The sequence below is a fragment of the Rossellomorea orangium genome, assembly GCF_019334305.1.
Lineage (GTDB): Bacteria > Bacillota > Bacilli > Bacillales > Bacillaceae_B > Rossellomorea.
In genome coordinates this window covers 353881-411551 of record NZ_JAHWGH010000008.1, presented here as the reverse complement: position 1 = coordinate 411551, position 57671 = coordinate 353881, and the positions used below count along the sequence as shown (strand labels likewise).

General features: G+C 44.0%; 54 protein-coding genes, 1 tRNA gene, 2 riboswitches and 1 other annotated feature (1 of these 58 running past the window's edge). Of the genes, 18 read left to right on the top strand and 37 right to left on the bottom strand.

The features are described from left to right. The 7 genes from uvsE to KYJ26_RS05545 all read right to left on the bottom strand — a co-directional run. On the bottom strand, positions 1 to 728 hold the 5' portion of the coding sequence (gene uvsE / locus KYJ26_RS05575; RefSeq protein ID WP_219166335.1) for a UV DNA damage repair endonuclease UvsE. 235 nt of this gene lie to the left of the window's left edge; only the first 728 of its 963 coding nucleotides appear in the window; it begins with the start codon at positions 726 to 728; the stop codon falls past the left edge of the window. A 47-nt stretch (positions 729 to 775) separates the two neighbouring features. Further along, a complete protein-coding gene (locus KYJ26_RS05570; RefSeq protein WP_219166334.1) occupies positions 776 to 1747 on the bottom strand; it encodes an NERD domain-containing protein in 972 nt (323 codons plus the stop codon). A 343-nt stretch (positions 1748 to 2090) separates the two neighbouring features. Beyond that, positions 2091 to 3251, bottom strand: coding sequence for an IS256 family transposase (locus KYJ26_RS05565; RefSeq protein WP_219166333.1), 1161 nt, complete (start codon positions 3249 to 3251; stop codon positions 2091 to 2093). A gap of 184 nt (positions 3252 to 3435) precedes the next feature. Then, positions 3436 to 4956, bottom strand: a complete 1521-nt coding sequence (gene cshA / locus KYJ26_RS05560; protein ID WP_219166332.1) for a degradosome RNA helicase CshA — start codon at positions 4954 to 4956, stop codon at positions 3436 to 3438. Positions 4957 to 5217: 261 nt separating this feature from the next. Then, positions 5218 to 5907: an alpha/beta hydrolase gene (locus tag KYJ26_RS05555; protein WP_219166331.1), complete on the bottom strand. Its 690-nt coding sequence runs from the start codon at positions 5905 to 5907 to the stop codon at positions 5218 to 5220. Between the two features lie 93 nt (positions 5908 to 6000). Continuing rightward, a complete protein-coding gene (locus KYJ26_RS05550) occupies positions 6001 to 7377 on the bottom strand; it encodes a UDP-N-acetylmuramoyl-tripeptide--D-alanyl-D-alanine ligase (RefSeq protein WP_219166330.1) in 1377 nt (458 codons plus the stop codon). Between the two features lie 75 nt (positions 7378 to 7452). Beyond that, complete coding sequence (locus KYJ26_RS05545; RefSeq protein WP_219166329.1) at positions 7453 to 8523, bottom strand: D-alanine--D-alanine ligase; 1071 nt, start codon at positions 8521 to 8523, stop codon at positions 7453 to 7455. Positions 8524 to 8820: 297 nt separating this feature from the next. Between KYJ26_RS05545 and KYJ26_RS05540 the strand changes: the two genes are divergently transcribed. From KYJ26_RS05540 to KYJ26_RS05530, 3 genes are all read left to right on the top strand, one after another. Then, on the top strand, positions 8821 to 10008 hold the full coding sequence (locus tag KYJ26_RS05540) for a dicarboxylate/amino acid:cation symporter (protein ID WP_219166328.1): 1188 nt from the start codon (positions 8821 to 8823) through the stop codon (positions 10006 to 10008). A gap of 202 nt (positions 10009 to 10210) precedes the next feature. Then, entirely contained in the window at positions 10211 to 10762 is a 552-nt protein-coding gene (locus KYJ26_RS05535) for a GNAT family N-acetyltransferase (RefSeq protein ID WP_257474885.1), read from the top strand. Between the two features lie 16 nt (positions 10763 to 10778). Beyond that, positions 10779 to 11864: an NAD(P)/FAD-dependent oxidoreductase gene (locus KYJ26_RS05530; protein WP_219166327.1), complete on the top strand. Its 1086-nt coding sequence runs from the start codon at positions 10779 to 10781 to the stop codon at positions 11862 to 11864. A 205-nt stretch (positions 11865 to 12069) separates the two neighbouring features. Here KYJ26_RS05530 and KYJ26_RS05525 read toward each other — a convergent pair whose 3' ends face one another. Genes KYJ26_RS05525 through KYJ26_RS05495 form a run of 7 tightly spaced genes read right to left on the bottom strand, consistent with a single transcriptional unit; the run spans position 12070 to position 18621 of the window. Beyond that, complete coding sequence (locus tag KYJ26_RS05525; protein WP_219166326.1) at positions 12070 to 13497, bottom strand: dihydrolipoyl dehydrogenase family protein; 1428 nt, start codon at positions 13495 to 13497, stop codon at positions 12070 to 12072. Positions 13498 to 13509: 12 nt separating this feature from the next. Next, on the bottom strand, positions 13510 to 14091 hold the full coding sequence (locus KYJ26_RS05520) for a CDP-alcohol phosphatidyltransferase family protein (RefSeq protein ID WP_219166325.1): 582 nt from the start codon (positions 14089 to 14091) through the stop codon (positions 13510 to 13512). A gap of 14 nt (positions 14092 to 14105) precedes the next feature. After that, on the bottom strand, positions 14106 to 14765 hold the full coding sequence (locus tag KYJ26_RS05515; protein ID WP_219166324.1) for a TVP38/TMEM64 family protein: 660 nt from the start codon (positions 14763 to 14765) through the stop codon (positions 14106 to 14108). A gap of 12 nt (positions 14766 to 14777) precedes the next feature. Next, entirely contained in the window at positions 14778 to 15743 is a 966-nt protein-coding gene (locus KYJ26_RS05510) for an ABC transporter ATP-binding protein (protein WP_219166323.1), read from the bottom strand. Further along, a complete protein-coding gene (locus KYJ26_RS05505) occupies positions 15740 to 16537 on the bottom strand; it encodes an ABC transporter permease (protein ID WP_219166322.1) in 798 nt (265 codons plus the stop codon). Before KYJ26_RS05505 ends, KYJ26_RS05510 begins: the two co-directional genes overlap by 4 nt. Positions 16538 to 16547: 10 nt before the next feature. Further along, positions 16548 to 17411: an ABC transporter permease gene (locus KYJ26_RS05500; protein WP_219166321.1), complete on the bottom strand. Its 864-nt coding sequence runs from the start codon at positions 17409 to 17411 to the stop codon at positions 16548 to 16550. Next, positions 17389 to 18621 carry an ABC transporter substrate-binding protein gene (locus KYJ26_RS05495; protein WP_219166320.1) on the bottom strand — a complete coding sequence of 411 codons (1233 nt, stop codon included), beginning with the start codon at positions 18619 to 18621 and terminating at the stop codon, positions 17389 to 17391. Before KYJ26_RS05495 ends, KYJ26_RS05500 begins: the two co-directional genes overlap by 23 nt. Before the next feature lie 212 nt (positions 18622 to 18833). Here KYJ26_RS05495 and KYJ26_RS05490 point away from each other — a divergent pair, with 212 nt between their 5' ends. Continuing rightward, entirely contained in the window at positions 18834 to 19322 is a 489-nt protein-coding gene (locus KYJ26_RS05490; RefSeq protein WP_219166319.1) for a BsuPI-related putative proteinase inhibitor, read from the top strand. 28 nt (positions 19323 to 19350) lie between these two features. Here the strand turns inward: KYJ26_RS05490 and sfsA are convergent, their stop codons facing one another. Continuing rightward, the gene (gene sfsA / locus KYJ26_RS05485) at positions 19351 to 20094 is read right to left on the bottom strand and encodes a DNA/RNA nuclease SfsA (RefSeq protein WP_219166318.1); all 744 of its coding nucleotides are present in this window, start codon (positions 20092 to 20094) and stop codon (positions 19351 to 19353) included. Beyond that, a complete protein-coding gene (locus KYJ26_RS05480; RefSeq protein WP_219166317.1) occupies positions 20091 to 20870 on the bottom strand; it encodes a hypothetical protein in 780 nt (259 codons plus the stop codon). The genes sfsA and KYJ26_RS05480 overlap by 4 nt, the downstream gene beginning before the upstream one ends. Positions 20871 to 21275: 405 nt before the next feature. On the opposite strand from KYJ26_RS05480, the gene KYJ26_RS05475 reads away from it, so the two are divergent. From KYJ26_RS05475 to KYJ26_RS05465, 3 genes are all read left to right on the top strand, one after another. Further along, entirely contained in the window at positions 21276 to 22451 is a 1176-nt protein-coding gene (locus tag KYJ26_RS05475) for an FtsW/RodA/SpoVE family cell cycle protein (protein ID WP_219166316.1), read from the top strand. A 51-nt stretch (positions 22452 to 22502) separates the two neighbouring features. Next, positions 22503 to 22707 (top strand) — a binding site (T-box leader). 56 nt (positions 22708 to 22763) lie between these two features. After that, a complete protein-coding gene (gene argS / locus KYJ26_RS05470; protein WP_219166315.1) occupies positions 22764 to 24452 on the top strand; it encodes an arginine--tRNA ligase in 1689 nt (562 codons plus the stop codon). A 144-nt stretch (positions 24453 to 24596) separates the two neighbouring features. Continuing rightward, positions 24597 to 25178: a YqaA family protein gene (locus tag KYJ26_RS05465; RefSeq protein ID WP_219166314.1), complete on the top strand. Its 582-nt coding sequence runs from the start codon at positions 24597 to 24599 to the stop codon at positions 25176 to 25178. 59 nt (positions 25179 to 25237) lie between these two features. On the opposite strand, the gene KYJ26_RS05460 is transcribed toward KYJ26_RS05465, so the two are convergent. The 3 genes from KYJ26_RS05460 to KYJ26_RS23900 form a co-directional block, all read right to left on the bottom strand. Continuing rightward, positions 25238 to 26137, bottom strand: a complete 900-nt coding sequence (locus KYJ26_RS05460; RefSeq protein WP_219166313.1) for a diacylglycerol/lipid kinase family protein — start codon at positions 26135 to 26137, stop codon at positions 25238 to 25240. Between the two features lie 163 nt (positions 26138 to 26300). Beyond that, a complete protein-coding gene (locus KYJ26_RS05455; RefSeq protein WP_257474884.1) occupies positions 26301 to 26588 on the bottom strand; it encodes a hypothetical protein in 288 nt (95 codons plus the stop codon). Between the two features lie 84 nt (positions 26589 to 26672). Next, positions 26673 to 26822, bottom strand: coding sequence for an Lmo0850 family protein (locus KYJ26_RS23900; protein WP_098351100.1), 150 nt, complete (start codon positions 26820 to 26822; stop codon positions 26673 to 26675). A gap of 302 nt (positions 26823 to 27124) precedes the next feature. Between KYJ26_RS23900 and KYJ26_RS05450 the strand changes: the two genes are divergently transcribed. The 6 genes from KYJ26_RS05450 (at position 27125) to KYJ26_RS05425 (ending at position 32174) form a co-directional block, all read left to right on the top strand. Beyond that, entirely contained in the window at positions 27125 to 27604 is a 480-nt protein-coding gene (locus KYJ26_RS05450) for a CAP domain-containing protein (protein ID WP_413787119.1), read from the top strand. Positions 27605 to 27720: 116 nt separating this feature from the next. Continuing rightward, positions 27721 to 28134 carry a CBS domain-containing protein gene (locus tag KYJ26_RS05445; RefSeq protein WP_257474883.1) on the top strand — a complete coding sequence of 138 codons (414 nt, stop codon included), beginning with the start codon at positions 27721 to 27723 and terminating at the stop codon, positions 28132 to 28134. Positions 28135 to 28350: 216 nt separating this feature from the next. Continuing rightward, positions 28351 to 28518 (top strand): hypothetical protein, encoded by a 168-nt coding sequence (locus tag KYJ26_RS05440; RefSeq protein ID WP_219166312.1) that lies wholly within the window; start codon positions 28351 to 28353, stop codon positions 28516 to 28518. 320 nt (positions 28519 to 28838) lie between these two features. Beyond that, complete coding sequence (locus KYJ26_RS05435) at positions 28839 to 30272, top strand: alanine/glycine:cation symporter family protein (RefSeq protein WP_219166311.1); 1434 nt, start codon at positions 28839 to 28841, stop codon at positions 30270 to 30272. Positions 30273 to 30383: 111 nt separating this feature from the next. After that, positions 30384 to 31832, top strand: coding sequence for a cardiolipin synthase (gene cls / locus KYJ26_RS05430; RefSeq protein ID WP_219166310.1), 1449 nt, complete (start codon positions 30384 to 30386; stop codon positions 31830 to 31832). An 84-nt stretch (positions 31833 to 31916) separates the two neighbouring features. Then, positions 31917 to 32174 (top strand): YpbS family protein, encoded by a 258-nt coding sequence (locus KYJ26_RS05425; protein ID WP_219166309.1) that lies wholly within the window; start codon positions 31917 to 31919, stop codon positions 32172 to 32174. 95 nt (positions 32175 to 32269) lie between these two features. Here the strand turns inward: KYJ26_RS05425 and KYJ26_RS05420 are convergent, their stop codons facing one another. Next, entirely contained in the window at positions 32270 to 32542 is a 273-nt protein-coding gene (locus KYJ26_RS05420) for a DUF2187 family protein (RefSeq protein WP_219166308.1), read from the bottom strand. A 281-nt stretch (positions 32543 to 32823) separates the two neighbouring features. Beyond that, on the bottom strand, positions 32824 to 33996 hold the full coding sequence (locus tag KYJ26_RS05415; protein WP_219166307.1) for an MFS transporter: 1173 nt from the start codon (positions 33994 to 33996) through the stop codon (positions 32824 to 32826). 236 nt (positions 33997 to 34232) lie between these two features. After that, positions 34233 to 34337: riboswitch (SAM riboswitch) on the top strand. A gap of 92 nt (positions 34338 to 34429) precedes the next feature. Between KYJ26_RS05415 and KYJ26_RS05410 the strand changes: the two genes are divergently transcribed. Beyond that, positions 34430 to 35749, top strand: coding sequence for a Na+/H+ antiporter NhaC family protein (locus KYJ26_RS05410; RefSeq protein ID WP_219166306.1), 1320 nt, complete (start codon positions 34430 to 34432; stop codon positions 35747 to 35749). A gap of 312 nt (positions 35750 to 36061) precedes the next feature. Here KYJ26_RS05410 and KYJ26_RS05405 read toward each other — a convergent pair whose 3' ends face one another. From KYJ26_RS05405 to KYJ26_RS05380, 6 genes are all read right to left on the bottom strand, one after another. After that, entirely contained in the window at positions 36062 to 36817 is a 756-nt protein-coding gene (locus KYJ26_RS05405) for a (S)-benzoin forming benzil reductase (RefSeq protein ID WP_219166305.1), read from the bottom strand. Positions 36818 to 36927: 110 nt separating this feature from the next. After that, positions 36928 to 37713 carry a divergent polysaccharide deacetylase family protein gene (locus KYJ26_RS05400; protein ID WP_219166304.1) on the bottom strand — a complete coding sequence of 262 codons (786 nt, stop codon included), beginning with the start codon at positions 37711 to 37713 and terminating at the stop codon, positions 36928 to 36930. Positions 37714 to 37850: 137 nt separating this feature from the next. Then, entirely contained in the window at positions 37851 to 38312 is a 462-nt protein-coding gene (locus KYJ26_RS05395) for a helix-hairpin-helix domain-containing protein (RefSeq protein ID WP_219166303.1), read from the bottom strand. Between the two features lie 13 nt (positions 38313 to 38325). Then, on the bottom strand, positions 38326 to 40305 hold the full coding sequence (locus KYJ26_RS05390; RefSeq protein WP_219166302.1) for an ABC transporter permease subunit: 1980 nt from the start codon (positions 40303 to 40305) through the stop codon (positions 38326 to 38328). A 124-nt stretch (positions 40306 to 40429) separates the two neighbouring features. Continuing rightward, positions 40430 to 41179: an EAL domain-containing protein gene (locus tag KYJ26_RS05385; protein ID WP_219166301.1), complete on the bottom strand. Its 750-nt coding sequence runs from the start codon at positions 41177 to 41179 to the stop codon at positions 40430 to 40432. Between the two features lie 31 nt (positions 41180 to 41210). Beyond that, positions 41211 to 41292, bottom strand: a riboswitch (cyclic di-GMP riboswitch). Between the two features lie 99 nt (positions 41293 to 41391). Continuing rightward, positions 41392 to 41976, bottom strand: coding sequence for a DNA-3-methyladenine glycosylase (locus KYJ26_RS05380; RefSeq protein WP_219166300.1), 585 nt, complete (start codon positions 41974 to 41976; stop codon positions 41392 to 41394). Positions 41977 to 42154: 178 nt separating this feature from the next. On the opposite strand from KYJ26_RS05380, the gene KYJ26_RS05375 reads away from it, so the two are divergent. Then, on the top strand, positions 42155 to 42898 hold the full coding sequence (locus tag KYJ26_RS05375) for a CAP domain-containing protein (RefSeq protein WP_257474882.1): 744 nt from the start codon (positions 42155 to 42157) through the stop codon (positions 42896 to 42898). Positions 42899 to 42941: 43 nt separating this feature from the next. On the opposite strand, the gene KYJ26_RS05370 is transcribed toward KYJ26_RS05375, so the two are convergent. Next, positions 42942 to 43391, bottom strand: coding sequence for a GNAT family N-acetyltransferase (locus KYJ26_RS05370; RefSeq protein ID WP_219166299.1), 450 nt, complete (start codon positions 43389 to 43391; stop codon positions 42942 to 42944). Between the two features lie 206 nt (positions 43392 to 43597). Here KYJ26_RS05370 and liaG point away from each other — a divergent pair, with 206 nt between their 5' ends. After that, a complete protein-coding gene (gene liaG, locus KYJ26_RS05365) occupies positions 43598 to 44461 on the top strand; it encodes a LiaG family protein (RefSeq protein ID WP_219166298.1) in 864 nt (287 codons plus the stop codon). A 27-nt stretch (positions 44462 to 44488) separates the two neighbouring features. On the opposite strand, the gene KYJ26_RS05360 is transcribed toward liaG, so the two are convergent. Then, positions 44489 to 46672: an FUSC family protein gene (locus tag KYJ26_RS05360; RefSeq protein ID WP_219166297.1), complete on the bottom strand. Its 2184-nt coding sequence runs from the start codon at positions 46670 to 46672 to the stop codon at positions 44489 to 44491. Between the two features lie 355 nt (positions 46673 to 47027). On the opposite strand from KYJ26_RS05360, the gene KYJ26_RS05355 reads away from it, so the two are divergent. Next, positions 47028 to 48533, top strand: a complete 1506-nt coding sequence (locus KYJ26_RS05355; protein ID WP_219166296.1) for a M1 family metallopeptidase — start codon at positions 47028 to 47030, stop codon at positions 48531 to 48533. 51 nt (positions 48534 to 48584) lie between these two features. On the opposite strand, the gene glmS is transcribed toward KYJ26_RS05355, so the two are convergent. From glmS to sigW, 6 genes are all read right to left on the bottom strand, one after another. Next, on the bottom strand, positions 48585 to 50387 hold the full coding sequence (gene glmS / locus KYJ26_RS05350; RefSeq protein WP_219166295.1) for a glutamine--fructose-6-phosphate transaminase (isomerizing): 1803 nt from the start codon (positions 50385 to 50387) through the stop codon (positions 48585 to 48587). A 511-nt stretch (positions 50388 to 50898) separates the two neighbouring features. Further along, entirely contained in the window at positions 50899 to 52248 is a 1350-nt protein-coding gene (gene glmM / locus KYJ26_RS05345; protein WP_219166294.1) for a phosphoglucosamine mutase, read from the bottom strand. Between the two features lie 25 nt (positions 52249 to 52273). Further along, the gene (locus KYJ26_RS05340) at positions 52274 to 53515 is read right to left on the bottom strand and encodes a CdaR family protein (protein WP_219166293.1); all 1242 of its coding nucleotides are present in this window, start codon (positions 53513 to 53515) and stop codon (positions 52274 to 52276) included. Beyond that, positions 53508 to 54344 (bottom strand): diadenylate cyclase CdaA, encoded by an 837-nt coding sequence (gene cdaA, locus KYJ26_RS05335; protein WP_098351121.1) that lies wholly within the window; start codon positions 54342 to 54344, stop codon positions 53508 to 53510. Before cdaA ends, KYJ26_RS05340 begins: the two co-directional genes overlap by 8 nt. A gap of 235 nt (positions 54345 to 54579) precedes the next feature. Beyond that, positions 54580 to 55233 (bottom strand): anti-sigma factor family protein, encoded by a 654-nt coding sequence (locus KYJ26_RS05330; RefSeq protein ID WP_219166292.1) that lies wholly within the window; start codon positions 55231 to 55233, stop codon positions 54580 to 54582. Positions 55234 to 55248: 15 nt separating this feature from the next. Continuing rightward, a complete protein-coding gene (gene sigW, locus KYJ26_RS05325) occupies positions 55249 to 55812 on the bottom strand; it encodes an RNA polymerase sigma factor SigW (protein WP_219166291.1) in 564 nt (187 codons plus the stop codon). Positions 55813 to 55980: 168 nt separating this feature from the next. Here sigW and KYJ26_RS05320 point away from each other — a divergent pair, with 168 nt between their 5' ends. Further along, on the top strand, positions 55981 to 56142 hold the full coding sequence (locus KYJ26_RS05320; RefSeq protein WP_219166290.1) for an aspartyl-phosphate phosphatase Spo0E family protein: 162 nt from the start codon (positions 55981 to 55983) through the stop codon (positions 56140 to 56142). 65 nt (positions 56143 to 56207) lie between these two features. Here the strand turns inward: KYJ26_RS05320 and rocF are convergent, their stop codons facing one another. After that, positions 56208 to 57110: an arginase gene (gene rocF / locus KYJ26_RS05315; RefSeq protein WP_219166289.1), complete on the bottom strand. Its 903-nt coding sequence runs from the start codon at positions 57108 to 57110 to the stop codon at positions 56208 to 56210. A gap of 441 nt (positions 57111 to 57551) precedes the next feature. Beyond that, positions 57552 to 57627, bottom strand: a tRNA-Ala gene (locus KYJ26_RS05310). Between the last annotated feature and the right edge of the window lie 44 nt (positions 57628 to 57671).

Genomic DNA, 57671 nt, shown 5'->3' with positions numbered 1-57671 from the left:
GGAAGCGGGGACTGACTCCACGTTCCGACCACCCTTTCCCAGTCCAGTAACCAGTCCCGTTCGTTGTACGCTAGATGGTGGTGATAATCAAATACAAGGGGAATGCCTAGTTTCTCACACAAATACAGGGCGTCGGCTGCACTGAACACCGTATCGTCATTTTCAAGAATGATCATCCGTTGAAGCGAGACAGGCGTCAGCCCCCAATTATGAATAAATTGCTCAAGCGCCTTTTCCTTATCCTCATAGGCACCGCCTACATGAAGAACACAGCGGTGAGTCGGGTCAATACCCATTCCTTTTAGCAATGCCTCATGCATCTTTAAAGTCTTCAGCGAATTCTTCAGCACATCTACATCGCTCGAATTTAAGAGGACAAAGTGATCGGGATGGAACCCAACCCTCATCGGATGAAGCTCGAGGTATTTCTTTATCTCATGGAGTTCATCCTTTAAAGGGGCAATGAAGTCCCATCCCTTTAATTCCGGATGATTCGCAAGGGGGATCAACTTCGAACTGAACCTGAAGAAATGGATTTCATTCAGGACATTATGTTTTAAAAGCCTGAGGCAATTTTGCAAATTCGAGCGGGCAATCCGTTCTAATTTATGAATCGCTGCTTCTCGATCCTTTATGCCTGCAAATTGCTTGTACGTCATCGTTTGTGAGGGAGAGGCATTTTGAAGATTCATGCTCATGGCTACATAGCCCAGTTTTACGAGTGTCATGGGTGATGGACTCCTTTTTGGGGTTAGTATGTGCTTTAGATGGGGAATTATCTCGTCGGTTTTGAATAGGTGACAGATTTGGTGCTTCCTTGGGTTTGGAGATGAAAGGATTTCAATAGTTTATAGGCTGTGTTTCTTGAGTTTAAATGAAGGAAGTTTCTTATTTCCCTATTGGTCAGGTGGTTGTTTATTAGTAAGAAGTATTCTTGGATTGCTTTGGTGTGTGCGGTTTTTGAAGAGTCGTTGCACTTAGGACAGTACCAGGCTGCACTGACTCTGATCATCGGGATGTGCTGGCAGTTGTCGCAGCGTACACCGGTGAGGATATCGTTTTTGGTTAAGGAATGGGATGTTAAGATGTCAGTGTCAGAGTCATGATGATTTTTCAATAGGAGCCTTTTCATTTTTAAAAGTTCTTTATCTGTAACGGTTGGGGTTGGATGTTTTTCATTCAATTCCTTGATCTTATCGATGACATTTTGAGCATGGATAATCTGTTTATAGGGATCGTCAGGCGCCGGGGATACGGTGTAATTCAAAGTGGTCGATGGATTGCTGAATACGACGAGGTGTTCGATTGGGGGATGCTTTATTCTGTGGGTAATGAACCATTTGTGGATCAATAACTTATACCTTTGCACTTGAGATACCGGGTCGACCAACCCTTCTGTCATTCCTTTATGAGTTCGGGTAAGCTGTTTGATGAAAGGGTCAATGGTTACCATTCCTGATATGTTTTTTACTTCGATGATTAAGATATAGAATGGGGTGAGGATGAGAAAGTCCATTTGAAAATGGTTTGAGAAGATGGGGAGTCTTACATTATAAAAGATCTTGTATCTTTTATCTCTTAGAAAAGTGAGGTGGTAGTAGATCGTGGATTCTCCGTTGTAGCCGGCCCTTCTTTTTCTTAAATCCTTTTCAATGAGGGGGACCCTTGGATGATTTTTGACGATCCGAACGGATAATGCTTCTGTTTTTTCAAGAATAATCGGGATTTTCAGCTCTTTACAGATCAATTGATCACTCTCCTTTAGCAGTATGGTTAATTAGTTCGCCGCAGATTGGAATTTTCCTTCTTCTGATTTGGAAATATTAACATATTAATATGGATTGCGTCATTTTTGGCCAAGATTGCGTCATTTTCTTCATAATTGCGTCGTTTTTTTATTTATTGCGTCATTTTCAGTAGTAATTGCGTCTTTTTACAAATATTGGAGTCAAGTCCTTAATATTGTGTAAATTCCTTGCTTGTCTTTTTCAACTATTAATCAGCTATAGCTATTCAATTCAACATTTTTTTGCGAAACTTCCATGAAGCCATTTGAATGGGAAGTTTCATTCAAAAATGTTTAGGGCTTTTTAAAGGGATTTTCTCTTTGAATAATTGGTTTGTTGGTAATGAAACAAAACGGCTCCGACTAATCGAAAGGCTGACTGGGTATTAGGAAAAATCCGTATGACCTTTTCTCTTCTTCGAACCTCTTGGTTCAAGCGTTCCAAACAGTTGGTACTGCGGATATGTGGTCGAATTTCTTCAGGGTGGTCCATGTACTGAATCGTATCTTCAAAGCCTTCATCAAAGATGGCCAGCGCTTTTTCGTATTTGGTGTTCTCGCTATATTGACTCATCAATTCTTCCTTAAAGTTTCTCATATCTTCAATTTTGACAGCTTCAAACACTCTCTTAATCATAGTTCTAATTTCTTTGGAATCTTTTTTAGGGAGGTGTTGAATGATGTTTCGTTTAAAGTGTACATTACACCTCTGCCAGCTTGTTCCAATAAACTCACGTAGTACCGCTTTTTGAAGACCCTTATGGGCATCTGATATCACAAGCTTAGGAGATTGTAGACCTCGGGATTTCAACTGTTGAAAGAACCTACTCCAGCTCTCATAACTCTCCACATGATCGACCATTAACCCTAAAATCTCGCGATTATTGTTCTCTGAGAGAGCTGTCGCAATGTAAACGGCTTTTGAAACGACACGATGGTGTTCACGAACTTTTACATACATGGCATCTACAAATATATATGGAAAATAAGATCCGTTCAAAGGTCGCTTAGCCCAATCATTAATGATAGGGTCTAATTTTTGTGTCAGGGAAGAAACGAATGATTTAGAAACCGTTTCTCCACAAAGCTGTTCTACAATATGAGTAACCTTGCGAGTTGAAACACCATTGATCACCATTTCAATCATCGAAAGGACAAAAGCTTGATCACAACGTGAGTATTTTTCAAATACAGAAGGAGAAAAGTCTCCATTGCGGGTACGCGGCACCTTTAATTTGATCTTTCCAACACTCATTGTAAAATCACGTTCATAGTAGCCATTACGATAATCTAAACGATCAGTAGATCGTTCGTATGAAGCTGCTTGTAGGTATTGGTCTCTCTCCCTTTCCATGTATTCATTTAATACAAGGACGATGGCTGAACGGACCACCGTTTCGATATTAGAATTTACAACTGCTTCTTTTAAAGAATCCAAATCTAGGTTAAACTGTAATTGAGTCATTTTATTCCTCTTCTCATTGTTTATCGTCGTTGAAAACAGTGTTGACAAGAAGGAATAAAATGACTCTTTCTTTTTACACAATTATATGGACTTAATCAATATTGGTACAACACTCCCCTCAATCTCTTCCAAAACCATAAAAAAACACGACAACCCTAAAGGTCGCCGTGTCCTATCTATCTAATCAAGAATTGTTATAAGATTTACGTTTAGTTGAAGATTGTGGTCTGCCGCCACCAGTACGGTTGCGATCTCCGCCACGGCTTCCGCCTCCGCGGTTTCCACCGCCGCTGCGTGATGATCCACCACGGCTTCCGCCTTTACCACTGCGTGATCCACCTTTGTATCCACCACGGTTTCCGCCGCCACGATTTCCACCTCTTGATGGTAATGGGCGCTCTTCCGTAATTTCAACTGGAGTTGTATCAGGCTCTTTCGTCAATACACGGATCGCTGCTGCAACTGCTTGAACTGGATCGTGATCGCCAAGGAACTCTTCTGCTAATGGATAGTAATCTTTAAGGTCGCTTTCCTTCGCTGCTTCAACCAGTTTCTCTAAAGCCAGACGCTGCTGACCTTCAAGAGCTTCGTTTAAGCTAGGTGGCTTAAGGGCAGTCATTTTCTTCTTCGTTGTTTGTTCAACAATCTTCAGGTAACCCATTTCTCTTGGTGTAACAAAAGTGATGGACATACCCTTCTTACCTGCACGACCTGTACGTCCGATACGGTGAACGTAGCTTTCAGGATCTTGAGGAATATCAAAGTTGTATACATGCGTTACGCCTGAGATATCTAATCCACGGGCAGCAACGTCTGTAGCGATAAGGATGTCGATACGTCCTTCTTTAAATTTCTTAAGGACTGTCATACGACGAGCTTGTGAAAGATCTCCGTGGATTCCTTCTGCCAGGTAGCCGCGGATGCTAAGAGCACGTGCCAATTCGTCTACTCTACGCTTTGTACGACCGAATACAATCGCAAGTTCAGGTGATTGTACGTCGATTAAACGTGAAAGTGTATCAAATTTTTCTTTTTCGCTTACTTTCGTGAAGTACTGTTCGATGTTTGAAACCGTTACTTCTTTTGATTTAACCTTGATGACTTCAGGCTCTGACATGAAACGGTTCGCAATGCGACGGATCGGATCCGGCATTGTAGCAGAGAATAGAAGTGTTTGTCTTGTGCTTGGAACTGTCTCAAGGATGCTTTCAATGTCCTCGATGAAGCCCATGTTCAGCATTTCGTCTGCTTCGTCCAGTACAAGTGTTTCAACATTTTCAAGGTTGAGCGTCTTACGTTTGATATGGTCAAGCAGACGACCAGGTGTACCGACGATGATATGAGGGTTCTTCTTCATCGCACGAATTTGACGCTGGATGTCCTGACCTCCATATACAGATAGGACGCGGGCACGCTTGTCAGCTCCGATACGGTATAACTCTTCAGAAACCTGGATCGCAAGTTCACGAGTAGGCGCAATGATCAATGCTTGAACTTTCGGGTTCTTCACATCGATTTTCTCGATCATTGGAATTCCGAATGCTGTCGTTTTACCTGTTCCCGTTTGTGCCTGACCGATGATATCCTTACCTTCTAAACCGACTGGAATCGTACTCGCCTGAATTGGTGTTGCTTCTTCAAAGCCCATACGTTTGATTGATTTCAACGTAGATGCGCTTAAGTTTAAATCTGCAAACTTAGTCAATGTTACATTCTCCTTTAATTTACATCTTTTATAACTAATCAATATCTGATTATATTTTTAGGTCGGAACGAAATCTTACCCACCGAAAGACTTCGGTATCTAATCTAAAACCGTCTATATGAGATGTTTAGTTTTATGTTTGGTACAAAAAAATACACCCTTCAAAATAGAAGAGCTAGCACGTCCAACAAAATAAGAACTATGTTGTAGTTATGTTACCACTTCTAGAAATGAATTTCAATCTAATGTCAAATAGTCAATCTATTCACTTTGCAGGAATTGGTAGATCTTATCAAAAAGATCGTGCTTATCTTCACTATGACAAATCAAGTGTTTTGCTTCTGGGGAATAGAATAAATTTTTCTCTTTTGAGGAAATAGTCTCATATATATATTTCGCTGCTTTAGGGGGGACTATTCCATCATTCTGTCCTTGGGCGATAAAGGTTGGGATATTCACCTTAGAAAGAAGTGGACGAGCGATACGGACGACTTTCCTGAATTCGTATGTGGAAAGAATTGGGGTTTGTGTCACCTTGAATTTATATCGTTTGTACAGCTCGTTTTCAACTATATTGCCTTGCATTCCTTCTTTGATCAAATTTCCAATATCTTTCAGTAACTGTTTGACATTTATATAGTAGGCTGCAGCGCTTAAGAGCACGAGCTTACCTATGTCGTATTTCACAGAAAGATAGGAAGCAATTAATCCTCCCATTGAAAAACCGATGACATAGACCTCGTCACAGGTATCAAGCAGGCACTTCAGTTCAGACTCAGCATGTTCAATCCATTCAATATGCTTAATCCCTTTCAAATCAAGAGTATCCCCATGACCTGGGAGAGTGGGCACGACGATTTCCCAATCGGTCCGTTCTTGGAGGAATTCTGCCAGAGGCTCCACTTCAAATGGGCTCCCTGTAAAACCATGGATTAATAAACAACCGATCATGTTATCCCCACTCACTTATCAAAAAGTAGGGAGCGAGCCAAACTCCCACATCATCTACAAGCTCATTTTGTTCATTTTCCTGAAGGTTTAAACTTATGCCTTCAGGCCGTCAATGATTTCTTCAAGCTTCATCCCCCGGGACGCCTTGAATAAAATCAGTTCATCCCCTTTAATAATGGAGGACAATTCACTCGTCAAATTCTCTTTATCGCTAAAAGAGTGAACCCTGTCTTCCGGGAAATTCTCCAGGGCTCCTTCTGCAATCAAGGCTGCAAGAGGACCGAACGTAAACACTTGCTGGATCTTCTCAGAGTCAATCATGCGCCCGATCTCTTTGTGAAAATCATCTTCGTTCTCCCCTAGTTCCAGCATGTCACCAAGCACAAGGATCTTCGTGCGGAAGCCTTCAAGCTCTGATACAAGCCCAATGGCCGCTTTCATGGAAGTCGGACTCGCATTATAGGCATCATTGATGATGCTTTCGCCTTTTGCTCCTTCCAGCATTTCCATTCTCATTTGGGTCAGCTTCAATGACTGTAAGCCTTCTTTCATTTCACCTACACTGAGTCCGAAATGACGGGCAATCAGGATTCCAGCAAGGGCGTTATGGATATTATGCTGACCTAAGACAGGCAGGTAGAACGTTTCACCCTCAGCGAAAGACGTTTCAAAGTAGCTTCCTTGATTGTTCATTTCGATTTTTGTCGGGTAAATCGTATTGGATTCGCTTCTTCCGAATGTCTCCATATGCTTCAGACCGAGACTTTTAACACCTTCCTGCAGCAGCGGTTCATCTCCGTAGTAGGCAAACAACCCGTCAGTTTTAAGGCCCTTTACGATTTCAAGCTTAGCCTTGGCAATGCCTTCCCGTGAGCCAAGGTCTTGAAGATGGGATTCACCGATATTCGTAATGATGGCGGCATCCGGCTGGGAGATTTCAGATAAGAGTTCAATTTCCCCGAAACCGCTCATCCCCATTTCAAGCACCGCCACTTCCGCGTCCTGAGGCAGGGAAAGGATCGTTAACGGGAGGCCAATATGGTTATTATAGTTCCCTTGCGTCTTATGAACCCGATATTTCACGGAAAGAAGATTGGCCACAATATCCTTGGTCGTTGTTTTCCCATTACTTCCTGTAATCCCGACTACCTTTAGATCCAGTTCATGCCGGTACTTGTTCGCCAAATCCTGAAGGGCAAGGAGTGGATCCTCCACCACTATAACGGGTATGTCCTCAGGTGGATTAGGGACATTGACATCCCAGAGTGCAGCAGACGCCCCATTATCAATGGCTTGTCGTACAAACTGGTGACCGTCCACATTCTCCCCTTTAAAAGGAACAAATAGATTGCCGCTTTCAATTTTTCTCGTATCGATGGAAACGCCTTTTACCACAACGGCATCAAACGAGGAAAGATCGTTTTTCACATCAATCATGGTACAGATATCTTTAATCGTCTTCTCGAACATTCGCTTTCTCCTTTTACTCATTTTATCATCAAAATAGAGCAGGGACTGCCTTTTGGCGGTCAGTCCCATGTTGTTTTACATCGTATGTTTAATGGTTTGTTTGTCTTGATATCGTTCCATTCCAAGCTCCACAAGTTTCCCGATCAGGGTAGGATAATCGACTCCTGTGTGCTTCCAAAGAAGCGGGAACATACTGAATGGCGTGAAACCAGGCATCGTATTCACTTCATTCATAAAGATTTGACCATCTTCTGTCAAGAAGAAGTCCGCACGTACAAGTCCTGAACAATCCAGGGCTTTATAGGATTGAATCGCGATGTTTTTCATTTCATTGTAGATGCCGCCTTCTACTTCTGCAGGGATGATGAGGGCTGTATCCCCATCCTCATATTTCGCTTTGTAATCATAGAAATCTTTCTTAGGGACGATTTCACCTGCGACAGAGCATTCAGGCTGATCATTTCCAAGTACGCCAAGCTCGATTTCACGTGCCTTCACGCCTTCTTCGATGATAATCTTGCGGTCGAATTGGAATGCTTCTTCAAAAGCCGTCTCCAGTTCTTTACGGGACGTACACTTGCTGATTCCAACAGATGAACCCAGGTTTGCCGGCTTCACGAAACAAGGATACCCAATCTCATCTTCCACTTGCTTATAAGCAGCGTCAGGATTTCCTTTCCAAGTGCTGCGGATGAACCATGTGTAGTTGACTTGTGGAATGCCCGCCTGAGCAAACAGATTCTTCATGATGACTTTATCCATCCCGGCTGATGAAGCAAGGACCCCATTCCCTACATACGGGAGGTTCAACAGCTCAAGCATCCCTTGAACCGTTCCGTCTTCCCCATTCGGTCCGTGAAGCAATGGGAAGATCATGTCATATCCTTCAGATTCAGAAGGAGCGATGGATGTACTCAACGCATTAGGGGCGATTTCCTCCCCTTCTTTGAATTGTAATGCTTTCACGTCTTCAACGGGGGCGTTCAATTGTGGACCCTTGACCCATTTGCCTTCTGTCGAGATAAAAACAGGGTGGATTTCATATTTATTTAAGTCCAGGGCACCAATCACGGCCTTGGCTGTTTGCAGAGATACATTATGTTCAGCAGATTTACCGCCGTACAGTAAGCATAACTTCGTTTTCATGTATGTGTTACCTCCAATATTCACAATAGATGTTTCTATTTTATCACTTTCAGGGGAAAGGGAAAGAATGATTCCTTTGGAAATCAAAAATTACCACATTTGTCTTGATTCAAATGGCATTCGGATCATTGCCCATTATATATGTATGCAAACGAAAACCAGTCCTGCGACAGTCCTACCATTATTATTCTGAATACACTTAAGATTTCGCCTATTTAAAAAGCTATTAAAATCTTACTCTATAAGGTGTATAATCCTCCTATTAAAAACATTTGTACTTTCAAGGAGGACACCCAGATGAGAAAGCTCGGTTTACTGCCTAAGATTCTTTTAGGTATTGCGTCAGGTATTGTCATTGGAGCATATGCACCAGAATGGTTTGTGAAAATCTTCGCTACATTCAATGGATTATTCGGGAATTTCCTTGGATTCGCGATCCCGCTGATCATCATCGGCTTTATCGCTCCTGGAATTGGTTCCATGGGTAAAGGCGCAGGAAAACTTCTTGGATTAACCACTGCACTCGCATATGGTTCCACGGTGCTTGCAGGTTTGCTCGCCTTTGTAGTTGCGAAGTCTATTTACCCATCTTTACTCGCAAATCAAACGTCCCAATCATTTGAAAATCCGGAAGAAGCTCTTCTCAAAGGATTTTTCACAGTGGACATGCCCCCGATCATGGGCGTCATGTCGGCACTCCTTATCGCCTTCACCATCGGTCTTGGTATGGCGGCCATCAAAGGGGACACCCTTCAAAAGGGGATGGATGAATTCAGGAACATCATTGAGCTCGTAATTGAAAAAATCATCATTCCACTCCTGCCAATCCATATTCTTGGAATCTTCGCCAATATGACTCAGGGCGGACAGGTGAGCGCAATCATGTCTGTATTCGCAAAAGTCTTTGTCATGATTATTCTATTACATCTTATCTTTTTAGTTATTCAATATACTGCTGCCGGTACTCTGAGAAAGCAAAACCCGCTTTCCATGATGAAGGGAATGCTTCCTGCTTACTTCACGGCACTTGGAACGCAGTCTTCTGCGTCTACCATCCCGGTGACACTTGAACGCTCAAAGAAAATCGGTGCCAGGGAACGCATCGCCGACTTCTCCGTTCCACTGCTGGCCACGATTCACCTATCAGGAAGTACAATCACCCTTGTCAGCTGTGCCATGGCGGTTATGTTCATCCAGGGTGAAGCACTTCAGTTCTCTCAGCTGTTCCCATTCATACTGATGCTCGGCATCACGATGATCGCAGCACCAGGTGTTCCCGGTGGAGCGGTCATGGCAGCACTCGGACTACTTGAAACAATGCTTGGATTCGGACCGACCATGACGTCCCTCATGATCGCCCTTTACCTTGCTCAGGACAGCTTCGGTACTGCCTGCAACGTAACGGGTGACGGTGCCATCACATCCATCGTCGACAAACTGACCCAAAAGAAAAAAGCACGCGTATCTTCTATTAAAGCAAGCTGACCTGCCAGAGGTCCGTCCCTCGATCGTGAGGGACGGACCTCTGTTTCTATTTGGGGGATTTCTTTATTCTTTCTTTTGACTGTTTCACGTGTGTCCGCTTGCTATGAGGTATATGTTCCAAGCCCTACATTCATCTTTTCTGAATCATCCTGATATTTTCTGTATAATGGAAATATTAACATAATAAAGGAGTGCTATTACATTGAAATTAACCGGTCAGCGTGTAACACTTAGAAAAATAGAAGAGAGGGACCTTCCTACCCTATGGGATTATATTTATGGCAATCCATCGCCTGAGTGGAAAAAATGGGACGCTCCATATTTTGAACATAAATACGTTCCCCTTGAAGAGTATATGGAGTCATCCATCCGGAATCGAAACCGCACCGATGAATTCCAGCGGATCATCGAGGTAGATGGGACCATCATTGGAACCGTGGCATACTACTGGGACTATGAACCAACCAGATGGCTTGAGGCAGGCATTGTCATATATGATCCTGCATACTGGAACGGCGGGTATGGAACCGAAGCCTTATCTCTTTGGATCGACCATCTTTTTACCACAAAGGAAATCGGTCGGGTCGGCATCACGACGTGGTCAGGAAATGAGCGGATGATGAAGGCCGCAGAAAAAGTCGGCATGCAGCTTGAAGGGCGCATGAGAAAATGCCGCTATTACGATGGCGTCTATTACGATTCCATCCGCATGGGCATGATCAGGGAAGAGTGGGAAGAAAAACGCGCTCTCTAAAAAAAGGAGATCCTCAATGAAAACAATCATCCTAGTCGGTGGCGGCCACAGTCACCTTCACTGCTTAAAGAAAATAGACTCTAAGGAAGAAAACGTGAAGTGGATGCTCATTTCCCCTTCCCGTTATCAGTATTATTCTGGAATGTTCTCGGGGTACACCGAAGGAATCTACGCACTGGAAGAAACCCGTATAGATTTAAAGAACTTATGTGAGAGGTCCGGCTGTGACTTCGTCGAGGGGACCGTCCTCTCCATCGATCCCGATCAACAGCATCTCCTCACAGACCAAGGCGACATTTTCACGTACGACTTTGTTTCCTTCGACATCGGATCCCGTAATGACTCAATGGAGATACAGGGCTTGCATGAACACAATTTGCCCATCAAACCAAACTATCGTTTCCCGGAGCAAATTGAAAAGCTGCACAACAGCCGGAGAACCGTCTTTATCGGTGGCGGGGCGGCGAGTATCGAAATGGCATTATCTTTAAAGGCATGGAAAATGGACAAGGGATATGGAGACCATTCCATAGCGGTTGTCCACTCCTCTCCCCTGTTAGAAAAGGCGGGTTCCTTTTCATCCAAAAAAATGACGGATCTTGCACGTTCAAAGGGAATCGAGTTGCACCAAGGACGGGTGACAAAGATTGAGAGTGCTCGACTGCATACAGATGAAGGTGAGATTCTAGACTTTGATGAAGTCATCTTCCTGGGCGGACCTAAAGCACCTCCATTGTTCGGAAGCAGCGTGCTGGGGAACGATGAAAAAGGTTTCCTATTGGTAAACAGCTATCTTCAATCAGTGGATTACCCTAACGTGTTCGGAACCGGGGATTGTGCGACTTTACAAGACTTCCCCGACCTTCCGAAAAACGGGGTCACGGCCGTCCGACAAGGTCCTGTTTTGTGGAGAAATCTGACCGGTGCAGCGGCGGATGGAAAGATTATTCCATTTGAACCACAGAAAAGGTATTTGGCGATTATGTCTGTGGGCAACGGACAAGGCTTCCTGACGTACGGATCGTTTTCATTGGTCAGCAGATGGGCTTGGCGGTTGAAGAATTGGATTGATGTGAGGTTTGTTGGAAAGTATGAGGGGTGATGTAGTAGGTTTTGGTGTTGGTGGTGCCTGTGGCGGGGAGGTTTAGGGCCTGAACAATCTTGAGCACTGTTTTTCTGAATTCTAAATGGAGAGATATCGTGATTTTGTCCTCCAATAGTCAAATAATGATGATACATGGGCATCTCTTTATTTCTCACCACACAAAAAAACACGACCACCCCACCAGCAGTCGTGCACTACCCCCCTATCGAAACAACTCCACATATTTCTTACTAATCACAGGCAGTACGCCGTCAAACAGTTTCTCTCTCCAATACAGGTCCGCTGTTTGCTGTACGGCAGCTGCGTGGTTCGGATACGGGTAGACCATATTCGACAGGGCACCGATTTTGCTCCCTTTTTCCATGGCGAATATGACGGGCTGCATCCAGTCGCCTGCACCGGTACCGACGGCGTGGGCACCGAGTATCTTACCATTCGGTTCTGTGATGATTTTGACAAGCCCTTCAGTTCGGTGATCGGCCACGAAACGGTCGACCTCATTCAATGTCGTCTTGTACACTTTATATTCTATCCCTTTTTCCACGGCCTCTTCTTCGGTCAGTCCGATATGAAAGATTTCCGGTGTCGTATAGGTCGTCCACGGAAGTTTGTTGTAGGAAACCTTCCGTTTCAATCCGAATACAGCATTTTGGACGACGAGCTTTCCTTCCATTCCGGCTCCATGGGTGAATGGGTAGCGTCCGTTTACGTCCCCGATGGCGAAAATATGGGAATGATTGGTCCTCAGTTCATCATTTACTTTGATGAAACCACGGTCGTCAACTTCCACTCCTGCAGCGGAGAGGTTTAAGGATTCTGTACCAGGTTTGCGGCCGGTTGCCAAAAATAACAGGTCCCCATCTACAGATTGCTCTACTCCTTCTTTTATATACTGTACCGTCTTCTGACCGCCAGCCTTCTCTGAAACCCGTTTGATTTCCGCTCCATATTCAAACTGAATATCCTTCTCCAATAAGCCGGTTGCCACTTCACGGATTTCCTTATCTTCTTTTCCTAGAATCCCATCATTTTGTTCGAGGACAACAGCCTCAGCTCCCAACTGAGAAAATGCCTGGGCAAGTTCAAGCCCGATAGGACCCCCGCCGACGAATACAACCCTATTTGGCAGCTCTTCGACGTCAAATACGGTTTCATTCGTGTGATATTCCACCTCGGAAACGCCATCGATGTCCGGCACGAGAGGACTTGATCCAGTCGCGACAACGATTCTTTTCCCAGAGATCCGGTCTTCCTTTTCCACAAGAATACTGTGAGAATCCAGGAACTCGGCACCTCCGAAGTAGATATCTACTCCCATTTGCAGGAACCGGTCGGGATCATCATGCTTTTGAATATGTGCTATGGCTCCCTTGACTCTTTCTTTCACCTTTTTCATATTGACAGTACCACTGCTTTCGAACCCAAGAGCACTTCCATTCCGGATGGTCGCAACTTCCCTAGCCGCCTGGATGAAGGCCTTTGATGGGACACAGCCAAAGTGAAGGCAGTCTCCGCCAAGCAGTCCACTTTTTTCGATGAGGGCCACTTTGGCTCCAAGGGAAGCGGCTCCCGATGCGACGGTCAGTCCACCTGCGCCTCCGCCTATAACAATCAAATCGTATTGATCCATCTTCATCTCTCCTTATGAAAGTAATCGTTTCGCTTCTAGAAAACGTTGAATACCCGTATACAATTCAACTGCAAAAAACAGTAAGGTCGTCCACAGGACAATGGACGGAAATAACATCATGACGCTGAACAGGATGAACCCTTCCGTCCTTTCTGCGAGTCCCGCCTGATAATAAAATGACTTCATGCCCTGCTTTTCCGATACAGCTCCGACAGTCAGAAAAATGGTCATGGAAACGATGATGGAGACACTCAGTAAGAGGAGTGCCCACATGATTTCAGGGTGCAGGAAGGCAACACCAAGGATAACGCTGATCTCAACGATCCGGTCAAAGGTCACGTCCATGACGGTCCCAAAGGGAGACGGCTTGGTCAATCGGGCCATCGTGCCGTCCACTGCGTCGAGGAATCCGGACAACCATAATAAGATGACGGCGATGATCGGGAACCCCATGTAATAGACCAATCCAGTGACAGATCCCACGACAAAGGCCGTGACCGTCACTTGATCCGCCGATAGGCCTTTCTTTAAAAACAGCCTTGCCGTTCCTTCTATACTAGGCTGCACCCATTTGCGTGCGTGTGTGTCTAACATATCGTTCCCATCCTTTATTTATCTTCTTTACTCGATAATCCCAGCCATACTTTCATCTTCTTTTTGAAAATGAGTGGTACGATGATCATGACCAGGAAAAATGCGAGGGCGAAATATAATTTCGTCCGATCTTCTCCTACCAAGCTTGACCCCAGGAAGACGTAGCCAAAGGTGCCTGGTAAAATTCCGATGGCCGTCGCGAGAATGAATGGAAGGTATCTCACCTTTCCCATTCCTGCCAAATAGCTGATCAAATCAAAGTTCAGAAATGGCACGAGGCGTAAGAGCAGAACATAGAAGAAGCCGCTCTCATCCATTTTGTCACGAATCTTCTCTAAGCGTGGGGATGGTTTTTTCAGCAATTTCGCCCCCAGGAAGGTGGCTGCATAATAGGCTACCGTCGCACCGCCGAGGGCTCCTAAAATAATATAAAAGAAGCCTTCAAAAGCACCGAATGCGAGCCCTGCTGCAAGGGAAAGGATGGAAGCCGGGAAAAGGATCAATGGCCGGATCGTGTAAGCGGCGATGAATACTATTGGAGCCCATATGCCAAATGACACAATCCAGTCCCTGATATCATGAGGCTTTACATGAAAGAAATTCCGGCTCAGCCACATGAGGAACAGTAATACCGCAATGAATAACAGGATCTTGCCGATTTCCTTCTTCTTCATTATTCTTCCCTCCTATTCCTCTATCTGAAACGTTCGAATGTTCTCTTCCTCTGCATAGAGCCAAACCGTTCCGTTTATTGAGTCCCAACCTAGTGGAAGATTCAGCTTCTGCCTCAGTTCTTCGACCCATATTTCATAAATATCCGTTCCTGCCATGAATAATTTTTGACGTACCGTCCCTTTCCAACAAGGGGAGGTGAGGTCCTTTACGGAAGGGACGACCCGTATATGGGAAGCATGGACAAACTGCTGCTCCTGAAGGATGAGGACGTCACTCATGAACGACGCGACGAACGGGGAAGCGGGATTATAGTAGATCTCCCCTGGGCTCCCGATCTGCAGGAAGCGCCCGTCTTGTAAAACCGCCACGCGATCTCCCATCTCATAAGCCTCATCACGGTCATGGGTCACGAATAGGACCGTAGTATCTTCTTCCTTCAGAATGCTCCGTACCCATTGTCTCAATTCTTTCCTCAGCTGCAGATCAAGACTGCTGAATGGCTCGTCCAGAAGCAACAGTTTTGGCTTTAAGATGAGGGAGCGTATCAAAGAAACCCGCTGCTGCTGACCCCCGGAAAGCTCTGATGGGTAATGGAGCATGAATTCCCCGAGTCCGACTCTTTCTATATAATCCTTTGCTCTCTTCTTATTTTCTTTATTTTTCCCTTTCATTTTCAACCCGTATATGACATTTTCAAGAACGTTCATATGGGGGAAGAGTAAGGGCTGTTGAAAGACCATGCCGATGGGGCGGTTCCGGGGCTTAATCGAGGAAATATCGCTTCCTTCTATTAACACCTTTCCCTTCGTGGCAGATTCTAAGCCTGATAGAATGCGCAGAAAGGTCGATTTCCCTGAACCAGAAGCTCCTACGAGTGATAGGATCTCCCCTTTTTTCAAGGAAAGGGTTGTGTCGGTTAATACTTCTTTCTCTTTAAATGTTTTGGATAACCCTTGAATCTCAATAAATGAACTCACCTTTTCTTCCTCCCTCTTTGCTGCTGATATGGGAGCATGAACGTCAAACACCCTTCAAGAATGATATAAAATGCGATGGGGATGAGGGCAAACACAATGGAGAATGCTGCCATGACCGCTTCATCTGCCGTGTTGGTAAACGGGTAGTAAACCATCGCCAGTGTCACCACGTTCCCTCCCCCGATGATTGCCGTCAAGACGTATTGACTTAAAGAGATGACAATCGTCAGGAATAATACACTTCGGATGCTTGGTAATAGCAGCGGTAATTCAATATGGTACAAACGTTGTATGGCACTTCCTCCAAGGATAGTCGATTGTTCGATTAATTTGGAGCCGATCCGTTCATAGCCTGTTTTAAACATTTTGATGCTGTAAGGGATGGTCGGAACCAGATGGACAAGGGCTACACCCAGCCAGTGATCTGAAAGGCCATATCGTATAAACGTGATATGAAGTCCGATGGCCACCACCAATACTGGTATAAAGAGCGGTAGCATCAGAAGTGCTTCGAGCACCGCTTTTCCCCTGAAAGAGGAGAAGGCATATGCTTTCCCGGAAGTGATGCCGATCAGCAGATTGAGGGCAAGTACGATAAGGGCAATCCAAATTGAAACTCCTATGGAATCATGGAATTCACCTTCATGCCATAACAGTTTCCAAGCCCTTGCGTTTGGTTCGCCAAGATCCGGACTCCCCCATACCCATACACCGAAAAAGCTTTTGTAGAGCAAAAAAAGAATGGGAAAGACGAAAAGGATGAAGGATAGGCTGTAAAATAAAGATTTTCTCATAGTAACACCTCTAATTCCCAATCCCTTTAGTGATGTGCATCCGTTTCTTGTTCGTGCTATAAAGGACGGCCCACATGAAGATCCCGATGACGATGCCTGTCAGGACAAGGGAGGCAAACGCCAGTGGACGGTCACTCCAGCTGCCGCTGTAAAACCAATCATATGCAAGGATCGGCAGCATCTGAGGGGAAGTCACTCCAAGAAGCAGAGGAACCTCGAATGCAGTAAAGATGAATGCAAATACTATCGCCCCGGTTTCAATGAAAACCGGAAAGATCAAAGGCCACTCCGCTACCCAAAAAGCTTGATAAGGTCCCGCTCCCAATAACGAAGCGACCTCTTTATACCTTTTTGAAAGGGTGGCATATATCGGCAGCAGCATCAGGGTCACAAACGGAACTTCCTTCCATACATATGTCAGGATAATGCCGATCCCGTCCCGGTCCTGAACCAAAATCGGAAATTGACTGCGATCGTCAATCCATCCCAGCATCCCTGAAACATTCGAGAAAAAGCCGCTCTGATTAAAAAGTAAGTAGACAAGATAAGCCCAGACAAAATGGGGAACGAGCATCGGGATCCACACAATCAATTTATATTTGTTTTCCTTTAATAGAGGAGCGAATGCCTTCACGATTGCCAAGCCGATCAGAAGTGCAACGATGGTCGAGACGGCCGTCACCGTCAAGCTGAAGAAGACAGATGAGACAAAACGATCCTCTTCAAACAATTTACCGTAGTGCCTGAGGGTGATGTCTCCCCCGTCCCTCACACTCTCAAAGATTGCCAGGACAATTCCCAGGCCAGGGATCAGAAGGAAAAAGAGAAGGCCCGGAAGGATGAGTAGCGCATTATTGACTTTCAGCCACTTCACGGATCCAGTTCTCCTTTAACCATTCTACGTAAGCAGCTTCGAGCTCACCTTTAAAAGATTCTTCAAGCGTAGATGCCTCCAGCACACTTTCCCCACGATTGATCTCCATGAATTTCTTCTTCCAGTCTTCATCAAGCTTTTCATAAGAGATCGGTGAGCTTTCCCCCCAATAATCCGGCTTCAGTTTCTCGTACTGTGCTTCCGGGGATAGGAACTCATTAATGGCCACCATGGCCCCCTCTTTATTGGGGCTGTTGAATGGAATCGACAGGAAATGAGTATTTCCGATCGATCCGACGTCTTCAAGGAGGAAGGACTTTGTGCTTTCAGGAAACACTCCGTCTTTGATCAAATGCTCAGCCCTTGCTTCGTTATAGCCCATCGTCATCCATACTTCTCCCTGGCTGTACAGCTTATCCAGATCGGTAAGGGTGGAAGGGTAGGTTTCCCCTTTCCTCCATAGGTATGGCTTCATTTCATTCAATTCAGTCCAAACATCCTTTCCGAGTTCTTTCGCTCTTTCTTCATCAAATCCATCCTGTGCCAAATTCTTGTCGGTTTTCGCATAAAGAAGATGTCTAAGAAATGCATTTCCCGTGAAATCACTCGGGTTAGGATAAGTGAATTTACCTGGATTCTCTTTCATGAAGGATTTTAACTGATCAAAAGTAGCAGGAGGATTTTTCACTTTTTCACTGTTATAGAAAAAGACGAATTGAACCTTTCCCCACGGAGCTTCAAACCCTTCTGTTTCGGTTCCGAAGTCGTATTTGAATGCGTCGCTATCGGTATCGAAGTATTTTTTATAGTTCGGCAGCTTTTCAGTGAAGGCTCCTGCCAGCAGATCATTTTCTTTTGCATTTTTAAAATTTTCCCCGTTGATCCATACGATATCGATTGTCCCCTTTTCTTTGCCTGCCCGTTTCTCAGTTTGAAGCTTCTGAAGGATTTCAGTCGTATCCAATGGTACCCGGTTCAGTTCGATATTGTTCCTTTCTTTCAGCAAGGGAGCCATGACGTCATCAATATAGCGGTTGATCCCGTCGTCTCCTCCCCACATGAATATATTCACTTTGCTCCCTTCCGCTTTTGAAGCAATGCTCTCCCAATCATCATCCGGAAGTTTGCTCGTATCCGTTGCATCCGAAGAACCACAAGCGGATACTAATAGTAAGGAAATAATGCTCACCATAGCCAACCATTTTCTCATCCATCCTACTCCTCTGCGTTTTACTATAATTCTATTGTACTGAACACAATAATATAAAAAAGTAATCTGCCTTACATATGCAGATTACCCTTCTGAAGGACATAAAGAACTCAGTAGAACACATTCCCCTGTGTCTTCGTGCTCATTTTTCATAAGGTGTGTAACCTTTTGTAAAGGAGCCTGTCTAATACGGTAAGGAGGTGACGTTCAACATGAAACGACTAATGATGATGACGATCATTCTGATGGCGGGGTTGGCCGGATGCGGGACGGCTGATGAAAATGCCAGCGAGCCGACGAATAAAGGAACGGACCAGGAAGCAGGTGAAGATATGACTGTACAGAAAGGAATTGTTGCAGGAGCAATGGAACCTTCATTAACAGTACAAGATGCGGAAGATCAGAATGTTTATGTATATGCAGTAAAAAACCAAACAGAGCAAGAAAAAACGTTTGTCTTTTCATCGGGTCAGAAAATCGACTACGAACTGAAGAACGACAAAGGCGAGGTCGTATATAAAGATTCGAAGAATAAGATGTATACCCAGGCAATACAGGAAATCACAGTGAAGCAGGGCGAAGAATTTTCTCAGAAGATTGTTTTGCCGGAACTCGAAAGCGGTACGTATACGCTAACGGTTTGGATGACTGCCAAAGGGGATCAAGATTATAAAGCGACGGCAGATGTCGAAATCAAATAGGGATATAAAAAGGATTAATCTTATAAGATTAATCCTTTTTTGTGTATACAGGTATAGGTCCATCTAAAGAGATGCGATCAGGCGTTACGATGCAGCTTCTTCCGAAGAAACGGACACCTTGACATGCGGCTCTTTCCATGACCCGGGCAAAATGGGGATCGATTTCAGGAGCGGACGTGATTCCCTGCAAGTCCGTTCGCTGGGCAATGAATAAGACCGCTGTTTGGTAGTTTCCTTTCGTTTGCAAATGGGTGAGTTCCTCTACATGCCTTGCTCCCCTTGCCGTAACAGCATCGGGAAATTTACCCATTCCATCTTCCACCATGGTGACGCTTTTCACCTCAAGTAGTAACTTTTGATCATTTTGTTTATGTGTAAGTAAGAAGTCAAAGCGTGACCCTCCTACCTTATATTCGGCTTTTTCCAGGCGCCAATCTTTTAGTTCCTCTACCATTTCCAATTGAAGGGCTTCCAGTACCAGCCTATTTGGGTATTGAGTATTCAATGAAACATATATATCGTTTGTGAGATCGTGGGTCATCACTGCCGACCACTTTGTTTTCCTTTTGGGATCGTTGGATTCCTGGAGCCAAATCGGTCCACCAGGCACCAAAAGATCCTTCAGTCTTCCCGGGTCAGGCAAATGGACTTTTTCTCTTGAACCCGAGGGAAGCTCACACACTAACACAAACCGATTGAGTCTCTCGAGAAAGACCCCTTGAACCAGGGTATCCTGAAATTGTATGTCTATTAATGCTTCACGCCCTCTCATTTAAGCAGAGCACTCCAACTCTTCGTTTTTCGGTCAAAGGATAATAAGCCGTTCGCAGGTGACTTGCGGATCTGTTTATAATCCTCAGCCATTTCATCCATGTCATAATAATCACCGATCACCCAGATGGGAATTTCGATCTTCCCTCTGCTTAGTATGGCTTTTTCAAGGGAAATGACCATTCCCTCTTTTAATTTATCTTTGAAGGAATGGATGACTTCCTTCCCGATCACAGGGTAGGGTTTCTCCTTTTTCATGCCGAACAGGCCTTTCCCACCCTTGACGCTGCTGAGCTTTGAAGAAAGGGTCGATCCCAGCATATGATAAAAGTCCTCGAAGTCCCGGTAATAAACCTTATTGAACCAGCCATCATCGTGGGAAAGATAGGCATAACGATTATTCAGCTTGGAATAAAAAGGAGGATGTAACGGCTGCTTGATATGTCCCATATAGAGGAGTTCTGCAATTTCCTGGCCGTTCAATTCATCGACTCCCACTTCTTCCTCAAAGTCGATCCAGCAGAAATCTCCATAGTTCTGAACCCCGTCGTTCATGAGCTTCTTCATTTCTTTCTGTTCCACATATTCCATATGAGTATGTATATTGAAAGAACCTTGTTCGTATTGGTGCTTTATAAGAAGTAAGTTCTTTAAAGGCTTACGGGCATTGTGTACAAATTCATTAAAATGGATTCCGTAAGAAACGACATACTGACGATCCGGATTCTTGTGAACATAGATGATATCTTTAACTTGGTTATTTGCCTTCAAGAACATTCCCTCCATCTGATTAACACGGTGCACAGTTCATATATTTCATTTTATCAAATTTGGTAGCCACTTGTTCTTTTCTATTTCATTTCAAAATGATGACAAAAGTCGCAGGGAATTGTCGAAAATAGTCATATTACGGTACTTGAGGCTGTAACTACTCTTCATTAGCACAAGACGGAAACTCATTGAACCCTCAAAAATAAGTAATTACTGGTAGAAGTTCTCTTCGTTTATCCATTAAGCCCTACTGCTATCAACATTTCCAAAGAATTCATTTCTTCACCTGTTCAAAATACCTGTCAGATCCCGACAGAAGTTCTCATATTTCTCCGGTCATGAGTAGAAATTTCCCTTCATTTCTATTAGACTAGGGAATGTGAAATCTTTAGAAATTCAGGTGAATAGAATATGGAAACTCGCCAGCGATTTGCTGATAAGATCGATTGGGGTCTTCTCTTTTTATTAATGCTGTTCTTCATCGTAAGCGCAATGGGAATCAGCAGTGCCCAGACCTCAGGGCAATATGGAACAAATTTCGTCATTAGACAAGCATTTTGGTATGTAGTGGGTGGAATCATTATCGGGGCAGCATTATTCCTGGATTCAGATCAGTATAAGCGGCTTGCCTGGTACATATACGGTGCCGGAATTTTCTTGCTCGTTTTATTATTGATTTCACCAGAGAGCATCGCACCTCATCGGAATGGGGCCAAAAGCTGGTTCATGCTCGGACCGCTCGGGTCCATACAGCCTTCAGAATTTATGAAGACATTCCTGATTCTTGCTCTGGCACGCGTCATCACCAATCATCATGAACTTAATCCAAGTAAAACGGTACAGACAGACTTTCAGTTGTTAATTAAAATCGGCTTGACCACCCTTGTCCCCCTTGCTTTCATCATGCAGCAGCCGGATTTAGGGACATCACTGGTCATCCTGGCCATTATGACAGGGATCATTCTCGTTTCAGGTATTACGTGGAAGTTGATCGTTCCCATCTACGCATCCATCGGGGTCTTAGGAGCGGGCATCCTTTCACTTGTGATTTGGGCACCTGAATTATTAGAAAAGTATTTAAATGTAAAACCCTATCAATTCGGACGTATTTATGCTTGGCTTGATCCGTATAACTACGCGAAATTAGAAGGTTTTCACTTAATCAACTCCCTTAACGCCATTGGCTCCGGCCAGATTTTTGGAAAAGGCTACAGCGATCGCGAAGTGTATATCCCGGAAAATCATACGGACTTTATATTCAGTGTCATCGGTGAAGAGTACGGATTCATCGGGGCAAGTGTCGTCATCAGCTTATATTTCCTGTTAATTTATCATTTGACCAAGACGGCCCTGGATACGAAAGAACCCTTCAACGCTTACGTTTGTGCAGGGATCATCAGTATGATTACATTCCATGTATTCCAAAACATCGGCATGACGATCCAGTTATTGCCGATCACCGGTATCCCCCTTCCGTTCATCAGTTATGGAGGAAGCTCCCTAATGGGGAATATGCTGGCACTCGGACTTGTGTTCAGTATGAGGTTTCACCATAAAACGTATATGTTTTCTTCAGAAGATTCTTAATTACTGGTTGCATTCATCCACTGGATGTGTAAAATAATAGTAATTAGATATCGACATTCAATGAAGAAGAGAGTAATCCTGATGTTGAATCAAAAGCGAGCCGGGGACGGTGGAAGCCCGGTGTTAAACTCTGGATGAACCGCACTTCCGAGAAGTTTTTCTTGAAATCAGTAGGGAAAAACCGGGATCTCCCGTTATACAATGAGCGCCCTTTTCGGGAATAGGAGTGGTACCGCGAGCTAAACTCGTCTCTATGTTATATAGAGGCGGGTTTTTTTATGTTTTGTTTACTATTATTGGAGGTGCACAAAGATGGATTTAAAATCAATACTGGCCCATGAAATAAAGACTCAGCTCTTATCAGATTGGAGCGAAGAAGATCTCTGTGGTTTGATTGAAACACCAAAGCATAGCCATTTAGGGGATCTGGCATTTCCATGTTTCCAGCTGGCGAAAGCCCTAAAGAAAGCTCCGGCACAAATCGCCAATGAGTTTGCCGCTGCACTCTCCTCTCCCCTTTTCACCAAGGTGGAGGCAGTTGGACCATATATCAACATCCATTTCGACGGGGTAATAGCCGGAAAGGAAATCGTGTCGGAAATTTTGGCGAAAGGAAAAGGTTATGGTACACATACTTTCGGAGAAGAGAAAACCATCGTATTAGACATGTCCTCTCCCAACATCGCCAAACCATTCTCCATGGGACATCTACGTTCAACGGTCATCGGGAATGCCATTGCAACCATCGCTGAAAAATGCGGCTATACAACCGAGAAAATCAATTATATCGGGGATTGGGGCACCCAATTCGGAAAATTGATCGTTGCTTTTAAAAAGGGGGGAGATCCCGAAAAAGTGAAAGAGAATCCCATCGCCGAGTTATTTGTTCTTTACAAGAAGTTTCATGCTGAGGCGGAACTCGATCCTGCCCTTGAAGATGAAGGAAGAAGAGCTTTTAAGCTACTGGAAGATGGGGATGAAGAAGTAACGGAACTTTGGAAATGGTTCAAAAATGAATCTCTTCTAGCCTTCAAGTCGATCTACTCCTTACTGGGAGTCGAATTCGATTCCTATCAAGGGGAAGCGTTTTTCAATGACAAAATGGAAGAAGTCGTGTCACTCCTTCGGGAGAATCAGCTTCTTGAGGAATCCCAAGGGGCTCAGGTAGTGCGGATGGAAGATGGGAATCTGCCTCCCTGCCTGATTACAAAATCAGACGGCGCCACTCTCTATGCCACACGCGACCTGGCTGCCGCTCTCTACAGAAAGCGTCAATATGACTTTGATGAAGCCCTGTATATCGTCGGCCAGGAGCAGACGATCCATTTCAAACAAGTGATGAATGTACTGAAACAGCTGGGGTACGATTGGGCGGATGATATGAAGCATATTCCATTCGGACTGTATTTAAAGGACGGTAAAAAGATGTCGACACGAAAAGGTCGAGTCATCCTGTTGGAAGAGGTCCTTCAAGAGGCCATAAAAATGGCCGAGGAGAACATTAAACTGAAAAATCCCGGCTTAGAAAATGCTCACGTTGTTGCTAGAAATGTCGGAGTCGGAGCGATCATATTTCATGATCTAAAAAATGATCGGCTTAATGATATAGAATTCTCCCTGGATCATATGCTCACGTTCGAAGGCGAAACTGGTCCTTACATTCAATACACCTACGCAAGAACACAGTCACTACTCAGAAAAGCAGAGGTCATGTCTCCGATGAAGTTCGAAGGTCTTGCTGATCCCGAAAGCTGGGAAGTGATCAAGCAACTTCGCCTATTTCCGGAAATCATCGAAAAAGCCTGGCAGCACTATGCCCCATCCATCATTGCTAAATATTTAATCGATACATCCCAAAGTTTCAACCGTTATTATGGTAAAACGAAGATCCTTGCAGGAGATTCAGAACAAGACTCGCGCCTCGCTCTGGTTCAAGCTGTCGGGATCGTCCTATCCGAAGGTTTGCGTTTACTCGGAATGAAATCACCTTCAGAAATGTAGAAAAGCAAAGAATTCTGTCACTATTTCCCGAGAAATAGAATGATATGAATGGGATATTTCATGACTCCCTATATGAAAAGTGATATACTTTCTTATGTTCTATTTAATTTGAAAAATAACGCTTTATTCATAAAGGAGAGTACTATGTCTGAACTACTTCACACGTTCGAAGCCTGGTTATTGGATTATGGTGTATGGGGACTGATCCTGGTTTCATTCGCAGACTCATCATTCTTCCCCATCCCACCTGATGTGTTACTGATACCACTTTCGATTGCCAACCCGGATAGCGCATTGCTTTACGCACTCTATACGACTGTCGCTTCCGTCATCGGAGCCCTATTTGGATGGTTGATCGGAAAAAAACTGGGACGACCGATTCTGGTTCGTTTATTCTCGGAAGCCCGCATCCAAAAAGTAGAGGAATATTTCACGAAATTCGGACCCATGGCACTCTTGATTGCCGGTCTGACACCTGTTCCTTATAAAATTTTCACCATTTTCGCCGGGGTTTCCGGCGTAAGGATCCGTGTATTGGTGATCTGGTCGATTATCGGAAGAGGTATCCGTTTCTTCCTGGAAGGAGCCATCATCCTGACCCTCGGGGCAAAGGCAAAACCTTTTATCGAGGAAAATTTCACACTCCTTACACTTGCAGCTGGTGGAGTATTGATTGCTGTATATCTTGTCTACCTGGTCATCAAAAAGAAAAAAAGAACCCCTTGATACAATGACATAAAAAGGAGCATGGCGTACGTTACACACGCACCCATGCTCCTTTTCCTTTAGTCGGCAGAACCAACCACAAATTGCAGATGTTTCTCCAGCACTTTCAAGGACTGCCTGCTTCCCTCATATAACTCCCCGTCCATATCAAGCTTTTCGTTTTGCCCGAGTTCAATATGGGCTTCCTTTGCTTGAATATGGATGATGTCATCATATTCCTCACTGATATTCCCCGTACTTTTGATCACCAGAAACTCCTTCAATAATGGAAACCCACTTTTCTTTACGATATAGATGTCCATGAGGCCGTCACTCATATCAATACAGATTGGCAGCGGGTTGGATCCGATGGAACGCCCGTTGGCAACCAGCAGCATGACTACCTCTTCCTCCACTGTCTCCTTTTCCGTTGTAACCTTTACATTTAAAATAGGAGAATCTTGAATCGATTGGAAAGCACTAATATAATAACTTAATTTCCCAAGGACGCTCTTTGATCCCACATCGATATTATCGCTCGTCTGGGCAACCAATCCCGTCCCCCAAAAATTACTGAAATATCTCTCACCCGCTTGGACGATGTCGATTTCCTGCTCAAGGGGCTGTTCGGTTATCAGCCTGACAGCTTGTCCAATGTTCATGGGTATATGTAATGAACGGGCAAAATCATTACACGTCCCACCAGGGAGGATGCTTACAAGAGGACGACTTTCAAGGGCAGACAAACCATTGATGCATTCATGAACCGTGCCATCTCCGCCCATGATCACAACAAGCTCATATTGACTTCCTGTTTCTCTGCAAACCCTCTCTGCGTCGCCTTTTTCTTTTGTCTTATGAATGATCAGATTAGTGCATATATCCAGTAGAGGAGGAACAGCATCCTTTAACAGGACCTCAAGTGTCCCTTGACCTGCTTTGCCGTTGCATATGAATAATATATCCGAATATTTCGACATAAAAATCGTCACCTGACTCTTTCATTAAATTAATATAAAAAAAGAGGCTGACCCAAAACGATGAGTGATTATCATCCTTATCGGACCAGGCCATATGTTTCAGATACCTTCATATTCTGTGGTCGCGTTTACTATGACCAAATTAATCTTGGGTCAACCTCTTTTACGATGCTGTATTGGAATCTTCCTGTGGGACAGGGAGTAAGGATCGATGGGCAATCCCAAGACGCCCTTTGATATAGCTTTGGGGATCATATGGAATATGCCGATTCTGCATACGATGGAGTTCCATTTCCGCAAACATGGCCAGGGCACGACTAACTTGATCCAAAGCCATGCTTATCCTTCGGGGATCTGAAGGTTCCTCCCGGCTCATACAGTAGTATGAAATCTCATCTGCCTTCTTCCTGATCTCCTTTAATGCCTGTAGATCAAACATCATTCTCTCCATGCCTCACCCTCCTCTTCACCTTACCTATAGTATATCGGGAAGAAAGGGGAAATATGTCTGTCCCACATTTCTGGATGCGCTTGTTTATGAATCTTGTGTTAACGTCTTAGGTAATGGTTGATACTGCTTTAGTGAATGAAGAATTTCCCGTCTTGATTTCGTTTTTGAAATATTAACTCCGACGTTCGACAATTTCGTTATCACTTTTTTAAAGCGATCGTTCTCCTTTACCACGTTATTCACCTCTTTTATAATATCGTTACCTATTTGTACGTTTTACTCAGTAAAAGGTTTCACTTAATGTTATATGGTTTCCCTTTTCCCTAAAAATGCAACGATAATCCTAATTTTACACATTTCAGAAGAATAATTTGTTCCGAATTACACAATTTATACTCATGAAGACGAAACTATCACTCATTCTTATCACATCAACCCTTTTTTATAGCCTATTTGATCTACATATCGCTGCCGCAGAAAGCACATATTCTGTAAAAAAAGGAGATACTTTTTGGTCCATTTCAAGGATGTTTCACATGGGATTATCAGAATTGATCGAAGCGAATCCTCAAGTGAGGCATCCCGATATCATTTTCCCCGGTCAAGCAATTAATATTCCAACAGCCTCCAAGGGTTCAATTGAAGGCCGGGTCACTACATTGATCAATCAGGAAAGGAAGAAAAACGGGCTCTCCCCTCTTCAAACAGACGGGCATCTCTCCATGGTCGCCGAATATAAGTCCCGTGATATGAGAGATGCCGGGTATTTCTCTCACAGGAGCCCGACCTACGGATCTCCTGATGATATGTTGAAGAGCTTTCACATTTCATACAGGCAGGCTGCTGAAAATATTGCCGCCGGACAGACGAGTTACGAAGAGGTTGTGAAGAAATGGATGGACAGCCCGGTTCACCGCAAGAATATCCTCAACGGATCCTATACCCATGTAGGCGTGGGATATGCAGAAGGTGGTGCTTACGGTACGTATTGGACGCAGCTTTTCATTTCGAAATAAATATGGATGGGTATGTCCGTCCCTATTAATAAAATGGAAATTCATTTTGGGAATAACGAAGTGGATATTCCCGATACTAATCATGTACTGCCATTATGATCAAGGGGGAATTTTTCATGCAAGTACGTGATATTATGTCGACAAATGTGGAAGCCGCTTCTAACCAGGATTCACTTGAGAGCGTCGCTTCTAAGATGAGTTCCAGAAACGTTGGTTCCGTTCCCGTCGTTGAAAACGGGCAGGTTGTCGGTATGATTACAGACCGTGATATTGCGACTCGTGGACTGACTCAAGGTGCACAAGGAAATGTCTCTCAGGTCATGTCACAGCAGGTTGTGACCGTTTCTCCGGATGCTTCTGTCGAAGAGGCATCAGCTTTGATGTCCCAACACCAGGTGCGCCGTTTACCGGTAGTGGAAAACGGACAGCTTGTCGGGATGCTGGCTTTGGGGGATTTGGCAGTGCAACATAAGTCCGATCAAAGTGCCGGAAGTGCCCTAAGCGGAATTTCACAGAATCACCTTCGCTAACACAAAGCCAAAGGGCACTAACTTCATATCTTTCTACAGATTAAGGGGCTGTACAGCCCCTTATTTCTGTTTTAACAGGTTCGTCTCTATCTTCGACTCATTTTGACTTAAAGACGGGTATATCGTCATTATTTTCTTGTAAAGGGAGGATTTTCTTTATTTGTGACGAATATGTGATTTAATACAAATGGTGTTTATGGAGGAGGAGGTTTTTATATGAGTCGTACTGCACGATCGTACCGAAAGGAAGTTCGTCATTTCAAACGTGAGAACCGCAAAAGAGTCTTCGCCGACAGCATTCTTGATTTTTTATTTATGTTATTTGGGATTTCTATGATTACAGGTATATTATTATTTGTACTGGGTTTTTGGAATTATTATTGATTCATTGAATTGCAATTATTTTTCATATTATTGATATCATTGACGCCATGGATACCTATGGCTTTTTTTGTGATTCTTTCTTTAAAATCTTTTCAAGCCAATATTATTTCAATCGACTCAATAAATTATTTTAATATAATTATAACTTCTAGTATCTTCGTCCTACTATCTTCATCAAACCCTTTAATACTATGACAAAATAGTTCGTACCTCTAAATAAAAGTTGGTAATATTTTAATATTCAGATAATAACTTGACTTTTATTTCAAATTTTCAGATAATATTACGTGTAACCGACACAAATTTCTGAGGGGGTTATCATGGATATATTAAACCATTTAGTCACGGAAGCTAATTCGATTCTTTGGGGGTACATTTTAATCGGCGTACTTCTCATTTTAGGATTATACTTCACCATCGGATCTAAATTTGTTCAAATTCGCCATCTAGGTGAAATGTTTCGATTATTAGGAGATAAAGATGTGGTCGAAGCAGACGGGGAAAAGCAGATTTCATCCCTGCAGGCATTCTTTATCGGAGCAGGTACTCGAATTGGTACAGGTAATCTAGCAGGAGTAGCCATTGCCTTAGCAATTGGAGGACCTGGAGCGGTCTTCTGGATGTGGCTTGTCGCCATTCTCGGAGGTGCCAGCGCCTTTGTTGAAAGTACATTGGCACAGATTTACAAAGAAAAAGATAAGGTTGGATTCAAAGGCGGCCCCGGCTACTATATGAAGAAACAATTGGGCAAACCTTGGATGAGTTCGATCTTTGCGGTCACCATCATCCTTTCTTTCGGGACAACCTTTAATGCGGTTCAAAGTAATACGATTGCAACAGCGTTCAGTAACTCTTTCGGAATCAATACTTTCGTTATCGGGCTTATATTGGCTGGATTGACCGCACTGATCATCTTTGGGGGAGTAAAGCGCATCGCTAACTTTTCATCCTTCATCGTTCCGATCATGGCAGGATTTTATATTGTACTCGCTTTATATGTCGTCATTACGAATATCACTGAAATGCCCGGCGTCATCGCCCTTATTTTCAAAAGTGCATTTGGCTTTGAGCAAGTGGTCGGAGGCGGAATCGGTGCCGCTATCATGAACGGGGTAAAGCGTGGATTATTCTCCAATGAAGCCGGTATGGGGAGTGCACCGAATGCTGCTGCTACTGCATCTGTTTCCCATCCGGTTAAACAGGGATTCATCCAGGCACTTGGAGTATTCTTTGATACCATTCTTGTCTGTTCGGCAACAGCATTCATCATTTTAACATCAGATGCTTACGGATCAGGCTTGACGGGGATCGAATTGTCTCAGGCAGCCATGTCTGAACACTTTAACTCATGGGCCGGTATATTCCTGGCGATTGCCATCTTCACCTTCGCCTTCAGTTCCATCATTGGAAGTTATTATTATGGCGAAGCCAATCTTCCATTCATCAATAAAAGCAAGACAGGATTACTCATCTATCGTTTCATTGCACTCGGGATGGTGATCTTCGGTTCCGTTGCAAGTCTTGATATCGTTTGGAGCCTGGCTGATTTCTCCATGGCATTGATGGCCCTTACAAATCTTGTTGCCATCGGTATCCTGGCCCCGATTGCCTTTAAGGCACTGGACAACTATATGATCCAGCGCAGACAAGGACTGGATCCGGTCTTCTACGCGGATGATATTCCCGGCTTGCGGGGAGTAGATAGCTGGCCGGAACGTGATAGGGGAATGCCTAAAAAGGCAGTGAATGAGTAAGAGACAGTATTTAAAAAAGAGCAGGGTCCTGCTCTTTTTTTCTTGTCATTTTTTTCTATTCCATTCTCAGGTATACTAGTCATAGAAAGTAAGCAAAGGAGCTTTAACGTTATGAGTATCCTATCTACTCTACTGGGGATATTGTTCTTTCTAAATCTGATCCTTGCAACCGTGATTATTTTTCTGGAGCGGAAGGATGCGGGGGCGACCTGGGCTTGGCTGATGGTATTGTTCTTCATTCCATTACTGGGGTTCATCCTCTATTTGGTCTTTGGCCAAAATTTAAGCAGGAAGCGGTTGTTTGATTGGGATGATATGAAGAAAATCGGAATAGAAGGTTTGATACAGAATCAAATCCATACGCTGAAGGAACATCGTTTTCCTTTTAAGAATGATATTTCTTCACGATATCAGGATCTTATCTATATGCATTTAATCAATAATGAAGCGTTACTGACCCAGGATAATGAGATTACACTGTTTACACACGGTGAAGACAAGTTCCAAGCACTGTTAGAAGACATGGATGCTGCACAGGACCACATCCATATCCAATATTATATTTTCAAAAAAGATCAGCTTGGAAAGCGGATCTTGGAGAAACTCACTGAAAAAGCCCGACAAGGTGTTAAGGTCAGGGTTCTGTACGATGAGATGGGGTCCCGGCGAACGAGGCGCAGGTTCTTCAAGGACCTCCTCTCTGCAGGCGGCGAAGTGGAAGTATTTTTTCCTTCAAAGATTCCCTTTATCAATTTGCGCTTAAATTACCGCAATCACAGAAAGCTCGTAATTGTCGATGGGAAGGTCGGTTACGTCGGCGGTTTCAACGTCGGAGATGAATACTTAGGCTTAAATCCGAAGTTCGGTTATTGGCGGGACACTCATCTGAGAATTGAAGGAAGTTCAGCTCTGGCCATGCAGACCCGCTTCATACTGGATTGGAACCAGGCGAGCCGGTCCAAGAAGATTGCCTACGACTTGAGATACTTCCCCCTCTCTTCTTTTACGGGTGAAGCAGGGGTTCAAATTGTCACATGCGGCCCGGACTCGGAATGGGAGCAAATTAAAAACGGATATATCAAAATGATTTCGTCTGCCAAAAAGTCGATCCTCATTCAGACTCCTTACTTTATTCCGGACGTCAGCCTCCTCGATTCATTGCGAATCGCCGCTCTTACGGGAGTGGATGTCCGCATCATGATTCCGAATAAACCGGATCACTTATTTGTGTACTGGGCCACCTATTCCTATATCGGGGAACTGTTGAAAGCGGGAGTCAGGATTTATATTTACGATAACGGGTTCATACATGCTAAAACCATCGTCGTAGATGAAGCGATCTCGTCTGTCGGCACAGCCAATATCGATGTGCGAAGCTTCCGCTTAAACTTCGAGGTCAATGCATTTCTATATGACCAGGCACTCTCTGAAGACCTGGCCTCAGTGTTTAAGGATGATATTGAAAAGAGCAGGGAATTAACACTGGATGATTATCATCAAAGACCATTGATGATTAAGGTGAAGGAGTCCATATCGAGGCTTTTGTCCCCCATCTTATAAAAAGGGGTGTTTCGACATTGCCATGAGGTGCGGGAAAAAGGCATAATAGAGGTAATCTGCTATTGAATAGAGAGGAATGAAATCATGAGTGTTCATAAAGAAATTTCCAAGCATTCCAACAAGCAAAACCAGCTGGTTCAGCAATTCTTAAGGCTGGATGAAAAAAGGGAAAGCGCGATTGATGAAGCGGTTCAGCTGTGTTCAGCGGGGAAGCCGTTTACAACTGAGCGCATCAACCAAGTGACAAATGAGATAAATGTCCTTGCCCGTCAAGGTGTGGTTCCTCAAAGAAAAATTGTCACTTCGGAAATGGTTGAAGAATACGTTAGGCGGTTAACATAAGCCTAACCTCATTTCAGACAACATAAATAACCCTGACTCACAACTATCCATTTTCCTGGTGAAGTTGGGTCAGGGCTTTTTATTTTGTTGAGAAATTAAGCTTTTAATGCGCTATTCCACCCATCATAGACAAATACGGGCTGTGAATCGTTTTCCGCTCGTTCAATCACCACGTAGTTTTTATGAGCCACAACGGTTTGATCATCCGGCAAATCCAGCTTCTTTGCAAAATCCCTATCCATTTTAACAATGACGGTATTTTCTCTTAGCGTTGTGACGATGCCGTTGATGACGTGTTTCTTTCTTTTAAATTGAACTGTATCTCCAAGGTTTGCATTCTCTTTTGAGTAAACGAATGTGTTTTCCATTTTATTATCCCCTTTATATATATTTTATGAGTTTCTCTGTTTAATTGAAAGAATTTTCTAATAATATTATTTTAACGTGTATTTATATAAATATCAATGTATGACTTATCCTTTTTGTACCACAATTTCATAAAGTCGAAACCTTCCGTGGTGTTTTTTTTTACATGGAGGGTTAGAAAGAGATCCTTCTCTTATATTTACTTCGATACAAAATAAGGAAAATCCTTCCTTTTACATAAAAAAACAGGCACCCTGAGTACTGGATGCCTGCCATTTCTTTATTAATAGGCCAATGCGTTCTTCTTCTCTTCTTTCATGAGAACGAAGCATAGGAGGATACCTATAAGTGATAGTACAGCAAAGAATAGGTACACCGTGTATATGGAGTAAGTTTCATAGATGAACCCTCCGACAAAGGTGCTGAACCAATTACCGAGACCGTTCCCGATGGCAGAATATACGGTGACGGCTGTGGCGGTTATGTGAGCCGGTGTGATTTCTTTAATGTAACGCAGTCCTGCGGGAATGAATAAGCCGATGGCAAGACCCTGCATCACTGCCGAAGAGTATACGAGCCAAAGACTTGGTTCCGTGAAGTAAAACAGCCATCGGATCATGGAAGCGGCACCTGCAAGAGCTGCGACGGTCAGGAGACCAAACTTATCAATCCACCCTCCTGCAATCCTCATGAACGGTACTTCAGATAATACGGCGATTAAAAACGCGAGGCCAATTCCAGCGTACGTACCACCGGAATTTTCTACAAATAGCCCAAAATAAACATTGTTGGCTAAATTCGGTCCGAACACCAAAAAGGTTACGGCCAGGAAGATCAGAAATTTCTTCATCGTAAATAATTCCTTCATCCCCGCTTTTAAGTCGAGCTTAGCAGCCGCTCTCTCTTTTGGAAAACGGAAGGAGAGGAATCCTGAAAGGACCAGGCAGATAAAGAACGAGTAGAAAATGATCGTTGGTCCGATGAACCCCTCCGAAAGCCTTCCCATGATGAAGACCGCAATTCCGAATCCGAGAGATCCAAACAGACGGATATTTCCGTAGTTATACCGGACTTTACTTGTGTACTTCAGACTGATGCTATCCGAAACAGGAATGATGGCACTTTGGAAGATCGCAACCAAAATCGCAACGATCAGCAACCCATAGTAGAAGTCCATGAACAAGTAACCAAGGGCAAAGATACCCGCTATTAAAGAAGTCATTCCTAACACAAGGGTTGGACGGTTGGTTGTGTCGCTTACCATCCCCCATATCGGCTGAAAGAAGATCATCATGATGGGACCAACGGACATGATGGTCCCAATTTGATAACCGTTCAGTCCTACGCTTTCACTTAAATACACACTGAGTAAAGGGTAGAGGCTCCCCACCCCGAAAAACGTCAATAAATAAAAACCTTGTAACGTGAAAATTTGATTTCGTACTGTTCTTTCCACTTCCGTATCCCCCAAGATGTTTTTTGTCTATTTTATAGTAGACCTTGACCGGGCAATTGTCTATGAGTTTATGCCTTTTTATGGATAAAGTCATGGTTCATGAATGCGACAACCGGCTGCGCCACCCAGTCCCCACAAGCAACTCCGCTTTAGTTTGAAAATATTTCCGGTTTGACTTTTTTAATTAAACCCTTTAAAGTATGTAAGTATATTTTAAATCAACTAAATAACATATCTTCTTATCCAGAGAGACGGAGGGACTGGCCCAAAGATGTCTCGGCAGCGGACTCATATAGAGTGCTGTGCCACATCCAGCAAGTGTAATGCTTGAAAGATAAGAGGAGTGTTTCGTTTGAATGAAACCTCTTCTTATGTTGGAAGAGGTTTTTTTATTTGGTTTTTTTCTTATTACGACGACAAAGGAGTGTTAGGCATGAATCAAGAAAAAGGAAATTTATTGGCTTTATTGCCCTTGATCATATTTGTATCACTGTTCCTGGGAGCAGGCATTATCTCAGGAGACTTCTATGCGTTCCCTGTACTCGTTTCCATCATCATTGCATCCGTTGTGGCACTCTTGATGAACCGAAAAGAGACGTTGACAGCGAAGATTGAACGGTTCGCTAAAGGAGCCGGACACCCGGATATTATGATAATGGTCTTTATCTTCTTATTGGCAGGTGCGTTTTCCGGTGTGGCTGAAAAGATGGGAGCCGTTGATTCAACCGTCAACTTCGCTCTATCCGTGCTTCCGGGGAACTTGATCATTGTTGGATTATTCATCATCGCCGCTTTCATTTCCTTATCAATGGGAACGTCCATGGGTACAATTGCAGCACTGGCACCGATTGGAGTAGGAATCAGTTCCGGCGCAGATATTTCAATGGCCCTGACCATGGCCACTGTCATCGGAGGAGCAATGTTTGGGGATAACTTATCATTCATCTCTGATACGACCATTGCCGCTGTCCGTACCCAGAAAACGGAGATGAAGGACAAATTCAAAGTGAACTTCTTCATTGTATTACCGGCAGCGATCGTCACCATGGTCATTCTTTTTATTCTAACCATGGGGACTCCATCCTCTGTACAAGCAGAAAGTTTTGATTGGGTAAAAATCATTCCTTACCTCGGAGTCATAATCGGGGCGCTTGCAGGTTTGAACGTATTTGTCGTCCTGTTAGGCGGGATCCTGTTAGCAGGGTTCATCGGATTCGTGGATGGAAGCTTTACCCTTTCCAGTTATTTCGTCAGTGTAGCCGACGGAATGACTGGGATGGCAGAGATTGTGATCCTTTCGATCATGATTGGTGGAGTAGTCGAGTTGATCCGTCATAACGGGGGGATTCAGGCGATCCTTTATCTCGCCACCCGCAAGATTAAATCCCCTCAGGGAGCACAGCTTGCAACAGCGGGGTTAGTCAGCTCGACGAATCTTTGCACAGCGAATAACACCATTTCAATCATCATCGCAGGTCCACTGGCTAAAACTCTTAGTGATAAATATGGTGTGGATGCCCGTAAATCAGCGAGTATCTTGGATATTTTCTCTTGTGCCGTTCAAGGCTTGATCCCATACGGGGCACAGGCATTGCTCGTGGCAGAAGTAGCCGGTATATCGCCGATCAGCATCATCCCATATGCCTTCTATCCTGTATTGATTGCGATTTGCGGATTGATTGCGATTCAGTTCGCCCTTCCGAAGTTCACTCGACATAGGGCACCTGATGGAGATCCTGTCCGTTCTTCATAATTGGTTGGAAAGAGACAAATCCTTTGGGTTTGTCTCTTTTTCTATTATGGCAAGTGTATTGGAGGATGTGTTGGGTTCATTTAATTATGTATATATTTGGTAAAATACGCAATTAATCAAAAAATGACGCAATTATGCTGAGAAAGACGCAATCACTCATGAAAACGACGCAATTAACTGCTCAACTATTCCCACTTGCTTAATATAACCCAGTTTATTCCTTTTAAAAGGAGTGAATCACTCTTCCATCGGCCATGTTTCACTACAAACCGGTCAAAAAAACAGATCCCGTTCCCGGAATCTGCTTCTCTTTTATAACAAATCATTCACATGATATAGCTTGCCGCTTTCGATATCACCCTCGGTAATGAGATTCAGTAGAGCACCAGCAACCGTGTCCGTGCTGCGGAGCATCCCCTCGTCTTTGTAACGTTGGAATGATTCAACATCCGCGAAGGATTCTTTAGAGGAAGAACGGATTTCCCCCTGCATATCCGTATCCATCACCCCTGGACTGAATGCGATCACCTGATGTCGGCTATGCTTATTGGAAAGTTCCAGGCTCACCGTTTCCGTCAGCATATTGATTCCCGCTTTCGTTGCACAATAGGTGCTCCATCCATATACGGGACGGCTTCCTGCTCCTGAGCTGATGTTGACCATGATCATTTTCGAATCTGATCCTTTGGCTGCTTTGATCATCTCATTGGTGGCAATCATAGGAGACAGTAAATTAACATGCACGCTCGTTTCAAGTGCTTCGTTATCCACTTCACCAGACGGATCGATCGGGGTCACCACACCGGCATTTTGCACGACATAAATCTTCTCTGCTTCAGACCCAAACACCTTAGTGCCCACTTCACGGAAAACGGCTTCTGTTTGGCTTGGCTGTGAAAGATCACATGGAAAGAATTCATAGAACACTTCATTTTCCCCGGCAAGCTTCTGTAAACTGCTATTATCCGTACGGGAAATATTCATCACGCCAATGCCTTTCTCTATAAACAGCCTGGCGACGGATTCCCCTAATCCCCTTGTTGCTCCTGTCACAATTGCATAATCCATATCGAATCATCTCCTTCTTACCTACTGATTATAAGGGAGAGTGATCTTTTCACAAATAAATAAGCATTCGATTAACGGAAGTTTTACAATTGACTTCGAATGGCAAACGGTCAAGGCATGCTCTCATCAATCAAATGATACTCCGGTATGAGATCTGATAGTGGTACGATTGAGGCCTTCTTCTCATAAAGGGGAAGGAATTCCTTTAACATGGTGGCCACCTTCATTCCTGTGACCCCCACATGTCCGATCGCAATGGTTGCATCGTCACTATCCAATTCTTTTGACAAAAGCCTCGCCTGCTTTCCGATATGCTGGATCGTATAGACATCATCAAAGAATAATTCGTTCTCAAGGTACGGCACCCCCAACTCTTTGGCCAGTTTAGGGATCACGCTCTTCCCTGTTGTCTTACTATCAAGATAAAATAATCCCTTCTCTTTGCATATGCCCAGTACGATCCGCATGACGCGTTCATCTGCAGTAGCCTTCGAACCCATATGATGGTTGACGCCCACTGCATAAGGCACCTCTTCGATCGCACCCTCCACCCTCTTTCTTATTTCTTCATCCGTAAGGGAAGTCGTAATGGCCCCCGGACCTAGCCAGCTCGCTTTCCCGGTCATCGGTTCCATGGGAAGATGGATGATGACCTCGTGTCCATTTTGGTGAGCCTTTTCAGCGTCTGCCCTGGTAGTGGGCAGAAACGGCATGACGGCTATCGTCAATGTAACGGGAAGGCTCAGAATTTCTTCTGTTCCTTTCATGTCATTCCCCAAGTCATCTATTACAATCGCGAGTTCATTGTGATGAGCCGGAAGGGGAAGGATGTTTCTTGCTGATGCAGATGTTTGAATAGTAAAAGACATTAGTAAACTGATTAGCAGGATTTTCATCTCACATCACTCCTTTCCACTTATAATGTCCATTTTGAACGGGATATACATATGAGGTCCGTCCCTCAAAAATCAGCATAAAAGAAAGCCGGGAAGCGTGTTTTCGCTTCCCGGCTTTGAATGTAGGAGGGACGGACCTATTGATCCCAGGCTTTCGTGGGGCGGTCTTTTGGGTATCCGTGGGTCTGGCGGTGGGTTTTTCTTTGTGCGGTGAAGTCCCACCAGTTCTTGGTGCTATCCGGATGGTTTGCATGGTGGACGACACATCTGAGTGAGTCTTCGACGCAGGGGTCCATCCAGACGCCGTATTTCTTTTCTAAATCGATGATGAGGTCTTCCCCCTTCTCATCCATTATTTCCTCGAACGTATAAAACCCCAGATCCTCTACCACGTTATGAGCCATATTGGGTCCAATGGATGGGATTTGTTGAAAAATGGACATACCGACTAAGTAACGGGCTCTTCCTATAGAGATTCCCAGTACCTCCTTAAGATGCTCTGGAGATTGGCCATGCAGATCACCCAGTCGAATCTTCCCTTTCCGAAGGGCAGACCTTTCTTTATCCGTCAATGGAAGTTTCGGACTCTTTCTACTCACCTGATTCGCCTCCTTATCCTTTAAACGTTTGACGGTGGATAAATTGGAAATCTTCCACCGCTGGAATGTTCGCTTTCTTCTTAACTAATGCGCGTTTCGCCTTGATCGGCTTGTTGTTCACAAGGACCCCGACTTTCGTTTGCTGGATCTCCTTCACGCCCTGTACGATCAGCTGCATGGCGATGATGGCAATCATGAAGGCGACTAACGGAGCAATGACAATCCAGTACTTGCCTGTCATAAGCGAATTCTTCGTGGAGCTGATCAAACCCGACCATTCAAACGTCCCTGATTTCGGCGGATCCGGCACAAGCCCTCCAGTTATGATCGTCCCTCCCAGGAAGAGATGAAATAATCCTAGATGGACGAGGATGAGCAGCGTTTGGATAAACTGCTGCCCCCATATGATAAACAGCCTCGGAGCCAGGTGAGGGAAGAGATGCGTCCAGAGCAGATGTTTATTGCTCCCTCCCAATAGTTTCGCTGAGAGGACAAAATCCTGCTTTCCTATTAGTTTCATCTCATTACCGATCAATACCGTGGTTAAAGGCAATACGAGAATCGTTAACACGACTGCTTCAAATACGAGTCGTTCAAATATCGAGTGGTCCCAGCCTAAAACAGGCAGCCCCCATAGGACAGGCCTTAAAAGAAGATAGGCGATAAGACTTAAAGGAAGGAAGTGTACGGAATCAACCATTCGATCAAGCCAATTCTTCCTGCTTTCTTTCAAGTGAAAATGATAGGCAATACCAAGATAGAATCCGCCAATTACCCGTAAAGAAGCTACTATCAAGGCAAATAGCAGGGTATACTTGGCTCCTACAATAAGCTGATCAAGAATACTGTAACCGAAGAAGTCCGATCCGAGGATCATGTCTCCGAATGGTTTATGTGGGGGGGCACTGATGATCCTGCCCTCGTCATTCTTCATGAATTGAATTTGTTTGATCGGCTCTTCTTTCACCGTTGAATAGATGAAGCTCGCAGCAATCAAACCAAAAATCACGCTGAACCCGATGGCAAACTTACCATTATGCATATGTTGCCACCATAGCTTTCGAATGGTCGAAAGAATGCCCCATATCTTCCATTCTGTCCACTTTGTTTTATCCCGTTTATATTTCGTGTGATCTTCACTGCTCTCATGGTTGATCCACAGGTATACTCCCTGATACACGACAAAAAAAGGTGTGAAGATCATGATTAATGAGATGGCAATTACCATTGGTCTGAAATCTTGAATGATATAATAGGTGATCCCTTTCATATTGAAAATCGTTTCAATGATGAATAAGCTGGACAACAGTCCCCAAATGATTAACTTTCCATGATAAAACAGACTCGGGGATATATTTTTCAGCACATGTGAAAACAGAATCCTGCCCTTCGACATCCCTTTACTTTGAGCGAATTCAATATGGGGCTTGAGCAGCTCTTCTTCCATAATAAAGAGCATGATCCGGAAGAATGAAATCATCGGAATGATGGATAACGTAATCATCGGGGCAAGGAAGACTTTTTCCTCACCGTATTCTGCAAAGTTCATCAGTTCTACTCCGAAATATTTAAACACATAGACAATTAATAACTGGAGCATGAACGCAAACATCAAATCCGGCACAGTCTCTAACAGGTTTAAACCCTTCTTAAGTACAGAAGTGACAGGACGTGGTAAAAATACGGTGAAGATGGTAAGGATGAAGGCAATACCAAGCCCTATTCCCAACGCCCCCCCTACAATCTGCAGGGAATATACATATGGACCCCAAAGCATATCCAGAAAACTGACGGTGATACCTTTGTACGAATAACTCCAATTCGCCCCATCGAGGAATATAAAGATAAATTTCACAAATTCCTCAAGGTACCCTACAACATTGTACAGCCCCCTCTCCCTGAACACTTCAGGTGCTATACTCACGGCTAAAATCCCAAACAGACCAAGAATATAATAGAATATCAATTTAATCGGATAGATGAGAAATTTCATAGTATGGATCCCCTTTTGTTCTTTTTCCTCAGTTTAATAGAAATGTTAAAATTTTTCAATTTTATTTCAAGTCTGACAATTACATAACAAAAAAAGGACTCCCTATTAGAGAGTCGCTCTTCTATTAAGCCAACAGCCGGCTTGGCCTTCCTAAATAAAATCCCTGTCCGATGGTGATCCCGATTTCCTTGGCCACCTGCATATCCTGTTTCGTTTCGATTCCTTCCAATACAATCAATGTATCACTCCCATAAAATTGACTGAAGAAAGAAAGGAATCTCTGTTTCTTTTCATCCTTGGCTAAATTCATGGCAAAGTAGCGGTCCAGCTTGATGATCTCAGGCTCATACTCAATCGATTTCTTGATGGATGATGTCCCCTGCCCAAAGTCATCAATGGCATACCAGACACCATATTGCTTCAATTCTTTCAATGACTCTTTTAATAATGGATTCTGCCACAACTCTTCTGCACTGGATTCGTTAATCTCCAGTACAAGGCGCCCCTTTATATCAGGATAACGGGTCATAAGGTCGGAAAAATACGTGTGAAAACTCGGATGAAGAATCGTTGTGATATAAATATTGAGAAATAGCTTACAGTCCTTTAGCCCATTAACCGAAAAACTTTCCAGGGCTTTAGAAATGGATAGAGTATCAAGTTTGTACAGGATATTTGCTTTCATCGCCGATTGAAAGACACTTTCAGGATTTTCGTTGAATTTATTCCGTAACAGACCCTCATAAGCATAGAGGGTTCGATGTTCACCCATATCATATAATGGCTGAAAATCGTGATAGATAAAGTCGTCTTGAAAAATAGTAAAGATGTTCATAGGACCCCTATACTCTCTCTTTAGTTTTGTTTTTTTCATAAAAAAACCACACAAAAACGCATTCCCCGCGTTCGCATGTGGTCGGTTGCGCTACTGGCTCCCCTAAATGTAAGCGCCCATCTATCATTTAGGTTCACAGCCCCCCAGTCGAATGTACGATTATGAAGATGTTTATAAGAAAAATATACCACAAACTAGTACTTTTGGGGTGTGTTTTCTATAAATTATTTGAAAATTCATAAAGAAAGTGTTTACTTCGACACATACGGGTTGTCACTGATCCAAAAACGCCATGGATAATCCCTGGCCTCTCCTGAGTTATCAATCCCTATTCGTTTTCCAGAAGAAATGTTTTCAGGGGAAAATCCTTTGGTGATCATGAGCGGTGGCTCATTGAAACGGCCTCCATAATCCTCCATCGTGATGCCTAACGCTTTCGTCAGTTTTCCTGGACCATTAGTCCAATTCTTCTTCATATGACCGGGTCTCCTGCATGCCATCAGCTCCTCTCCTTCAAGTGGCTCTACCGCTCTAATGAGGATCGCTTCAGGCTTCTCTTTCTCCCCGCTCACAACGTTCACCAGACAATGAGTATGCATGACATATGTATAAATCCGGCCTGCCTCATGGAACATCACTTCCGTCCGTTTCGTACGCCTGTTTCCATAACTGTGGGCAGCCCTGTCTTCCGGTCCAAGGTAGGCTTCCGTTTCCACGATATATCCTGAAGCCATTCCTTCCTCCGTCTCTTTCACTAATATGCAACCCAGTAGCGCCTTGGCGAGTTCCAATGTTGGCTGCTTGTAAAAGGAGGAGGGTAAAGGGATATGTTTCATGAATTTCACTTCCTCATACAGAATTAATCGATCTTCATGATAGGTATACCCTAACCTTACAGAATTAAATCTGTACGTCGTTTAAACCTATTTTTAACAGGATAAAGAATCTGGCAGGCGTACATATTAAAAACTGTTATCAGCCTTATCTTAGGCAATTACAAATTGGAGGACTCTCATGAAAAAACGAATCTTCATCTGCGCCGTCATCCCGTTCATGATGATGACTGGCTGTAATAACAACGATAAAAACGATACACTGACTGATACACAGAACGTGAATTACGATCCAGTTTCCTATAGAAACCAAGACAGAGTGGGAATGAACGATTTACAAGAAAATCGAAACCCCATCCACCGTTTTATTGCTCCTGTCGATCCAAACGGGGATTTGCGTGAATTCACTCACTTAGATCCCGGTGAAGAATTCTCTAACGAAGGTACGCCTCAACCTAATCAGCCTGCCGGGGAGCCAAATGCAGGACAGCCTGAACCACCTGCACAAGAGCCTAAACAAGATTCTCAATCGTCAAATGCAAGCGGGTATGTTAAGCAAGTGATTGATTTAACCAACCAAGAACGTAAAAAGAATGGACTCAGTGCGTTGAAGATGGACGGAGAACTATCGAATGTAGCTGAGATGAAGTCTGAGGATATGAAGGAGCATGACTATTTCTCCCATACCTCCCCAACGTATGGTTCACCGTTTGAGATGATGGAGAACTTTGGCGTGGATTATTCAACTGCAGCTGAGAACATTGCAGTCGGTCAGAAAACACCTGAATCAGTTGTGAACGCTTGGATGGACAGTCCAGGTCATCGCAAAAACATTTTAAATAAACAAGTCACTCATATTGGCGTGGGAACAGCCAAGGATGCGAGCCAAGGGATTTATTGGACCCAAATGTTTATTGCCAAGTAAGGAGAAGGACCGGTATTGATGACCGGTCCCACTTTTTATTCATCTACTCCAGGCTCAGTTTCATAAACTTGCATACATCTGAAAACCCCAATTTTTCATACAGTTTGATCGCCTGTTCATTGAACATGTATACATTCAATCTTACTTCATCATAGTCCCGGTCTTTCAGTTCCCCAATGGCCTGTTTCAATAGCTTCGTTGCATGTCCCCTACCTCGGAAGGACTTCTTCACATACACATCATTGATCCAACCAATTCCTTTCATGGTAATCCAGTCAACACTTTTATCCACCTGAACCCATCCTGCCAGTTCATCCTCCTCACGGGCTACGAGAAAGTAGGCTCCATGTTCGATGGAGTGACGATATGCTTTTTGCATTTCTTCTTTATGCTTCTCATATGGAACTCCCGTTGCCTCTTCCCGATTCAACCCTGCCATTTCGAATATTTCCTCTACTTCAATGTCGGTAGCTACACCAATTTCGATCGTCACCTTGATTCCCTCTCTCCTATTGTTCATTCTGTCTTTACATTATAAGGGATATCCACTCTTCCCAAGAACTTTTTTCACGTCATCCTTTTCCTTTCTAAGCCTCAGGTCTGATTCAAAAATAATCTTATGGCTCATTGTGGTGAACTTCAGACTAGATTAAACTAACATTATAAAATGGAAAAACAAGCCAAAGTGAGGGATAGGGAATGAAAAATGCATTTGCCGTGATCATTGCGCTCCTTGCACTCGGAACGCTCTATGTGATTTTGAGTGACAATACATCCTTGTTTGCAAAGGAAAGCCAGTCTGGAGACCGGATCGAAGTAACCAACAAGACGAAGCATATCGACCTTGACTTAGAAAGCAGCGACACAGAGATATTACCTGCAGATAAGAACGAGGTAAAGGTGGAGATCGACGGAAAAGGAACGATGACATTGGATCAGAAGGGAAACACCATTCAAGTAAACGTTAAACACAAATGGTATGAATGGATTGGTTTCAACCAAAAATCGAACGTAACGGTTTATGTTCCCAAGAAATATGACCAAAGCATGGAAATCGAAATAGGGTCCGGTAACCTGGTCATGACCGGAGAATCAGATAAAGCGAAATGGAAGCTTGATGAACTATCCGTTGAAATGGGATCGGGAAACATGGAACTGAACAATCTAGAGACGAATGTGTTCGAGCATGATGGTTCGTCAGGTGATTTGGTCGTCAATGGTCTCTCTACAAAGGACGGTAAGGTGGAAATCAGCTCAGGAGATGTAGAATTATCGAATTATGAAGGTCCACTCGAAGGTGACTTATCCTCGGGAGAATTATCGGTCTCCATGGACTCCTTAAAGGGAGACGTGAATTTCGATGTCAGCTCCGGTGGTGTGAATCTTGATTTACCCGATGACGCGAGCTTTAAACTGAATGGAAATGCAAGCAGTGGTGACATTTCCTGCAACCTTCCTTTAAAGGATCAGAAAATAGAAGACGGCGATATTTCAGGAGTTTCAGGCTCCGGCCAATATAACATTAATGTTTCTGTATCCAGTGGGAATGTAGATATCTATTAAGTAAAAAAGGGTAAAGCGGAATCCGCTTCACCCTTTTTTCACCTCTGCCCCTAATTCCTCACCAAGTGCCACAATCGACTGGTTGATTCTCCATACATAGTAAAGATGATGTATGAGGTCAACTTGGGATTTACGCCAGCTTGGGGCATGGGTCTCTATTCGTTGCCTTTCGGCGCTTAAATCCCACATGACAGGCGAACTTTCCTTTTCTTTTAACAACTGACGAAGCGTTTCGATGTTATGGGACATTTTCTCTCCCGTTACCATGAATGCGCTGTCGAGCTCCTCTGAAACCTTTGCCGGAACCTTTCGATGGGATGAGGCGAGCAGATGCTTTGCGTAATAATTGATGGCCGTTGCTACCGTGATCCAGCGTCCTACCCCTGACCTTGTCATGGCACCCGGTCTTTGAAGGAGGGATTGTGCCTCATCCTTGATTCCTTGGAGCTTCTGATCCAGATCAAAGGCCTGGTCCGTCAATACATTATCTTCCGGAATCGAAAAAGTTTTTATATAGGAAGATACATAGCCTTGAAGTTCCTCAAAGAAATCGTCGAAGCTATCCGCGACTTTGTCTTTTGTTTTCTTTGGAAATACAAACGCCGAGACGATCAGGGCGATCACAGCTCCGGCAATTGTGTCAATCACACGGGCCCCCATCAGTTGTATGCTGATCCCGCCCAGTAGGAGATCATACATGAATGCGATGAGCATCGTAATGAATAAGCTCATCAGTGTATACGAAACTGGGAATAGATAAAAGGCGAAGAACAGGGCCGCAAACAGGAGGAAGACCTCCAGCTGCGAGTTTCCGGATACGAGATTGGCCGCTCCGAATCCAATGATGGCCCCGATCACCGTTCCAATCGATCGTTGGAATGCCTTCATATACGTCCTGCCTACAGACTCCGTTCCAATTTGAATAATAAAGGTCGTTAACAGGACCCAGTACGGCTGTGCAGGTGCGATAAGCTCCCCGACAATGATTGCAAGCGTTCCCGCTACCAATGCTTGTATCGCTTTACGCGTCGATGGCTTTAAACTCTTGGTCTCTTCAGACGCTTCTTCTTTCTCCTCTACTTCCGGTTCACCATCGTTCTCCACAGCCGTCTCCCTATATTCAGAGACTTTCAATGACTCCTGTATGGTGATGGCCGCTTCCAGGACATGATTAGCAATGGATTCAATCCGTCTTAGCAGGTATACCCACCCTTCTGGCTTCTCCTCCTGATTCAAGACCTCGGACAACACCAGACGAAGAGCCTGGATTGCCTTTTCTGCCTCTTCAAGGGAACGGGGATCATAATCCTGGGCCAGTACCTCGGCATCACGAAGGGAACGAATGACCCATACAAGCAGGCGCCTCAGCTCCATGACCTCAAGTGCTTCCAGGTCCTTCAGCTTTTTCAGCGAATCGGTGAGCGTTTGGATGAGCATTTCTGTATCAAACACATATAACCGAAGTTGTGATGCCTCGATACCAGGCCACAGCTTTTTTAAATCATTCTCATTTATATCTCCCGCTACACTTCTGGCATACTCATTCAGCCTTCTCACGTTACGGTCCAACTGCTTCCTTCGCTTGCTGCTCGTCTCAGGGTCCTCAATCATCTTCATCAAGATGGTAAACGTCAAATTGGATTGGATATGAAATGAACGCATACTTCTTCGTAACATATGGACAGAGTCCTTAAAGATGATGAAGTTATAAAGGAAAGCAAACACAACCCCCAGTATAATTCCGATGTAGAACCACTCAAGATGCGCCACGTCCAGCTGCAGGATCGATGATATATAAATGGACATAAAGCCTGCCATCCCCATGGAAAAATAGCGGATGGCGAAACGTGAAAAGTAAAAGGCACTAAATATGGCCCCCACTAATAAAGCATTCACCACAAGACTGTAATGAGCAAAAGCGGAACCCAGTGTAATCCCGATTGCAACTGCGACACCAACCAAAGGGGTCGTTACCTTCTTTTTGCCCGTCGTGTCATCCATGACGACAAATATGCCCAGCATCCCTACCATCCCGGAAACAATCGCCGGAGTGATGGATGGATGATTGAATTGCTTCAATATAAAAAGCATCGCAAACACAGCCGATATTAAACTGATCGTTGCTTTTCCTGCCTGCTGAAATCTTTTTCTGCCGGGATCGGACGCAAGGATCCTCCCGAGCCATATATGCTGTCTATGTAAATGTTTCATGTCTTATCAAACCCTTATCTTCGCACCGTATTTCATTCTCTTTTATCGTACCCTTTCCAATAAAAAAGTAACCTGGACTGCAGGGAGCAGCAGGTTACCTTTATTCGCCGATGCACATAGAGAACGAATCTATTTGTATGATTATAAGGGTTTTATGTGATTGGGTAAAGGAAACTGATTTGACAAACTCTTTCTAGGCACATATACATACCCAACCAATTTAAACCACTGAAACATTTCCATAAATTGAGAAAATAGTATCAAGGGAAGACGCTCTCCTTTACAGAATCCAGTAAACATAAGGATAATCCCAGAAATTGTTACAGTGGATTGTTCAACTTAAGGAGGGTTCAGAATGAATATTAAGCGTTTCACAAAGCGAATATCAATGGGAGCCATCGCACTTCTATGTGCAGCCGGGGTTGCTTTACCTGCATCCGCAAATGAAAATGATATGTTGAAACAGAATCCGGAAGGGGCTTATGTCCCATCCGTAACGCCTGACCTATCTAAGCTTCACGATAAGCCATTTTCCATGAATGGCAAGAAGAAGAACGAGCATGCTCTTGGACCAGCTGCCCCTTCCTATACCATCGATGTAGACTACAACTCTACCACTCATAAAGCTGAAGGCACCCTGGAAGTAACGTTTAAGAATAATATTAAAAACAACTTAAGCGAATTATACTTTAATTTATGGGGAAATGCCGATGTCTTTAAAGAGAACGGCGGCGGAATGGAAGTATCCGATGTTATAGTGAACGGTAAAGAGGCAACATCTGAAGTGAATGCTACTGTGTTACATATCAAGGACCTTTCGTTAAGTAAAAATAAAAAAGCAACGGTCAGCATGCATTTCGAAGTAAGCCTGCCGGAACAACAGGATCGATTCGGCTGGTACGGTGACACGGTTTCCATGGGAAACTGGTTCCCGATCCTGGCCGTTTACGATGATGAAGGGTGGAATGTGGATCCTTATTATCCCTATGGTGAATCCTTCTACTCTTTATCAGGGAAGTTTGACGTAACCGTTACAACCGACAAAAATCAGGTGATTGCGGCTACTGGGGAAGAGGTCGGCCAACCAAAGATTTCAGGCGATAAAGCCACCCACCGCTATAAAGCCAAGGACGTCCGTGATTTTGCCCTGGAAATGAATCCGAATTACCGTATGCTCTCTACTGAAGTCAATAATATTAAAGTGAATGTTTATTATTCTGAAGAGCATTCCAAATATGCTGCCGCTCTCCTCGAATCCGGCGAGGACAGCATCAGGCTCTTTAGTGAGAAATTCGGCAAGTACCCTTGGCCCGAGCTCGATATCGTGACGATGGAAGGCTGGTTCGGAGGTATGGAGTATCCACAGCTTGTCATGATCAGTCTTGCAGGTGACCGTCCACTTGATTGGGCAAAATCGGTCAACGCCCATGAGATAGGGCACCAATGGTTCTACGGCATCATCGGGAATAACGAATATGATGAGCCGTGGCTGGACGAATCGTTTGCCAGTTTCGCTGCCGCTTTATATGATGGGGAACTCGATTCACTTCAAGTTGAACCTACCGAAGAAACGTACTATCACCTCTCAAGCCAAATTTCCGATTTCACTGCAAGAGCAGATGAAGGGGGCATCGGTGCCTATTATTATATGATCTACAATTACGGATCAAGCACCATCAATGACTTAAGGGAATTGCTCGGGGACGAGGCATTTTATTCCGCCATGCAGACCTATTTCAAGCAGCAGAAATTCGGTATTTCCACCACCCGGGATTTTATCGCTTCCATGGAAAAATCTACGGGCAGGGATTTAATGCCGTTCTTCAGGGATCATCGGGTGTTACTTTCAGATCAGGAATAAAAAAACCCGGTCAGCCTCATGGACTGACCGGGTTTCTTTTCTATTTAATCCTTACTCAACCGTAACAGATTTCGCTAAGTTACGCGGCTTATCTACATCACAATCGCGGTGCAGGGCAGCGTAGTAAGAAATTAATTGTAATGGGATGACAGAGATAAGAGGTGATAACAATGGGTTAACCTCCGGGATGACGAAGCGATCTTCTTCGTCTTCTAAACCTTTCATGGAAATGATACAAGGGTTGGCTCCACGAGCGACTACCTCTTTCACATTCCCTCTGATTCCAAGGTTTACTTCTTCCTGTGTTGCAAGGGCAACGATCGGTGTTCCTTCTTCGATAAGGGCGATCGTACCGTGTTTAAGCTCTCCTCCGGCAAATCCTTCTGCCTGGATGTAAGAGATTTCTTTCAATTTCAATGCTCCCTCAAGACCTACATAGAAGTCGAGTGAACGGCCGATGAAGAAACAGTTGCGAGTCGTTGACAGATATTCGCGTGCGATATCTTCAAACTCTTCTTTCGTATCACAAAGTGCTTCCATTGCAGTAGCTACGATACCAAGCTCTTGAACAAGATCAAAGTCCTGGTTGGTTCCACATGCCTGACCGGCAACGTGAGCAAGGATTGCAAGAACCGCAAGCTGAGCCGTGTACGCTTTCGTTGAAGCTACAGCGATTTCAGGTCCTGCATGAAGGAGCAACGTGTAATCCGCTTCACGTGAAAGGGTAGAACCCGCTACGTTTGTGATCGTTAATGATTTATGTCCAAGTTCTTTGATTTGAACGAGTACGGCACGGCTATCTGCCGTTTCACCACTTTGAGAGATGAAGATGAACAATGGTTTCTTAGAAAGTAGAGGCATATTGTAGCTGAATTCACTAGCTACATGAACTTCTACAGGGATCCCTGCACTCTTCTCGATGAATTGCTTTCCAACAAGACCAGCGTGGTAGCTCGTTCCACATGCAATGATGTAAACACGATCCGCTTCCTTCATCGCTCCGACGATCGGCTCATCGATGTGAAGCTCATTGTTCTCATTTTGGTAAGCTTGAATGATTTTACGCATCACTAATGGCTGCTCATCAATTTCTTTCAGCATGTAGTGAGGGTATGTTCCTTTTTCGATATCACTGGCATCGATTTCAGCCGTGTAAGGAGCACGTTCCATTACTTCACCGATGAGGTTTTGGATTTCGACCTTTTCCTTCGTTACGATGACCATTTCTTTGTCCATCAGCTCAACATATTGATCCGTTACTTGAATCATCGCCATAGCATCACTTGCTACAACGTTGAAGTCTTCTCCAAGACCGACAAGCAGTGGACTTTTGTTTTTCGCTACATAGATCGTTTCATCATTCTCGGAATCTAAAAGGGCAATGGCATAAGAACCTTTAAGCAGCATTAACGTTTGACGGAAAGCTTCTTCTACTGTGTTTCCTTCATCTACAATCTTTTCGATCAGCTGAACGATAACTTCAGTATCCGTGTCACTCTTGAACGTTACGTCTGTTAAATATTCACGTTTAAGCTGAGAGTAGTTTTCGATTACTCCGTTATGAACGATTGTGAAGCGGCCTGAATTACTTTGATGAGGGTGGGCATTCACCTTGCTTGGTACACCGTGGGTAGCCCAGCGTGTGTGTCCGATTCCAGTGTTGCTTAATACGCTCTCATCAACGATGCCGCGAAGGTCTGCAATACGGCCTTTCTCCTTGAACACATGGATGCCTTCTTCGTTTTGAACGGCGATTCCTGCAGAATCATAACCGCGGTACTCAAGCTTCTCAAGACCTTTTAAAAGAATTTCCTTTGTATCTGAATTTCCAATATATCCAACAATTCCACACATAATTAATATATCCTCCCTGAACATGCAAGGGGGCAAGAACTCTTTTGGGGACAACTTGCCCCCTTATCTCTGTTTGTCATTAGTATTTACGTTCGTCACTGTTTTCTTCCCTTTGTCCATTAAGTTGCCTTAACGATTTAAGGAAGAAACTTTCGGTTCGGTGACGTTGCAAACCGGGAGGCATCCGCCGAATGCTCGATAAACCTCCACCTCGTCAACTGAACGATCCTTTGTCGTATCCATCGCTCAGCCCTGGCGCTTTAGTTAAATCTGTTACCCACTATCCACCTTTCTTCTTGACTCACATTCCCATTTTATTTGAAAAATGAAAACAAAATCATCATACACCAGCGGGTTTCCCTTCGTCAATAAAAATCTGACAACGATAAGGAGTTGTTATCACTTTGTCATGTTCCCGACACAGATAGGGTCTAAACCTTCATGTAAAATGACTCTACTCATTAAATATGCACAAGAGGCACGAAATGACCCCTTGCGCATGAAAAATCAACTATTCGTTCAGACCCATTTCCTGGTCGACAACTTGTACAATTTCATTTACATATCTCTCACACAGCTCTTCTGTAGGTGCTTCAGCCATGACACGGACAAGTGGCTCCGTTCCTGATGGACGGACTAGGATCCGTCCGTTACCGTTCATTTCGGCTTCTACTTTTTGAATCACGTTTTTAACTGTTTCGTTATCCGTTACATGATGCTTGTCTGTCACACGCACATTCACGAGCTTCTGAGGGAATTTCTGCATTTCTCCTGCAAGCTCCGATAAGGATTTACCGGTTACCTTCATGATGTTTACAAGCTGGATACCTGTCAACAGGCCGTCACCCGTTGTATTGTAATCAAGGAAGATGATATGCCCTGACTGCTCTCCGCCGAGGGTATATCCTTGCTTCTTCATTTCTTCTACAACGTAACGGTCCCCAACGGCAGTCTGGATGCTTTGGATGCCATTCTCCTCAAGACCTTTATGGAAACCTAGATTACTCATCACAGTAGATACAACTGTAGATTGTTTCAATTGACCCTGTGATTTCAGATATTTACCACAAATGTACATGATTTGATCTCCATCTACGATCTGGCCATGTTCATCAATGGCAATGATCCGGTCCCCATCCCCGTCAAAGGCAAGACCGAGATCGGCACCTTTTTCCTTCACCATTTCAGCCAATGCTTCAGGGTGAGTGGAACCGACTCCTTCATTGATGTTCAATCCATTCGGAGATGCTCCCATCGTGGAAATATCGGCATCAAGATCTGCAAACAGGTGAGTGGCAAGAGCGGAAGTAGCACCATGTGCGCAATCCAATGCAATATGTAATCCGTCGAAATCTTCGTCAACCGATTGTTTCAAGTACTGGATATATTTTTGACCGCCTTCGAAATAATCACTTACCTGACCAAGGTCAGCGCCGGTCGGACGAGGAAGACCGTCAACGGTTTGATCCAACAGGTCTTCAATCTCACTTTCCTGATCGTCTGACAGCTTGAAACCATCCGGTCCAAAGAATTTAATCCCGTTATCTCCCACAGGGTTATGGGATGCAGAAATCATGACTCCTGCCTGGGCTCCCAATGCCTTTGTTAAGTATGCAACACCCGGAGTTGAAATCACCCCTAAACGCATCACTTCCGCACCAATGGAAAGAAGTCCAGCTACAAGTGCACCTTCCAGCATATGCCCCGAAATTCGAGTATCCCGTCCAATCAATATTTTGGGACGTGTAGCATCCTTCGTCAGAACATACCCACCAAATCGTCCAAGCTTAAAGGCTAATTCCGGTGTCAATTCCGTATTCGCTACACCTCTTACTCCATCCGTTCCAAAATACTTACCCATCGTCATTCTCTCCTTTTTACAGCTCTTATGCTGATGTGTTCTTTTCTTTGATTTCTACTTTTACCGTTTTCTGTGAAAGGGTCCATTCGACGTTCTCTGGACCTTCTGCTTGTATTTCCACTTCATGTTCACCTGGCTCAAGCCCCGAAAGATCGAGGGCAAGGGAGAAGTCTTCTTTCTTCACTTTACTCACTTCCCCGTTCTGACCTTTCAGTGCAACATCTACTAGCCCATTCTCAGGTGTCGTGATGGTGTATTCATACTCGTCAGCCAACCCCTCAGGTTTGATTTCAATTCCTGATAAACTCTTTTCCTCAGTCGTAGTCACATCAATCTTGACCTTCACTTCCTCAGGAGCCACTTTGTTTAATCCTTCCTTAAGGGCAAGTGGCACTGTAATCGTCGAGTCCTTCTTGATTTTGGAAAGGTCGACTTCTGCCAGCAGTTCTTCTACTGTGTCCAAAACGTCTTGTCTTCCAAAGATCGTGGCCTCTTTAGGCTCAACCGATATGGACTCCAGGGTAGTTCCCTCAGGGAGGCTTCCTTGTTGTTTAATCGTTACGGGGACGCTTTTACTCGGGTTTACAACCGAAACGGTCACATCCACCACTTCCGGATCTACTAATACATCCAATTTGTTGTATTCTCGGTCAAGGACCTGAACCCGGGCTTCCCCAGTCACATTTTCATTGATTTCTTCATCGACATCAAGAGTCGCAATGACATAGGCAATCCGTTCTACTTCATCCTTAGAACCCGTCACTTTCACGGTTTTCGGATCCACGGCAAGGCCCTCTGCCTCATAGCCATTCGATAGAATGCTCTCATTGAATTGGGGTTCAATCGTAAACTCTTCTGTGACCTTTTCCTGAACAGAAATATTCGCGAATTGAGGATCAAGCTTCACTTCCAGCTTATCTGAAATGTTTTGAATCTGGATTTCCACCTGATGTTCACCAATTTCAATATCATTCAAATCCACATATACTTGAAAATCTTTCACTGTTTTCGCTTGCTGCACAACCGCTTTTGGCCCTTCCACGGTCACATTCACCGTATCTGGCAGCCCTGACACTTCCAGATTCTCACTATCATAGAATACTTCTAGCGGGACATCCTGGATTGTTTCAATGGCATTCTGAGAGCTACCGCCATTGTTGTTAGCTGTTTTCTGGATATCGTCAAAGTTGACAGAAAGGTAGAGAATGAAGGCTAACAATAGTCCAACAATCCGCATAAACCAACGGCTTTCCATGAATTTATCCATTTTCTTTCTTCCCCCTAAAACTCCATTTCGTCGAGGAAGCGTTCGTCTTATCGCCAATGAGCTCCAACGTTAGAATTTCCTTGAAGCGCTCCAGAGAGAGGTCGCGATGCAACTCTCCATTCTTTGTGATGGAGATAGCTCCCGTTTCTTCTGACACAACGATGGTAATACTATCTGTCACTTCACTGACACCTAGTGCAGCTCTATGCCTTGTCCCAAGTTCCTTAGAAATAAATGGGCTCTCAGAAAGAGGTAGATAGCACGCGGCAGCTGCGATTTGGTTCTTCTGGATGATCACCGCTCCGTCATGGAGAGGTGTATTAGGGATAAAGATATTAATGAGCAGCTGAGAAGTGATCTTTGCATTAAGCGGTATACCCGTTTCAATATAATCACTCATCCCGGTTTCTCTTTCCAGCGTAAGTAAAGCACCAATCCGACGTTTCGCCATATAACTTACGGCTTTCGTCATGGATTCAATCATCTGTTCCTGCTCTTCTTCCTCCTGCAAGCCCGTCCTTGAGAACAAACGGCCCCGGCCGAGCTGTTCAAGAGCTCTCCTCAGTTCAGGCTGGAAGATGATGATGATGGCGAGGAACCCCCAAGTGAGGGCTTGTTCCATCATCCACCCCAGGGTGTCAAGACCGAAGATGCTACTCAGGCCTCTTACGATGATGATGACAAAAATACCTTTTAATAGTTGTACTGCTTTCGTTCCTTTTATCAGCATGATCAGTTTATAGATTACAAACCATACAACGAGTATATCTACAATATCAGAGACATAATCCAGCGCGGAGTAATCCGAAAAAATATCGATAAACGGCATATTACATCCTCCAATAGCTTAATCGAAAGCGTAAGCCGCCATGTGTGGCTTCTCCATTTTCGTAACGTTCCTATTATAGCACAATTCAGCACCATCAAATGAAAGACACCCACGGCTTCATGATTCTTTCTTTTCTATTCATGAACTCACGTTTTTACATAAAAAAACTGACACGAAAATCATAAGTGTCAGCCCTTTAGGGACGGACCTTACATTCCATCCCCTCTATTTTATCCTACTTTTCTTCAAGTTGCGAATTTCCCCAATCCAACGTGTCTTTAGCCCCTTTTTTAATCTGGTACCAAAGCCACTCGAACGCTTCATCGATTTCATGTATGTCTCCAGTCACACTACCCGCAGAAGCCAAATATTGCTTTCCGTCGATACCTGTGACCTTTCCGTTGATGACCGTGACATTTCCAGCTACTTTTCCTTCAATCTTCACATCGCCATTTCGGACGGTCAGATCCCCTTTGACGACTTCACCTTCAGGTACGACAACAGTATGATCTTTCACAACTAATTGAGCGTTTTTCGTAAAAGAAAAATCTTGGTCATCATTCCATGATGTGAGAAAACTTCCGGTCATAAAGAATAGGAATAGGGCAGCTGCGGTAAGAAGCGGATGATGACGGAACCATCTCTGTACTCCCACTTTTTTCTTTTCTTTCGGCAGTCCCGCCATGACGTTATCTGTAAAGTCTGCAGGAGCACTGATGTGGGAGGTGCTCTGTACAAACGCAATCGCTTTTTTCAGCTCATGGAAGTGGTGCTGACACTCAGTGCATTCCTGCAAATGATGTTTCAGTTCTTCCTCTTTTTCACGGTTTAAATCTCCATCTAAATAATCGTGCATATACTCGATGATTTCTTCAGGACAAGGCTTCATGTTCACTCACCCTCTCTACAGTGATCGTAATTGTTTTCTGAGAGCTTCACGCCCTCTATGTACCCTCGTTTTGACCGTTCCCAGTGGTAAATCCAATATTTCGCTGATTTCTTGAAGTGGGAGCTCTTCAATGTATTTTAAAACAATGACCGACCGATACTTCTCGGGTAACTTCGAGATTTCTGTTTGGATGGTCTCCTGCAACTCCATATTCTCCACTTCATCCTCCGGGAGCTGAACATCAGCAGCCACTTGTGAGTACATCGTCAAGCCTTCCGTCCCTGCCACCTCTGCATCGAGAAAATAATCCGGTTTCTTCTTCCGTATCCGGTCAATACACAGGTTCGTCGCTATCCGGAATAGCCAGGTCGAAAACTTTCTCTTTTGATTAAAGGTCTCGATATTCACATATGCCCTGATAAACGCCTCTTGCGCAATGTCTTCTGCCTCATGACGATTTCCAAGCATACGATAACATATTTGAAACACCTTATCTTTATAAAGTTCGACTAATTCAGCAAAGGCGTTTTGATCGCCTTTTAATACTTGTTTTATCCGTTTTTTCACTAACGCTTCCATTTCACAACCTCCGCTCTATGCGGCTATATTTATATACGTAATACCCTATCAGAAGGTTTCAATTTTTTTATATTATTATCCTAACAAATTTTCAGGGAAATGTGTTTACATTTATTAGAAAAGGGGTATAAAGGAACTAATTATTTCTATTGCGGGAGGATTTATTAAATGAGGGGTAGAATGCATGATCTATTATTTCAAATTGAAGACTGTCGTCGCCAGATGGTCGAACTGGCATTAAAGTCTTCCTTTGCCGATGAACAAGTAGTGGATTTAAGCACTCGTCTTGACGAATTGTTAAATCAATATCAAGTGGTCAAGCACCATTGAACACAATAGATAAAGGCTGGAAACCTCGTTTGGTTCCAGCCTTCTTTTTTAATTAATAGATCAGATTATAGTAATTTCTCTCCAAACAGCGAGCCCATTAACGCTACAGCAACGGTAGCTGTTTTATTTTTCTCATCCAGGATAGGGTTAACCTCAACAAATTCAGCTGATGTAATCAATCCTGACTCCTCAAGCATCTCCATCGCCAGATGACTCTCACGGTAACTGATACCTCCAAGAACCGGGGTTCCTACACCAGGAGCGTCGCTTGGATCTAAACCGTCCAGATCAAGTGACAAATGAACTCCGTCTGTTCTGCCCTTCAAGTAGTCTATGGACTCTTCCATAACCTTCGTCATGCCAAGGCGGTCAATTTCGTGCATCGTGTACACTTTAATCCCTTTTTCCTTAATTAACTCTCTTTCACCTTCATCTAATGAACGCGCCCCAATGATGACGATGTTCTCAGGCTTAATCTTAGGTGAGCTTTGACCGATACTTGTCAAATCTTCATGGCCGATACCCAGGCTCACTGCAAGTGGCATACCGTGGATATTGCCTGAAGGTGACGTATCTCCCGTATTCAGATCACCATGAGCGTCATACCAAATAACTCCCAGGTTCTCATAATGAGGAGAAACACCGGCAAGTGTACCAATCGCAATACTATGATCGCCACCAAAGATCAAAGGGAAGTCCCCGCTACTTATGACGCCGTTCACTTTGTCAGCAAGGGTTTCACTCGCTTCAGCAACCGCTTTCAAATTACGTAGATTTGTATCAGGGTTATTATGTACACGCTCTGCCTGGCCAATTTCGATATCACCGAGGTCCTTGATATCATACCCAAGGTTCTCAAGACGTTCCACGATACCAGCATAGCGGATCGCGCTTGGTCCCATGTCCACACCCCTGCGCATTTGTCCTAAATCCATCGGTACTCCAATGATTGAAATGTTCTTCTTCATCAAAAATTCCCCCAATTCAAAATTTAAGTTCTACCCTTATTGTATCCCTAGATGGTTGGATGACTCAACTGGACAAGATTGTGCATATATATGCGTGTGCAGAAGATTATAAGTGCCTTGGTGTAAGAATATGAAGATGTCGGCGTGTTCGATGCTTCAGTTCAGCTGAGTTGCTATAATGATTTGAAAATAAACGATCAGGAATGAAAAATATTCTATTGGAGAATGGTCTAAAAGGAAATGCATTATGAGGATTTCTACTGTTTTGATTGACAATGGATCCGATAAAAGGGTTTTGAATGAAGATTTCCGGTAAAAACTGAAGAACTTTACGAAAAAGAGCAAAATAAAAAAGCCTGTAATCTCCTAAAAGATTCGAGGCCTAATCATGTCGTATGTATGGTTATTTTTTTTCCGCTTCTTACACGGATAAAAATAATTTGGTGGAGCCTAGCGGGATCGAACCGCTGACCTCCTGCGTGCAAAGCAGGCGCTCTCCCAGCTGAGCTAAGGCCCCTTATAGAGAAATTCTCACACCAAGAGATGTGAGAAAATGTTTGA

What these genes read in the sequence shown, in the direction of transcription:
- KYJ26_RS05565 (WP_219166333.1), bottom strand. Translation starts at nt 3,251, where the DNA reads ATGACTCAATTACAGTTTAACCTAGATTTGGATTCTTTAAAAGAAGCA.
- KYJ26_RS05555 (WP_219166331.1), bottom strand. Translation starts at nt 5,907, where the DNA reads ATGATCGGTTGTTTATTAATCCATGGTTTTACAGGGAGCCCATTTGAA.
- KYJ26_RS05550 (WP_219166330.1), bottom strand. Translation starts at nt 7,377, where the DNA reads ATGTTCGAGAAGACGATTAAAGATATCTGTACCATGATTGATGTGAAA.
- KYJ26_RS05545 (WP_219166329.1), bottom strand. Translation starts at nt 8,523, where the DNA reads ATGAAAACGAAGTTATGCTTACTGTACGGCGGTAAATCTGCTGAACAT.
- KYJ26_RS05540 (WP_219166328.1), top strand. Translation starts at nt 8,821, where the DNA reads ATGAGAAAGCTCGGTTTACTGCCTAAGATTCTTTTAGGTATTGCGTCA.
- KYJ26_RS05530 (WP_219166327.1), top strand. Translation starts at nt 10,779, where the DNA reads ATGAAAACAATCATCCTAGTCGGTGGCGGCCACAGTCACCTTCACTGC.
- KYJ26_RS05525 (WP_219166326.1), bottom strand. Translation starts at nt 13,497, where the DNA reads ATGGATCAATACGATTTGATTGTTATAGGCGGAGGCGCAGGTGGACTG.
- KYJ26_RS05520 (WP_219166325.1), bottom strand. Translation starts at nt 14,091, where the DNA reads ATGTTAGACACACACGCACGCAAATGGGTGCAGCCTAGTATAGAAGGA.
- KYJ26_RS05515 (WP_219166324.1), bottom strand. Translation starts at nt 14,765, where the DNA reads ATGAAGAAGAAGGAAATCGGCAAGATCCTGTTATTCATTGCGGTATTA.
- KYJ26_RS05505 (WP_219166322.1), bottom strand. Translation starts at nt 16,537, where the DNA reads ATGAGAAAATCTTTATTTTACAGCCTATCCTTCATCCTTTTCGTCTTT.
- KYJ26_RS05495 (WP_219166320.1), bottom strand. Translation starts at nt 18,621, where the DNA reads ATGAGAAAATGGTTGGCTATGGTGAGCATTATTTCCTTACTATTAGTA.
- KYJ26_RS05490 (WP_219166319.1), top strand. Translation starts at nt 18,834, where the DNA reads ATGAAACGACTAATGATGATGACGATCATTCTGATGGCGGGGTTGGCC.
- sfsA (WP_219166318.1), bottom strand. Translation starts at nt 20,094, where the DNA reads ATGAGAGGGCGTGAAGCATTAATAGACATACAATTTCAGGATACCCTG.
- KYJ26_RS05480 (WP_219166317.1), bottom strand. Translation starts at nt 20,870, where the DNA reads ATGTTCTTGAAGGCAAATAACCAAGTTAAAGATATCATCTATGTTCAC.
- KYJ26_RS05475 (WP_219166316.1), top strand. Translation starts at nt 21,276, where the DNA reads ATGGAAACTCGCCAGCGATTTGCTGATAAGATCGATTGGGGTCTTCTC.
- argS (WP_219166315.1), top strand. Translation starts at nt 22,764, where the DNA reads ATGGATTTAAAATCAATACTGGCCCATGAAATAAAGACTCAGCTCTTA.
- KYJ26_RS05465 (WP_219166314.1), top strand. Translation starts at nt 24,597, where the DNA reads ATGTCTGAACTACTTCACACGTTCGAAGCCTGGTTATTGGATTATGGT.
- KYJ26_RS05460 (WP_219166313.1), bottom strand. Translation starts at nt 26,137, where the DNA reads ATGTCGAAATATTCGGATATATTATTCATATGCAACGGCAAAGCAGGT.
- KYJ26_RS05455 (WP_257474884.1), bottom strand. Translation starts at nt 26,588, where the DNA reads ATGGAGAGAATGATGTTTGATCTACAGGCATTAAAGGAGATCAGGAAG.
- KYJ26_RS05450 (WP_413787119.1), top strand. Translation starts at nt 27,125, where the DNA reads ATGGGATTATCAGAATTGATCGAAGCGAATCCTCAAGTGAGGCATCCC.
- KYJ26_RS05445 (WP_257474883.1), top strand. Translation starts at nt 27,721, where the DNA reads ATGCAAGTACGTGATATTATGTCGACAAATGTGGAAGCCGCTTCTAAC.
- KYJ26_RS05440 (WP_219166312.1), top strand. Translation starts at nt 28,351, where the DNA reads ATGAGTCGTACTGCACGATCGTACCGAAAGGAAGTTCGTCATTTCAAA.
- KYJ26_RS05435 (WP_219166311.1), top strand. Translation starts at nt 28,839, where the DNA reads ATGGATATATTAAACCATTTAGTCACGGAAGCTAATTCGATTCTTTGG.
- cls (WP_219166310.1), top strand. Translation starts at nt 30,384, where the DNA reads ATGAGTATCCTATCTACTCTACTGGGGATATTGTTCTTTCTAAATCTG.
- KYJ26_RS05425 (WP_219166309.1), top strand. Translation starts at nt 31,917, where the DNA reads ATGAGTGTTCATAAAGAAATTTCCAAGCATTCCAACAAGCAAAACCAG.
- KYJ26_RS05420 (WP_219166308.1), bottom strand. Translation starts at nt 32,542, where the DNA reads ATGGAAAACACATTCGTTTACTCAAAAGAGAATGCAAACCTTGGAGAT.
- KYJ26_RS05410 (WP_219166306.1), top strand. Translation starts at nt 34,430, where the DNA reads ATGAATCAAGAAAAAGGAAATTTATTGGCTTTATTGCCCTTGATCATA.
- KYJ26_RS05405 (WP_219166305.1), bottom strand. Translation starts at nt 36,817, where the DNA reads ATGGATTATGCAATTGTGACAGGAGCAACAAGGGGATTAGGGGAATCC.
- KYJ26_RS05400 (WP_219166304.1), bottom strand. Translation starts at nt 37,713, where the DNA reads ATGAAAATCCTGCTAATCAGTTTACTAATGTCTTTTACTATTCAAACA.
- KYJ26_RS05390 (WP_219166302.1), bottom strand. Translation starts at nt 40,305, where the DNA reads ATGAAATTTCTCATCTATCCGATTAAATTGATATTCTATTATATTCTT.
- KYJ26_RS05385 (WP_219166301.1), bottom strand. Translation starts at nt 41,179, where the DNA reads ATGAAAAAAACAAAACTAAAGAGAGAGTATAGGGGTCCTATGAACATC.
- KYJ26_RS05380 (WP_219166300.1), bottom strand. Translation starts at nt 41,976, where the DNA reads ATGAAACATATCCCTTTACCCTCCTCCTTTTACAAGCAGCCAACATTG.
- KYJ26_RS05375 (WP_257474882.1), top strand. Translation starts at nt 42,155, where the DNA reads ATGAAAAAACGAATCTTCATCTGCGCCGTCATCCCGTTCATGATGATG.
- liaG (WP_219166298.1), top strand. Translation starts at nt 43,598, where the DNA reads ATGAAAAATGCATTTGCCGTGATCATTGCGCTCCTTGCACTCGGAACG.
- KYJ26_RS05360 (WP_219166297.1), bottom strand. Translation starts at nt 46,672, where the DNA reads ATGAAACATTTACATAGACAGCATATATGGCTCGGGAGGATCCTTGCG.
- KYJ26_RS05355 (WP_219166296.1), top strand. Translation starts at nt 47,028, where the DNA reads ATGAATATTAAGCGTTTCACAAAGCGAATATCAATGGGAGCCATCGCA.
- glmS (WP_219166295.1), bottom strand. Translation starts at nt 50,387, where the DNA reads ATGTGTGGAATTGTTGGATATATTGGAAATTCAGATACAAAGGAAATT.
- glmM (WP_219166294.1), bottom strand. Translation starts at nt 52,248, where the DNA reads ATGGGTAAGTATTTTGGAACGGATGGAGTAAGAGGTGTAGCGAATACG.
- KYJ26_RS05340 (WP_219166293.1), bottom strand. Translation starts at nt 53,515, where the DNA reads ATGGATAAATTCATGGAAAGCCGTTGGTTTATGCGGATTGTTGGACTA.
- cdaA (WP_098351121.1), bottom strand. Translation starts at nt 54,344, where the DNA reads ATGCCGTTTATCGATATTTTTTCGGATTACTCCGCGCTGGATTATGTC.
- KYJ26_RS05330 (WP_219166292.1), bottom strand. Translation starts at nt 55,233, where the DNA reads ATGAAGCCTTGTCCTGAAGAAATCATCGAGTATATGCACGATTATTTA.
- sigW (WP_219166291.1), bottom strand. Translation starts at nt 55,812, where the DNA reads ATGGAAGCGTTAGTGAAAAAACGGATAAAACAAGTATTAAAAGGCGAT.
- KYJ26_RS05320 (WP_219166290.1), top strand. Translation starts at nt 55,981, where the DNA reads ATGAGGGGTAGAATGCATGATCTATTATTTCAAATTGAAGACTGTCGT.
- rocF (WP_219166289.1), bottom strand. Translation starts at nt 57,110, where the DNA reads ATGAAGAAGAACATTTCAATCATTGGAGTACCGATGGATTTAGGACAA.